56 protein-coding genes and 2 tRNA genes (1 of these 58 only partly in view) are annotated in these 55995 nt (G+C 64.8%); 17 read left to right on the forward strand and 41 right to left on the reverse strand.

From position 1 onward, the window contains the following. Positions 1–437 precede the first annotated feature (437 nt). Positions 438–1121, reverse strand: a complete 684-nt coding sequence (locus AB0P23_RS18980; RefSeq protein WP_363798801.1) for a pyridoxamine 5'-phosphate oxidase family protein — start codon at positions 1119–1121, stop codon at positions 438–440. Positions 1122–1213: 92 nt separating this feature from the next. Here AB0P23_RS18980 and AB0P23_RS18985 point away from each other — a divergent pair, with 92 nt between their 5' ends. Then, entirely contained in the window at positions 1214–2617 is a 1404-nt protein-coding gene (locus tag AB0P23_RS18985) for a PLP-dependent aminotransferase family protein (RefSeq protein ID WP_363798803.1), read from the forward strand. Here the strand turns inward: AB0P23_RS18985 and murA are convergent. Then, a complete protein-coding gene (gene murA / locus AB0P23_RS18990) occupies positions 2610–3863 on the reverse strand; it encodes a UDP-N-acetylglucosamine 1-carboxyvinyltransferase (RefSeq protein ID WP_032374008.1) in 1254 nt (417 codons plus the stop codon). The genes AB0P23_RS18985 and murA overlap by 8 nt on opposite strands. Before the next feature lie 53 nt (positions 3864–3916). Here murA and AB0P23_RS18995 point away from each other — a divergent pair, with 53 nt between their 5' ends. Continuing rightward, positions 3917–4510 carry a cob(I)yrinic acid a,c-diamide adenosyltransferase gene (locus AB0P23_RS18995; RefSeq protein ID WP_032373968.1) on the forward strand — a complete coding sequence of 198 codons (594 nt, stop codon included), beginning with the start codon at positions 3917–3919 and terminating at the stop codon, positions 4508–4510. Between the two features lie 18 nt (positions 4511–4528). On the opposite strand, the gene AB0P23_RS19000 is transcribed toward AB0P23_RS18995, so the two are convergent. The 22 genes from AB0P23_RS19000 to argS form a co-directional block, all read right to left on the reverse strand. Then, complete coding sequence (locus tag AB0P23_RS19000; protein ID WP_032373969.1) at positions 4529–4966, reverse strand: DUF2550 domain-containing protein; 438 nt, start codon at positions 4964–4966, stop codon at positions 4529–4531. 29 nt (positions 4967–4995) lie between these two features. After that, positions 4996–5355 (reverse strand): F0F1 ATP synthase subunit epsilon, encoded by a 360-nt coding sequence (locus AB0P23_RS19005; protein ID WP_027497898.1) that lies wholly within the window; start codon positions 5353–5355, stop codon positions 4996–4998. Positions 5356–5385: 30 nt separating this feature from the next. Next, positions 5386–6834, reverse strand: coding sequence for a F0F1 ATP synthase subunit beta (gene atpD / locus AB0P23_RS19010; RefSeq protein ID WP_027497899.1), 1449 nt, complete (start codon positions 6832–6834; stop codon positions 5386–5388). A gap of 3 nt (positions 6835–6837) precedes the next feature. Beyond that, on the reverse strand, positions 6838–7809 hold the full coding sequence (locus tag AB0P23_RS19015) for a F0F1 ATP synthase subunit gamma (protein ID WP_027497900.1): 972 nt from the start codon (positions 7807–7809) through the stop codon (positions 6838–6840). A 52-nt stretch (positions 7810–7861) separates the two neighbouring features. After that, positions 7862–9505: a F0F1 ATP synthase subunit alpha gene (gene atpA / locus AB0P23_RS19020; protein WP_032365581.1), complete on the reverse strand. Its 1644-nt coding sequence runs from the start codon at positions 9503–9505 to the stop codon at positions 7862–7864. An 88-nt stretch (positions 9506–9593) separates the two neighbouring features. Beyond that, positions 9594–10421 carry a F0F1 ATP synthase subunit delta gene (locus AB0P23_RS19025; protein WP_027497902.1) on the reverse strand — a complete coding sequence of 276 codons (828 nt, stop codon included), beginning with the start codon at positions 10419–10421 and terminating at the stop codon, positions 9594–9596. A gap of 8 nt (positions 10422–10429) precedes the next feature. Further along, on the reverse strand, positions 10430–10999 hold the full coding sequence (locus AB0P23_RS19030) for a F0F1 ATP synthase subunit B (protein ID WP_027497903.1): 570 nt from the start codon (positions 10997–10999) through the stop codon (positions 10430–10432). A gap of 7 nt (positions 11000–11006) precedes the next feature. Then, a complete protein-coding gene (locus AB0P23_RS19035; protein ID WP_008715092.1) occupies positions 11007–11246 on the reverse strand; it encodes an ATP synthase F0 subunit C in 240 nt (79 codons plus the stop codon). A gap of 78 nt (positions 11247–11324) precedes the next feature. Next, positions 11325–12101 (reverse strand): F0F1 ATP synthase subunit A, encoded by a 777-nt coding sequence (gene atpB, locus AB0P23_RS19040; RefSeq protein WP_141214497.1) that lies wholly within the window; start codon positions 12099–12101, stop codon positions 11325–11327. A gap of 390 nt (positions 12102–12491) precedes the next feature. Next, positions 12492–12923, reverse strand: a complete 432-nt coding sequence (locus tag AB0P23_RS19045; RefSeq protein ID WP_283550677.1) for a hypothetical protein — start codon at positions 12921–12923, stop codon at positions 12492–12494. A 94-nt stretch (positions 12924–13017) separates the two neighbouring features. Then, positions 13018–14226 carry an MraY family glycosyltransferase gene (locus AB0P23_RS19050; RefSeq protein WP_027497907.1) on the reverse strand — a complete coding sequence of 403 codons (1209 nt, stop codon included), beginning with the start codon at positions 14224–14226 and terminating at the stop codon, positions 13018–13020. Positions 14227–14244: 18 nt separating this feature from the next. Then, positions 14245–14907 (reverse strand): L-threonylcarbamoyladenylate synthase, encoded by a 663-nt coding sequence (locus AB0P23_RS19055; protein ID WP_027497908.1) that lies wholly within the window; start codon positions 14905–14907, stop codon positions 14245–14247. 66 nt (positions 14908–14973) lie between these two features. Beyond that, entirely contained in the window at positions 14974–15858 is an 885-nt protein-coding gene (gene prmC / locus AB0P23_RS19060; RefSeq protein WP_363798808.1) for a peptide chain release factor N(5)-glutamine methyltransferase, read from the reverse strand. A 34-nt stretch (positions 15859–15892) separates the two neighbouring features. After that, entirely contained in the window at positions 15893–16687 is a 795-nt protein-coding gene (locus AB0P23_RS19065) for an SHOCT domain-containing protein (protein ID WP_283542618.1), read from the reverse strand. Between the two features lie 106 nt (positions 16688–16793). Further along, positions 16794–17870 carry a peptide chain release factor 1 gene (prfA, locus tag AB0P23_RS19070; RefSeq protein ID WP_027497911.1) on the reverse strand — a complete coding sequence of 359 codons (1077 nt, stop codon included), beginning with the start codon at positions 17868–17870 and terminating at the stop codon, positions 16794–16796. Between the two features lie 96 nt (positions 17871–17966). Continuing rightward, complete coding sequence (gene rpmE, locus AB0P23_RS19075; RefSeq protein ID WP_008715081.1) at positions 17967–18200, reverse strand: 50S ribosomal protein L31; 234 nt, start codon at positions 18198–18200, stop codon at positions 17967–17969. A 200-nt stretch (positions 18201–18400) separates the two neighbouring features. Beyond that, positions 18401–20545: a transcription termination factor Rho gene (gene rho / locus AB0P23_RS19080; RefSeq protein ID WP_080735671.1), complete on the reverse strand. Its 2145-nt coding sequence runs from the start codon at positions 20543–20545 to the stop codon at positions 18401–18403. Between the two features lie 310 nt (positions 20546–20855). Continuing rightward, positions 20856–21788 carry a homoserine kinase gene (gene thrB, locus AB0P23_RS19085; protein ID WP_032365577.1) on the reverse strand — a complete coding sequence of 311 codons (933 nt, stop codon included), beginning with the start codon at positions 21786–21788 and terminating at the stop codon, positions 20856–20858. A gap of 19 nt (positions 21789–21807) precedes the next feature. Continuing rightward, positions 21808–22875, reverse strand: coding sequence for a threonine synthase (gene thrC / locus AB0P23_RS19090; RefSeq protein ID WP_363798813.1), 1068 nt, complete (start codon positions 22873–22875; stop codon positions 21808–21810). Then, the gene (locus tag AB0P23_RS19095; protein ID WP_027497915.1) at positions 22872–24173 is read right to left on the reverse strand and encodes a homoserine dehydrogenase; all 1302 of its coding nucleotides are present in this window, start codon (positions 24171–24173) and stop codon (positions 22872–22874) included. The genes thrC and AB0P23_RS19095 overlap by 4 nt, the downstream gene beginning before the upstream one ends. Then, on the reverse strand, positions 24170–25591 hold the full coding sequence (gene lysA / locus AB0P23_RS19100) for a diaminopimelate decarboxylase (protein ID WP_032365576.1): 1422 nt from the start codon (positions 25589–25591) through the stop codon (positions 24170–24172). Before lysA ends, AB0P23_RS19095 begins: the two co-directional genes overlap by 4 nt. After that, complete coding sequence (argS, locus tag AB0P23_RS19105; RefSeq protein ID WP_027497917.1) at positions 25588–27240, reverse strand: arginine--tRNA ligase; 1653 nt, start codon at positions 27238–27240, stop codon at positions 25588–25590. The genes lysA and argS overlap by 4 nt, the downstream gene beginning before the upstream one ends. 232 nt (positions 27241–27472) lie before the next feature. Here argS and AB0P23_RS19110 point away from each other — a divergent pair, with 232 nt between their 5' ends. The 5 genes from AB0P23_RS19110 (at position 27473) to AB0P23_RS19130 (ending at position 30837) form a co-directional block, all read left to right on the forward strand. Then, positions 27473–28396 (forward strand): DUF3105 domain-containing protein, encoded by a 924-nt coding sequence (locus AB0P23_RS19110; RefSeq protein WP_027497918.1) that lies wholly within the window; start codon positions 27473–27475, stop codon positions 28394–28396. Continuing rightward, on the forward strand, positions 28396–29112 hold the full coding sequence (locus tag AB0P23_RS19115; RefSeq protein WP_027497919.1) for a DUF305 domain-containing protein: 717 nt from the start codon (positions 28396–28398) through the stop codon (positions 29110–29112). The genes AB0P23_RS19110 and AB0P23_RS19115 overlap by 1 nt, the downstream gene beginning before the upstream one ends. Before the next feature lie 69 nt (positions 29113–29181). Further along, a tRNA-Arg gene (locus AB0P23_RS19120) sits at positions 29182–29254 on the forward strand. A gap of 60 nt (positions 29255–29314) precedes the next feature. Beyond that, a complete protein-coding gene (locus AB0P23_RS19125) occupies positions 29315–30235 on the forward strand; it encodes a hypothetical protein (protein ID WP_027497920.1) in 921 nt (306 codons plus the stop codon). Positions 30236–30249: 14 nt separating this feature from the next. After that, on the forward strand, positions 30250–30837 hold the full coding sequence (locus tag AB0P23_RS19130) for a class I SAM-dependent methyltransferase (RefSeq protein WP_363798817.1): 588 nt from the start codon (positions 30250–30252) through the stop codon (positions 30835–30837). Positions 30838–30891: 54 nt separating this feature from the next. Here AB0P23_RS19130 and AB0P23_RS19135 read toward each other — a convergent pair. Beyond that, positions 30892–30965 (reverse strand) — tRNA-Cys (locus tag AB0P23_RS19135). A gap of 105 nt (positions 30966–31070) precedes the next feature. On the opposite strand from AB0P23_RS19135, the gene AB0P23_RS19140 reads away from it, so the two are divergent. The 3 genes from AB0P23_RS19140 to AB0P23_RS19150 all read left to right on the forward strand — a co-directional run bounded on the left by AB0P23_RS19140 (position 31071) and on the right by AB0P23_RS19150 (position 33910). Further along, positions 31071–32414, forward strand: a complete 1344-nt coding sequence (locus AB0P23_RS19140) for a DUF2254 domain-containing protein (protein WP_206497836.1) — start codon at positions 31071–31073, stop codon at positions 32412–32414. A gap of 35 nt (positions 32415–32449) precedes the next feature. Further along, positions 32450–32983 carry a MarR family transcriptional regulator gene (locus tag AB0P23_RS19145; protein ID WP_032365573.1) on the forward strand — a complete coding sequence of 178 codons (534 nt, stop codon included), beginning with the start codon at positions 32450–32452 and terminating at the stop codon, positions 32981–32983. 102 nt (positions 32984–33085) lie between these two features. Then, on the forward strand, positions 33086–33910 hold the full coding sequence (locus AB0P23_RS19150; RefSeq protein ID WP_032383697.1) for a hypothetical protein: 825 nt from the start codon (positions 33086–33088) through the stop codon (positions 33908–33910). Positions 33911–33991: 81 nt separating this feature from the next. On the opposite strand, the gene AB0P23_RS19155 is transcribed toward AB0P23_RS19150, so the two are convergent. From AB0P23_RS19155 to AB0P23_RS19185, 7 genes are all read right to left on the reverse strand, one after another. Next, positions 33992–34768 (reverse strand): enoyl-CoA hydratase, encoded by a 777-nt coding sequence (locus AB0P23_RS19155; RefSeq protein ID WP_032373980.1) that lies wholly within the window; start codon positions 34766–34768, stop codon positions 33992–33994. Next, complete coding sequence (gene mmsB / locus AB0P23_RS19160; protein ID WP_027497925.1) at positions 34765–35673, reverse strand: 3-hydroxyisobutyrate dehydrogenase; 909 nt, start codon at positions 35671–35673, stop codon at positions 34765–34767. The genes AB0P23_RS19155 and mmsB overlap by 4 nt, the downstream gene beginning before the upstream one ends. Further along, positions 35670–36728, reverse strand: coding sequence for an enoyl-CoA hydratase/isomerase family protein (locus AB0P23_RS19165; protein ID WP_363798821.1), 1059 nt, complete (start codon positions 36726–36728; stop codon positions 35670–35672). The genes mmsB and AB0P23_RS19165 overlap by 4 nt, the downstream gene beginning before the upstream one ends. After that, entirely contained in the window at positions 36725–37864 is a 1140-nt protein-coding gene (locus tag AB0P23_RS19170; RefSeq protein WP_032365570.1) for an isobutyryl-CoA dehydrogenase, read from the reverse strand. The genes AB0P23_RS19165 and AB0P23_RS19170 overlap by 4 nt, the downstream gene beginning before the upstream one ends. Before the next feature lie 6 nt (positions 37865–37870). After that, positions 37871–39379 (reverse strand): CoA-acylating methylmalonate-semialdehyde dehydrogenase, encoded by a 1509-nt coding sequence (locus tag AB0P23_RS19175; protein WP_288123423.1) that lies wholly within the window; start codon positions 39377–39379, stop codon positions 37871–37873. A 73-nt stretch (positions 39380–39452) separates the two neighbouring features. Beyond that, entirely contained in the window at positions 39453–40205 is a 753-nt protein-coding gene (locus AB0P23_RS19180) for an SWIM zinc finger family protein (protein ID WP_032368786.1), read from the reverse strand. Further along, positions 40205–43051, reverse strand: coding sequence for a DEAD/DEAH box helicase (locus tag AB0P23_RS19185; protein WP_363798823.1), 2847 nt, complete (start codon positions 43049–43051; stop codon positions 40205–40207). The genes AB0P23_RS19180 and AB0P23_RS19185 overlap by 1 nt, the downstream gene beginning before the upstream one ends. 91 nt (positions 43052–43142) lie before the next feature. Between AB0P23_RS19185 and AB0P23_RS19190 the strand changes: the two genes are divergently transcribed. From AB0P23_RS19190 to AB0P23_RS19200, 3 genes are all read left to right on the forward strand, one after another. Beyond that, complete coding sequence (locus tag AB0P23_RS19190) at positions 43143–44042, forward strand: NADP-dependent oxidoreductase (protein ID WP_032373983.1); 900 nt, start codon at positions 43143–43145, stop codon at positions 44040–44042. A 143-nt stretch (positions 44043–44185) separates the two neighbouring features. After that, on the forward strand, positions 44186–44854 hold the full coding sequence (locus AB0P23_RS19195) for an HNH endonuclease family protein (RefSeq protein WP_045840961.1): 669 nt from the start codon (positions 44186–44188) through the stop codon (positions 44852–44854). Positions 44855–44890: 36 nt separating this feature from the next. Next, positions 44891–45718: a shikimate 5-dehydrogenase gene (locus AB0P23_RS19200; RefSeq protein WP_363798826.1), complete on the forward strand. Its 828-nt coding sequence runs from the start codon at positions 44891–44893 to the stop codon at positions 45716–45718. A gap of 1 nt (position 45719) precedes the next feature. On the opposite strand, the gene nagB is transcribed toward AB0P23_RS19200, so the two are convergent. The 3 genes from nagB to AB0P23_RS19215 are packed head-to-tail and all read right to left on the reverse strand — an operon-like array spanning position 45720 to position 48943. Continuing rightward, positions 45720–46514 (reverse strand): glucosamine-6-phosphate deaminase, encoded by a 795-nt coding sequence (gene nagB, locus AB0P23_RS19205; protein WP_363798827.1) that lies wholly within the window; start codon positions 46512–46514, stop codon positions 45720–45722. Then, a complete protein-coding gene (locus tag AB0P23_RS19210; RefSeq protein ID WP_363798830.1) occupies positions 46515–47699 on the reverse strand; it encodes an amidohydrolase family protein in 1185 nt (394 codons plus the stop codon). Next, a complete protein-coding gene (locus AB0P23_RS19215; protein WP_363798832.1) occupies positions 47696–48943 on the reverse strand; it encodes a PTS transporter subunit EIIC in 1248 nt (415 codons plus the stop codon). The genes AB0P23_RS19210 and AB0P23_RS19215 overlap by 4 nt, the downstream gene beginning before the upstream one ends. Positions 48944–49120: 177 nt before the next feature. On the opposite strand from AB0P23_RS19215, the gene AB0P23_RS19220 reads away from it, so the two are divergent. Beyond that, positions 49121–49351: a PTS glucose/sucrose transporter subunit IIB gene (locus tag AB0P23_RS19220; protein ID WP_027497937.1), complete on the forward strand. Its 231-nt coding sequence runs from the start codon at positions 49121–49123 to the stop codon at positions 49349–49351. Further along, positions 49348–49812, forward strand: a complete 465-nt coding sequence (locus tag AB0P23_RS19225; RefSeq protein ID WP_363798835.1) for a PTS glucose transporter subunit IIA — start codon at positions 49348–49350, stop codon at positions 49810–49812. The genes AB0P23_RS19220 and AB0P23_RS19225 overlap by 4 nt, the downstream gene beginning before the upstream one ends. 2 nt (positions 49813–49814) lie before the next feature. On the opposite strand, the gene AB0P23_RS19230 is transcribed toward AB0P23_RS19225, so the two are convergent. Next, positions 49815–50561, reverse strand: coding sequence for a GntR family transcriptional regulator (locus tag AB0P23_RS19230; protein ID WP_027497939.1), 747 nt, complete (start codon positions 50559–50561; stop codon positions 49815–49817). 173 nt (positions 50562–50734) lie between these two features. On the opposite strand from AB0P23_RS19230, the gene AB0P23_RS19235 reads away from it, so the two are divergent. Next, entirely contained in the window at positions 50735–51211 is a 477-nt protein-coding gene (locus AB0P23_RS19235) for a thioesterase family protein (protein ID WP_363798838.1), read from the forward strand. A 2-nt stretch (positions 51212–51213) separates the two neighbouring features. Here the strand turns inward: AB0P23_RS19235 and AB0P23_RS19240 are convergent, their stop codons facing one another. Both AB0P23_RS19240 and AB0P23_RS19245 read right to left on the reverse strand, forming a co-directional pair. Further along, entirely contained in the window at positions 51214–52239 is a 1026-nt protein-coding gene (locus AB0P23_RS19240) for a phosphotransferase family protein (RefSeq protein ID WP_363798840.1), read from the reverse strand. Between the two features lie 107 nt (positions 52240–52346). Further along, entirely contained in the window at positions 52347–52673 is a 327-nt protein-coding gene (locus tag AB0P23_RS19245) for a hypothetical protein (protein ID WP_206497829.1), read from the reverse strand. A 587-nt stretch (positions 52674–53260) separates the two neighbouring features. Here AB0P23_RS19245 and AB0P23_RS19250 point away from each other — a divergent pair. Continuing rightward, positions 53261–53974 (forward strand): hypothetical protein, encoded by a 714-nt coding sequence (locus tag AB0P23_RS19250; protein WP_206497828.1) that lies wholly within the window; start codon positions 53261–53263, stop codon positions 53972–53974. 37 nt (positions 53975–54011) lie between these two features. On the opposite strand, the gene AB0P23_RS19255 is transcribed toward AB0P23_RS19250, so the two are convergent. The 3 genes in view from AB0P23_RS19255 to AB0P23_RS19265 are tightly spaced (each overlapping or abutting the next) and all read right to left on the reverse strand, a layout consistent with a single transcriptional unit that may run on beyond the window. Next, complete coding sequence (locus tag AB0P23_RS19255; RefSeq protein WP_363798844.1) at positions 54012–55433, reverse strand: NAD(P)(+) transhydrogenase (Re/Si-specific) subunit beta; 1422 nt, start codon at positions 55431–55433, stop codon at positions 54012–54014. Then, complete coding sequence (locus tag AB0P23_RS19260) at positions 55433–55756, reverse strand: NAD(P) transhydrogenase subunit alpha (RefSeq protein WP_027497943.1); 324 nt, start codon at positions 55754–55756, stop codon at positions 55433–55435. Before AB0P23_RS19260 ends, AB0P23_RS19255 begins: the two co-directional genes overlap by 1 nt. After that, positions 55756–55995, reverse strand: partial view of a Re/Si-specific NAD(P)(+) transhydrogenase subunit alpha gene (locus AB0P23_RS19265; RefSeq protein WP_032365557.1) — the 3' end only. It continues 879 nt past the right edge of the window; 240 of the gene's 1119 nt are visible here — the last part of the coding sequence; the start codon falls outside the window, past its right edge — the gene reads right to left on this strand; the stop codon is at positions 55756–55758. Before AB0P23_RS19265 ends, AB0P23_RS19260 begins: the two co-directional genes overlap by 1 nt.

The following is a 55995-nucleotide window of genomic DNA, read 5'->3' on the forward strand; positions in this document are numbered from 1 at the left end:
AGCGGATGGCTGATACATCGAATGCTTTCACCAAATAAAATTCGGCACTGACATTCATCGACACACTGTTGAGTTCTCAAAGAACACGCACACACTCGAACCCCACGAACACACAATCCGTAGGCCTCAAGGGCAACTGTTCCAGCCTATCCCAGCTTGGTCTCGGACACAAGGCCCGACTCTTGGGGGATAAAACCTGCCGAGCCACACGTCCAACCTCGTTCACCCAGTCCGTGAAGACCGGGTCGGTGTCCGTCGCTCTGACTCGACAAAAGCTACGCCACCAACCCCACACACGCAAATCGGCAGGTGGATCGACTTACCGCCGGCATCCGCGCAGGTCGGAGGACCTGTGCGCAACAAGGCCTCGCATTCGGCCGGCACTTCCCCGCATGTGACGCCAGCCATATCTTGCGAACAGTCGACAGAAACGGGTTTCACGAGCGGGACAACGCCAGAACATGGTCGGGCACATCGAGGTTCGGTTCCACATCTTCCCCACGCTCTGCAGTGCCGACGTAGTCACCGATCGGAATCACACCCGCCCACACGTCACCTGCTGCAATGTCGGCCTCGTCGTCGATCGGTCCGCCGGTCCGCGCTTTCACCGATGCTTCGTACAACGGAAGCGCCAACACACTCGTCGCCGCCAGCTCTTTTCTCGTATGCGCCCGCAGATATGTGCTTCTACCCGGAACGACCTGATCGACTATGGCGTCCAATGCCCGTGCCCGTTCGTCCTCGTCCTCCACTCGACGTGGCCGTCCCACGATGACGGCGCTTCGATAGTTCATCGAGTGATGGAACGCGGACCGGGCCAGAACCAACCCGTCGACGACCGTGACCGTCACGCAGATGTCCTGATCAGGCGCCTCCACCAGGCTTCGAGAGGCGACCGAACCATGGAGGTACAGGGTTCCCGCCCTGTCCGGCCCGTCCGGATCCAGGCCGAACACGGTCGGGAGCACACGTGGCACGTTCCCCACCAGCACCCCCATATGACAGAGGCGAGCCGATCGGAGCACGTCGAGCAACGCCGTCCGCTCCGACTGCGCACGCTGCCGACCTCGGACCACGGTGGTCCTGGATGTTGGGGACAGAAGTGTTTCGTCGGCAGTCATGCCACCAGAGTGCCGCCCCGTTGGCTCACTGTCATGGTCCAATAGGGAGCAATGATGCTAGGCCACTTTCTGCCATGGACAGGTGACGCACGATGACCTTGCCGCCGAATGCCCTGTCGATCGCGATCGATCGAGCCGACCGCCGCACGTTGCCCGTTCAGGTGGCCGACGGTATCCGGGCGGCCATCGATCGCGGCGAGCTCGAGCCGGGCGTCCGATTGCCAAGCACCAGAGCACTTTCCGTCGAAATGGGTCTGGCTCGTGCGGTGGTGGAGAAGGCGTACGAGCAGCTCGTCGCCGAAGGATGGCTCGAGGCACGTCGCGGATCCGGCAACTACGTCCGAGATGTTCCGCATGCCGTTCGGTCGGACCACAGGCTGCACCGAGCACAGGAAGGCCCACCCACTACTCAGCGCATTTCGCTGCGCCCCGGAATACCGTGGACTCCGCCTCGCGCATCCGATGCGTGGAAGCGGGCATGGCGAGACGTCGGTGGCTCTCCCCCACCGGGCGACTATCCCGATCCGGCCGGCTCACTCGACTTGCGCAAGCGCATTGCAGACTTGCTCGGCCGCGTACGCGGGCTGCACACCACCGCGGATTCGATCGTCGTCACCACGGGCAGCATTCACGGTCTGGACCTGGCACTGGGTGCCCTCTCAGCAAACGTCGGCGTCGAACATGTTCTCGCACTGGAGAATCCGGGATACCGAGCTGCTGCTGCCCTCGCTACACACCGCGGGTGGTCCGTTCACGACATCCCCGTCGACCGCGAGGGCCTCGTCGTCGACGAGCTCGAATCGGTTCCTCACGGCACCCCGGCCGTTTACGTCACTCCCTCACACCAGTACCCCACCGGCGGACTCATGCCCATCGGTCGTCGGCGCGCCCTGGCGGACTGGGCACGAAGTACCGGAACCACCATCTTCGAGGACGACTACGATTCCGAATTCCGTTACGGCATAGCACCTTTGACGACGGTCACCGAGCTCGTTCCGGACCGTGCCGTCTACCTGGGAACGGTATCGAAGACGCTGGGTGCCGGCGTACGCCTCGGATGGATGGTGGCTCCCCCGTCGATGGTCGAGCGCATCACCGACACACGTCGCGCCATCGGCGACTTCCCGTCGGTTCCCGTCCAGCAGGCCATGACCTCGCTGTTGCGCGACGGCGAATGGGACCGGTCCGTACGCACGGCACGTCGGATCTATCGGGCACGTGACCGCGTCGTCGCCGCTGCGCTGGCGCCATTCGGCGAACTTCGGGGCGTCGGTGCCGGGCTGCACACGGTGCTCGTACTCGACGCAGACGTTGCACGCGATATTGCAGCCGACTGCGCGGACAACGGAGTCGATTTGCCGACACTCGCACATTCGACGCGATCGCCGACCACCGATGGTGGCATCGTCGTCGGCTACGGGTCGGTGGCGGACGATCGATTCGAGCGCGCGCTCCGGGTGCTGGTCGACGCTCTCGAGAAGAGGTCGGTCAGCTGACCCGCTCGATGCTCCCGCCGAGAGCGGTCAGGTTTTCCACGAATCGCGGATAGCCCCTGTCGATGTGGAACACGTCGTGCACTTCGGTCGTACCGTCCGCCACCAGCCCGGCCAGGACCAGCCCGGCCCCAGCTCGAATGTCCGAAGACCACACCGGCGCGCTGGAGAGTTGGGGAACACCGCGAACCACAGCATGGTGGCCATCGGTACGCGCATCAGCGCCCAGTCGGATCATCTCCTCGACGAACCGGAAGCGTGCCTCGAACACGTTCTCGGTGATCATCGACGTCCCGTCGGCGACGGTCGCGAGCCCGATAGCCATCGGTTGCAGATCCGTCGGAAACCCGGGGTACGGCAACGTCGCAAAGTTCACTGCTCGCGGCCGTTCGTGCTGGACGACGCGGAAGCCGTCCGGTTCGCTGGTCACCTCGGCACCCGCAGACCGCAGCTTGTCCAGTACGAGCGAGAGATGCTTCGGGTTGACCCCCCGCACGCGAACGTCCCCGCGCGTCATCGCGGCCGCGATTCCCCATGTAGCAGCCACGATTCGGTCGCCGATGACGCGATGAGTCGTCGGCTTCAACGCGCTGACACCCCGGATGGTGAGGGTCGAGGTACCTGCACCTTGGACGTCGGCACCCATCTCGTTGAGCATGTTGCACACATCGACGATGTCCGGTTCGCGGGCCGCGTTGTCGATCACGGTCTCACCGGTGGCAAGCACTGCCGCCATCAGGATGTTTTCCGTCGCTCCCACAGAAGGGAAAGCCAACCTGATGTTCGCGCCGCGCAACTCGTCGGCTTCCGCCACGACGCATCCGTGTTGAATTTCGCTGCGCGCCCCCAGCAACTGCAGGCCGGACTGGTGCATGTCCAGGGGACGAGACCCGATGGCGTCCCCGCCCGGCAATGCCACCACCGCGCGCTTGCACCGCGCGACGAGAGGGCCGAGGACACAGACCGATGCCCTGAACTGGCGTACCGCCGCGAAATCGGCGTGGTATTTCGGCATGGCCGGGGTCGTGATGTGGACGACCGAGCCGTCGAGCTCCACCTCACACCCGAGCCCGCGCAACACCTCCGCCATCAGCGGGACGTCCAGGATGTCGGGACAGTTGGTGATCGTGCTGGTTCCCTCGGCGAGCAGGGCCGCGGCCATCAGCTTGAGGACGCTGTTCTTCGCACCACCGACCGCCACCTCACCCACGAGGCGATTACCACCGTTGACCAAAAAGCGTTCACTCACTTCGACAGCGTAGCCAGCGGTACCGACCGGCACCCGCGCGGTACCGTAGCCGCATGGCCGTTCACCTCACTCGCATCTACACCCGGACCGGCGACGACGGGACCACGGGATTGAGCGATTTCTCGAGGGTCTCGAAGAACGACGAGCGGCTGATCGCCTACGCAGATTGCGACGAGACCAATGCCAGCCTCGGAGTCGCACTGGCACTGGGAAATCCGAGCGAATCCGTGCGGACCGTCATCCGGACCGTTCAGAGCGATCTGTTCGACGCCGGTGCCGATCTGTCGACTCCTGTCGTCGAGAATCCGGAGTATCCACCGCTGAGGATCGATCAGAGTTACATCGACCGTCTCGAAGGCTGGTGCGACGAATTCAACGACGAGCTACCGGCGTTGACGTCGTTCATCCTGCCCGGCGGCACACCTCTGGGAGCGTTGCTGCACGTCGCGCGCACCGTCGCTCGGCGCGCGGAGCGGTCGGCCTGGGCAGCAGTTCATGCCGGCCCGGAAACGACGAGCGATCTGCCGGCCAAGTATCTCAACAGGCTCTCGGACCTGCTGTTCATCCTGAGCAGGTATGCAAACCCGGAGGGCGACGTGCAATGGGTACCGGGAGCGAGCCGCTCGACGGGTACCGATTCCGACTGATTTCCGGCGAGCGACTCGTCAGGCCGCCGGTCGACGGCGCCGCGAGCGCCCCGATGGGCGTGACTCCACCCAGGACAGGAAAGCGGTCAACGCACTTCTGTCCAATGCCATTTCGTAATTCTTGCCGTTGTCCGACAACTCCAGCACAGCGATGTCCGGAGTCATGATGTCGAACTCGGTGTCGCGTGGGGCCCGTCGGTCCCCCACCTGAACGTCCTGTCTGCCCAGCCGATGGTCGGGCCCGGGTCGCAAACTGGACAGTTTGAAGAACACCAGCGTGTTGTCGCCGTACCGAATGATGCCGTGCCGCCAACCGGCACCGCCCTCGGACGGGAGCACACGCATGATCGCCGCCGTACCGCCTCGTCGCAGCACCGCGAGACGATACGCAAAAGCCGCGACGAGCCCTGCGAGCAGCACAACCAGAATGATCAGAGCAATCAATCCGGAGTGCATCGCAGGTCTCGTCGCGGCTTCTCGTGAACCTAGGACCGCTCGACAGCGCGGATACGTCCCTTGGCCACCGCAATGGCCTCGAGGTCGTCGCCGTTCTCTGCCACTACAGCCCGTGCCGATTCGACATCGATGTCATCGGCGAAATCGGCGGACTCCGCCAGCACTGTGACGGTCTTACCCGTCACCGATAGGAAGCCACCGTGCACCGCAGCGATGATCTTCTCGCCGTCGGTCGTCGTGATCGACACCGTGCCCGCCTCGACCAGCTGGCCGAGGACAGGCTCGTGGCCGGCCATGATGCCGATCTCACCTTCGGTGGTCTGAGCACTGACGATGGTCGCAGTACCGGACCACAGCTTCTGCTCCACAGCGACCAGGGAGACCTCCATGCCGCTCTTCTCGGAAGAAGTCACGTCGGTCTACTTTCCGGCCATCTTCTTCGCGGCTGCCTCGACGTCGTCGAGACCACCGCAGCTGTTGAAGGCCTGCTCGGGAAGGTGGTCGTACTCACCCTTGGTGACCTTGTCGAACGCCTCGATGGTGTCCGAGAGGGACACGACCGAACCGGCCTCGCCGGTGAACTTCTCGGCAACGATGAAGTTCTGGCCGAGGAACTTCTGGAGACGGCGTGCACGGCCGACCAGAACCTTGTCCTCTTCCTGAAGCTCGTCCATACCGAGGATGGCGATGATGTCCTGCAGCTCCTTGTACTTCTGCAGGATGCGCTTGACCTCGTTGGCGACGCGGAAGTGCTCGGCACCGACGATGCCGGGCTCGAGGATGCGCGAGGTCGAGCTCAGCGGGTCCACAGCGGGGTAGATACCCATCTGCGAAATCGGACGCGACAGTTCGGTCGTCGCATCGAGGTGCGCGAACGTCGTGGCCGGAGCCGGGTCGGTGTAGTCGTCGGCGGGGACGTAGATCGCCTGCAGCGAGGTGATCGAGCGGCCACGGGTCGAGGTGATGCGCTCCTGGAGCTCACCCATCTCGTCCGCCAGCGTGGGCTGGTAACCGACGGCCGACGGCATACGACCGAGAAGGGTCGACACCTCCGAACCTGCCTGCGTGAAGCGGAAGATGTTGTCGATGAACAGCAGCACGTCCTGGCCCTGCACATCGCGGAAGTACTCCGCCATGGTCAGTGCCGACAACGCCACGCGCATACGCGTGCCGGGCGGCTCGTCCATCTGTCCGAAGACGAGGGCGGTGTCCTGGAGGACGCCCATCTCTTCCATCTCGAGGTGAAGGTCGGTGCCCTCACGAGTACGCTCGCCGACTCCTGCGAACACCGAGGTGCCCGAGAACTCGCGTGCGATACGGGTGATCATTTCCTGGATCAGCACGGTCTTGCCGACGCCGGCACCACCGAACAGACCGATCTTTCCGCCCTTGACGTACGGCGTCAGCAGGTCGATGACCTTGATGCCGGTCTCGAGGATCTCGGTCTTGCCCTCGAGCTGATCGAAGGCTGGGGGCTTGCGGTGGATGCCCCACTGCTCGCCGTCGCGGCCGAGTCCGGGGGTGTCCAGGCAGTCACCGAGGGCGTTGAACACGTGGCCCTTGACGACGTCACCGACGGGAACCGAGATCGGCTTGCCGGAGTCGACGACAGCCGTGCCACGGACGAGGCCGTCGGTGGGCTGCATCGAGATGGTGCGAACCAAGTTGTCACCGAGGTGCTGTGCAACCTCGAGCGTCAGGGTCTTGGCCACGGTCGGCAGAGTGATCTCTGCGTTCAGGGCGTTGAACAGTGCGGGAATCGAGCCGCGCGGGAACTCGACGTCCACAACGGGGCCGATGACCCGAACGACACGGCCGGACTGTGTGTCCGCTCCGCTCGCGTTCTCTTGGGCTACTGCTGCGGTCATTGCTTAGTCACTTCCTGCGCTGTCGGCCAACGCGTTGGCGCCACCGACGATTTCGCTGATTTCCTGGGTGATCTGGGCCTGCCGAGCCTGGTTGGCCTGTCGGCTCAGGGTCTCGACCAATTCGTTCGCGTTGTCCGTCGCTGCCTTCATGGCGGTACGACGCGCCGCGGACTCCGACGCTGCTGCATCGAGCAACGACGCGTAGATCCTGGTGCTGATGTACTTGGGCAGCAGCGCCGAGAGCAAAGTGCCTGCCTCCGGCTCGAACTCGTACTGTGCCTGCACATCCGCGGTCGGTGAGTCGGTCAACGCGTCCGCACCCATCTCGAATTCCTCGTCGGTGTACGAGATTTCGAGTGGTGCCATCCGGCGAACTTCGGGCTTCTGCGTGAGCATCGACACGAAGCGGGTGTAGACGATGTGCAACTCGTCCACGCCCTCGACGGTGCCTTCACCGTTGGGAGCCTCCACCTCGGTGCCCGAACCCGCCATGAACAGCTCGACCAGATGCCTACTGGCCTTCGCTGCATCGGCGTATCCGGGTTCCTGCGAGAAGCCCGTCCAGGCACCCTTCACGTCCCGCTCACGGAACGTGTAGTAGCCCAGGCCTTTTGCGCCGAGCACGTAGATGACCGGGTCCTTGCCCTCGGAGCGCAGGAGCTGGAAGAGCTCCTCCGTTTCCTTGAGGACGTTGGAGTTGTAGCCACCGCACATACCGCGGTCACTGGTCACGACCAGGACTGCAGCACGCTTGGGCTCGGGTCGCTCGTTGAGCAACGGGTGATCGAGCGAGCTCGATGCACTCGCCAGTGCGGAGAGCACCTTCGTGATCTCTTCCGCGTACGGCTTCGATGCGGCAACGCGGGCCTGCGCCTTGGTGATTCGCGAAGTTGCGATCAACTCTTGCGCTTTGGTGATCTTCTTCGTCGAGTTGACCGACTTGATACGGGAGCGAAGCTCGAGAATGCTTGCCATCTAGCTGTTCACGCTCCCTTCTGTGCTCGTCATGTCACCTGTCATCGCCGGCCTACTTGCTGACTGTCTTGCGGGTGACGTTGACCTGCTCCTGGCTGACCTCGTCGGCGTTCAGAGTGTCTGCCTCGGCCTCGTTGACGACGCGGTTGCCGTCCGAGTCCACGAAGCCGGCCTTGAACTTCTCGGTCGCTTCGGTCAGTGCCTTCTGGTTGTCGTCGTCGAGAGCCTTGCCACCGGCAATGCTGTCGTAGACGCCGCTTGCGTTGCGGTGCAGATCTTCGAGCAGCTCGGTCTCGAAGCGGCGAACATCGCCGACCGGAACGGAGTCGTACGTGCCCTGGCCTGCGAGCCAGATCGAGACGATCTGGTCTTCGACGGCCACCGGTGCGTACTGATCCTGCTTGAGCAGCTCCACCAAGCGAGCGCCGCGCTCGAGCTGCGCCTTGGACGCTGCATCGAGGTCGGACGCGAACGCCGAGAAGGCTTCGAGCTCACGGAACTGAGCAAGCTCGAGACGAAGGGATCCGGAGACCTTCTTCATGCCCTTGGTCTGCGCAGCGCCGCCGACTCGGGAAACCGAGATACCGACGTTGATGGCGGGACGGACGCCCTTGTTGAAGAGGTCCGATTCCAGGAAGACCTGGCCGTCGGTGATGGAGATGACGTTGGTCGGGATGTACGCGGAGACGTCGTTGGCCTTGGTCTCGATGATCGGCAGTGCCGTCAACGATCCGCCACCGAGCTCGTCGGACAGCTTCGCCGAACGCTCCAGCAGGCGGGAGTGCAAGTAGAAGACGTCACCGGGGTATGCCTCGCGGCCCGGCGGGCGACGCAACAGCAGCGAAATCGCGCGGTAGGCCTCGGCCTGCTTGGTCAGGTCGTCGAACACGATGAGGACGTGCTTGCCCTGGTACATCCAGTGCTGGCCGATGGCCGAGCCGGTGTACGGAGCGAGCCACTTGAAGCCGGCCGAGTCGGACGCGGGTGCGGCGACGATGGTGGTGTATTCGAGTGCGCCCTGCTCTTCGAGTGCAGCCTTGACGCCTGCGATCGTGGAGCCCTTCTGGCCGATGGCGACGTAGATGCAGCGAACCTGCTTCTTGTCGTCGCCGCTCTCCCAGTTCGCCTTCTGGTTCAGGATCGCGTCGATGCAGACCGCAGTCTTGCCGGTCTTGCGGTCGCCGATGATGAGCTGACGCTGGCCGCGGCCGATCGGGGTCATGGCGTCGATCGCCTTGATGCCGGTCTGCAGCGGCTCCTCGACGGGCTGGCGCTCGAGCACCGAGGCAGCCTGCAATTCGAGGGCGCGGGTCTCGGAGGACTCGATGTCGCCGAGGCCGTCGATGGGCTTGCCCAGCGGGTCCACGACGCGACCGAGGTAGCCGTCGCCCACGGGGACCGACAGCACGTCTCCGGTGCGCTTGACTTCCTGGCCTTCTTCGATGTGCTCGTAGTCACCGAGGATGACGGCACCGATTTCGGTGGCATCCAGGTTCAACGCGACACCGAGGACTCCGCCCGGGAACTCCAGGAGTTCGTTGGACATCGCCGACGGCAATCCGGACACGTGAGCGATTCCGTCGCTCGTGTCCGTAACCGTGCCGACCTCCTCGCGGGAAGACTCCGGTGAGTAGCTCGCGGTGAAGTTATCGATCGCGCTACGGATCTCGTCGGAGGAGATCGTCAGCTCCGCCATAGTGTTTCCTGCTCTTCCTTCGAATGATCGCGGTATGAAAAGCCTCGAATGCCGAGGCAATTCTTCTCGTTACTGTGTCCGTGTCGGACTATTTGAGCGTCTTTCGCAATGCAGCGAGGCGGCCTGCCCCGCTACCGTCGATGACCTCGTCGCCGATACGAACGACAAGTCCGCTGAGCAGTTCGGTATCGACCTCTACGTGCACCGTGACCTGCTTGCCGTACGTGCGGGTCAAGGTTGCGGTCAGCTTTTCGAGCTGACTGTCGCTCAGTGGGGCTGCGCTGCGTACGTGTGCAACTGCGCGGTCGCGCTGTTCGGCGGCAAGATCTGCCAGTCCGTTCAGAACGTCGGCGGGTGCCGCCTTCCGTGGACGCGTGACGGCCTGCACCGCGAGCGCCTCGGTGACCGCGGTGACCTTGCCGTAGAGCAGACGACCCAGCAGTTCGCGCTTGGCCTGTGCCGGCTTGGAGCGATCCGACAATGCCTGCTCGAGCTGCGGGTTGGCAGCCACGATGCGGCCGAGCCGGAACAGCTCGTCCTCGACCGTGTCCAGCTGGTCCTGATCGGCAGCAGCGCGGAGCAGAGCTTCGCGTCCCAGCTCTACCAGCGAGTTCAGCAGGTCACGGGCGGTGGACCAGCTTTCGCCGGCCGCAGCCTTGACGATGGTCGCCGTTGCGCTCGACACCTGGCCGGAGAAGACCTCTCCGGCCAGAGCGCTTCGTCGATCGCCCTCGACCGAGGAGTCGGCGAGAGCGGTACGCAACGTGCGCTGCGCGTCGAGAGTCTCGACGACGGCGAACAACTCGGCACCGGTCTGAGCGGCGACGGCCGTTGCCTCGCCGCCCGACGCGGACCCCAGAGCTTCGTGGGCGACCGACCGTGTGCGGGCGAGCGCCTCACGAGAAGTTGCGTACATGGTTCGACTCACTTTCCTGATGCGGAGTCCGCGGTGACGGAATCCAGCTCGTTGAGGAAGCGATCGATCGAACTGGAACGCTTCGCGTCGTCGGAGAGCTGCTCTCCGATGACTTTCTCGGCGAGTTCGACGGCCGTACGTCCGAGGTCGCCACGAAGTTCGGTGACGATCTGCTGACGCTGAGCAACGAGCTGACTGTGGCCTGCGGCCACGATCCGATCGCTCTCTTCCTGCGCCTTTTCCTTCATCTCGGCGAGAATCGCCTGTCCCTGGGTGCGCGCTTCCTCGCGGATCTGCGCAGCCTCGGAACGGGCGTCGGCGAGCTGAGCGTGGTACTGCTCGAGAGCAGCCTTCGCCTCCGCCTGTGCCTGCTCGGCCTTCTTGATTCCGCCTTCGATGAGCTCGGAACGCTCGGAGAGGACCGTCTGGAAACGCGGTACGACGTACTTCCAGAACAGGAAGCCGATGATCACGACACAGACGATCGACCAAACGATGTCGTATGTTGCGGGCAGCAGCGGGTTCTGGGACTCCTCCCCCTCCGCCCCGGCTGCGAGCAGCGTTATCGCGTTTGTCATCGCGCTCTCAGAGAATGAAGCCGGCGACGAGGCCGATCAGGGCCAGGGACTCGGTGAACGCAATGCCGAGGAACATGGTCGTACGGAGCTGACCGGCCAACTCGGGCTGACGAGCGGTTGCTTCCATGTTCTTGGCGACGACGAGGCCGAGGCCGATGCCACCACCGATCGCTGCGAGGCCGTAGCCGATGGCGCCGTATCCGCTGGCGGTGATTTCCTGCGCCTGGGCCAGAACTTCAAGGCTCATTCGGTTTTCCGTTCCCTTTCTTCGGTCCACATCCGGGTGTCGGAGGTGGCGGTGTAGCTAGTTCGGTCTGTTGGTCGGTCAGTGCGAGTCGGCGTGCAGCGACAGATCGATGTAGATCGCCGTCAGCAGCGCGAAGATGTATGCCTGCAGGAAGATCACGAGCATCTCGAACATCGTGAACAGGAAGCCCATGATGAGCGAGGGTGCGGCGAAGATCTTCAGGCCGGCGGAGGCCTCGAAGAGGAAGAACTGCGTGGCGCTGAAGAACAGCACGAGCATGATGTGGCCGGCGAGCATGTTGGCCAGCAGTCGCACCGTCAACGTGAACGGGCGAAGCACGAAGTTCGAGATGAACTCGAGCGGGATCAGCAGCACGTGCATGGCCTTCGGAATGCCCGGGATCACGATCGTGCCCTTGACGAACTTGGCTGCACCGAACTTCTTCACACCGGCGTAGACGAACGCGATGTACGCGACTGCGGCCAACACGATCGGCAGACCGATGCGGGCGTTGGCCGAGATGTTCAGGAACGGTATGACCGCGCTGAGATTCACCGCGAAGACCGTGAAGAAGATCGTCATGATGACGGGCAGGAAGCGGCGTCCCTGTTCCTTGCCGAGGACATCCTCGGCCACGTGGATCCGGACGAAGTCGAGAGCGATCTCGGCGACGTTCTGGATTCCGCGAGGAACGATCTTGGGGCTGCGCAGAGCGATCAGCATGAAGACGATCAGCAGAGCCGACATCAGGATGCGGATGAGCATCAGCCGGTCGAGCTCGAACGGGGTTCCCTCGAACAGCACCGCGGGAGGAAAGAAATCGGATAGTGACGGCGGATGGAACTCCGCAGCCAGAGTGGTGACGCTCAGCGGTCTCTCCCGTGTTCGGGCCGCAACCGAGTAACGGCTGCGGTTCGATCGGACAATGACGATCTATCAAGTCGACGAAAATCGGCTCGCAATCGTCAGAGGCTGAGGCCCGGTCTTCATCGGCCAAGCGTCTGTCGGGTGTCGGCGACTCACGTCGACTCGGCAACTCTCAGGGCGAAACCCTACGTTGCCGAAGTCTGCGACTCCGGGCCTACTGTAAGGAAGCTCACGCTGATGGTTACCTGCGGGGGTCCAGTCCGGGGAAAAAGTCTCTTTCGTCCCGGTCTTGCCCATCGCTTGATGCAAACTTTATCAACAGAACTACGACGTTGTGTAGGCGGCCCTCAGCTTAACCGATTACGACAGCTTGTCGTACTACGACTTGTCGGGGTTCCCTTCGGCAGGAACGCTGTCGACGTAGCCCACCTTCGTCTTGACGACACCGAACACCTCCGCGCCCAGGACCACCACCAGAGCCCCCAGAATGGTCAGCCCGAGCGAATACCGGTTGTAGAAGTCCGCATCCTTGAGTGCCACGAGCACGATCAGCGCGATGACCATCTTGACCAACCACCCACCGAGCAACAGCGCTCCGACCGCCGACGCGGGAAACCGCGTGGTCAGAGCCACCGACAGCGCGGTCGTGATGACGAACCCGCCCCCGATGGCCACTCCGATGATCGATCCCCACAATCCTGGAGTTCCCGCAGCAGCAACCGAGATCCCCACGCTCACCACCGTCAGCACCACCAGGCCGATGAGGCCGTAGCGGACCGCGGCACGAAGCGGTGCGAATTGGTCGGGCATGGGCTGCGGGGTGAAGGTCACAGTTGTCGAGAGTACCCAGTGGCACCCGGTTGCCGGCACCAGCCGGGACACGACCGAAGAACCACCGAGCCGATCAGCGGCGTCGGACACCCCGGCGTTCGGATCCGGGCGATCGATCCACCCGCAGAGTGGGCACAGCCGTGACGACGAGCGCGAACACCAGACCGGCAGCGACGAGGAGCACCACGATGCGCCGGTCGAGAAGCGAGGATCCGACCGCACCGAACGCGAGCACACCGACCCAGAGGTAGATCACCAGGACCACCCGTCGATGCGAGTGACCGATCTGCAGGAGTCGGTGATGGAGATGCATCTTGTCGGGGCTGAACGGACTCCGCCCTGCCCGAGTGCGGCGAACGACGGCGAGCAACAGATCGAGTATCGGAATGAGCATCACGGCCCCGACCAGCAGGAGCGGCGACAACAGGCCCAGCAGATCACGTGGACCGTAGGCCGTCAACGGAATGCGCCCCGAGGCACTCGTCGAGATCGTGGCCAGCGTCAGCCCGATCAACATGGACCCCGAATCGCCCATGAAAATGCGCGCCGGTTGGAAATTGTGCGGCAGAAATCCCAGGCAGGCACCGGCCAGCGCCGCCGCGATCAAGGCAGGAGGGTAGACGCCGACGTCGCCCCCCTGTTCCTGCAGCAGGCCCACCGAAAAGATGCAGATCGCGACCGACGAAATGAGGCCCAGTCCGGCTGCCAGGCCGTCGAGGCCGTCGACGAAGTTCATCGCGTTGACGATGACGACGGTGATCAGAACGGTCACCAGTCCGGCCTGAAGTTGGTCGAGCACCAGGGTGCTGCCCGGTTGGCCGGGCTCGCCGCCCCAGGGCTGGTAGAGCACGACCCAGCTCACACCCATGATGACCAGGACGCCGGCCGCCGTCACCTGGCCGACGAACTTCGTCAGTGCGTCCAGACCCCAACGGTCGTCGATGACGCCGACCAACACGATCACGAAGCCTGCGACCAGCGCAGCCGGAATGTCGCGGTTGTAGGCGACATCGAATCCGCGGGCCAACGCGGGCAGCTGCGAGGCGAACAGCAGCGCGGCGAGCATGCCGGCGTAGATGCCCACTCCCCCGAGTCGCGGGGTGGCCTGCACGTGGACGTCACGATCACGAGGAATGGCGACTGCGCCGAACTTGATCGCGGCCACTCGAACGCCACCGGTGGCGAAGAACGTGACGACAGCGGCCGTCAGGAAAACAAGCAGCAGCTCGCGGATCGGAACGCCTGCGCCCAGATTCGACTGGGCAAGCACCTCGACGCTCATGCGGAACGGACGGGCATGTCAGGACGCTCCTGGGACCAGGCTTTCGGCGGTGACACCGAGAACCTCGGCAATCTGCTCCGTGGGAATGGCACCGACCCGCAGGATTCGTGCGTGCTCACCGGTCAGGTCCACGATGGTGGAAGCCACCGCGTGGTCGGCCGGTCCCCCGTCGAGATAGACCGCCGCAGATCCACCGAGTTGTTCTCGCGCCTGCGTCACCGTGGTGGCGGGCGGGCTTCCCGAAATATTCGCACTGGACACCGCCAACGGACCTACTTCACGAAGGAGCTCGAGCGCGACCGGGTGCAGCGGCATCCGCAGCATGACGGTTCCCTGAGCGTCACCCAGATCCCACGCCAGCGACGGTGCCTGCTGGACCACGATGCTCAATGCGCCGGGCCAGAAGGCTCGAATCAGATCTCGGGTCCGCGGCCGGACGCTCTGCACCAGGCCGTCGATCGTGTTCCACGAACCAACGAGGACCGGGACCGGCATATCGCGTCCCCGCCCCTTGGCGCGCAGCAGGTCGGTGACCGCGCTGCCGTCGAACGCGTCGGCGGCGATCCCGTAGAGCGTGTCGGTGGGCATCACGACGAGTCGACCGGATTTGAGGGCACCGCGCGCTGCGGTCAATCCGGCAGCCCGCGCATCGGCTTCACGGCAGTCGTAGACGGTACTCACTCCGCCTATCCTTCCACCTTCGGTAACGAAGTGATGTCAGGTGCCGCCGGCTTGCCGCCTTGCCGCTCAGGCAGAGGGCGGCGTCGCCCGTGCCGCCACGACGAAGCGGGGTCGGCCGGCCAGGTCCGGATGCTCGGTGACCTGGGTGAACCCTCGTCGCCGAGACAACAGGGCAGCGACGCCCTCCCCGTTCGAGTCGTCGTGTTCGATGGCGACTCCGCCGCCGACACGCAGCCACCGCGCGACGTTGCCGATCATCGGCTCGATGACCGACAACCCGTCCTCGCCGCCGAAGAGCGCGATGTGCGGATCGTGGTCGAGTACCTCCGGATCGAGCTCGGCCCCGTCCGGAATGTACGGCGGGTTCGCGACGATCATGTCCACCGAGCCGTCGAGGTCGGTCAACAGCTCCCGAGAAGTGACGTCTCCGTGATGCAACGTGATCGGCGAATCACCCTGCTCGGCACGCAGATCCGCGTTGCGCCGGGCCCACGCCAACGCCGATGGATCGAGCTCGACGGCGTGCACGACGGCATCCGGGCGTGCGTTCGCGATGGCCAGCGCCAGCGCGCCCGACCCCGTGCACAGGTCCAGCACCACGGGCGGGTGATGGCCGACGTTCTCGAGAAAAGCGAGCGCCCACGCCAACAGCAACTCGGTTTCGGGACGTGGAACGAACACCCCGGGACCCACCTCGACATCGATGTTTCCCAACGACGTCGTTCCCGTGATGTATTGCAGGGGAATACGTTTCGCGCGCTGCTCGACTGTTCGGAAATACGCCTCGACGAGCTCGGGCTCCACCAACGGCACCAACCCCAGCCGACCGCGATCGACTCCGACGAGGTGCGCGGCGAGTAGCTCCGCATCCACCCGAGGGCTCGGCACACCGGCGGCCTCGAGCATCGACGTCGCTTCGAGGATGGCTAGGCGTAACGGCTTGCGGCTCACTTCTACAGACTGCCACGGCGGTCCGACACCGGACTCACAGCCGCCCCAGCAACTCCGACTTCTTGGCGAAGAACTCGTCGTCGGTCAGAAATCCCTTCGCATGCAGACCGGCGAGCGCCTCGATCGCAGCGGTGATGTCCGAGATGTCGACACTGGTGTGAGCAGGTGCACCCGACTGCGCAGACACGAAATTCTGTGCGGCCGGCTGAGGCTGCTGCGACGAAGTCATGTTCTGCGGTGGCGCGTCGGCGGACCGCTGGTCGACGCGCGGCAGACTCGCCGCGGTGAACGTGCCGTACTGGCTGGTGAACTCCACCGAACCCGGACCCCCACCCTGCTGCTGTTGCACTCCGCCGATGGAGTGATCGAGGGTGTCGTACACCGCCAATTCCCCTCCCACGAGGACGGCGAGGCGACGAGATCCTGGAAACACCGCGTACTGCGATCCGTTCTGGCCACCGCTCGAACTCGGCGAACCCAGATCCGACGGCCACCACGATCCCCTGCCGGACAAAGTGCCACCGAACGATCCCGTACCGGCATCTCTCGGCGGATAGACCTGATGCTGCGCCAACACCGCGGACAGATCGCGGCACAAACCGTCGACCCGACTCTTGAGGCCGTGATCGAACATGTTGCCCACCATCGTCATACCGCCGCGCATCCACTGCCCACTGCCGCCGAGCTCGGGAATGTTGAACTGCGCCATGGTGCCGCGGCCGTTGTTCACGGCGTCGAGCATGGTGCGGACCGCGTCGGTGGACACCCCGTAGCGGGAAGCGAGCTCGGTGACGGCGTTCTCGCCTGCGGGGGTCAAGGCCTGGTTCATCTCGGGTGTGCCTTTCATGGCGCGCGGGCGGGTCGAATCCGATCGCCAGGGTATCTCGAGATTCGTTCGATCAGCAGCGCGAGAACCGAAAACGGTTGGCGCGCAGTTACTCTGCTTGCATACGTGCGTCGCGGTCGGCCTTGGCGAGCGCGTCGAGCAGTGCATCCATGTCGCCGTCGAGCAGCGCGTCGAGGTTGTGCGCTTTGAACCCGATGCGGTGATCGGTGATGCGGTTCTCGGGGTAGTTGTACGTCCTGATCCGCTCCGAGCGGTCGACGGTACGCACCTGACTGGCTCGGCCGGCCGAGGCCTCTTCGTTGGCTGCTTCCTCCGCGGCCGCCTGCAGACGCGCCGCGAGCACCTGCATCGCACGCGCCTTGTTCTGCAACTGCGATCTCTCGTTCTGACAGGTGACGACGATGCCGGTGGGCAAATGGGTGATGCGGACAGCGGAGTCGGTGGTGTTGACACCCTGACCGCCCTTGCCGGACGAGCGGTAGACGTCGATGCGCAGATCGGTTTCGTCGATCTGCACTTCCTCGACCTCGTCGGGCTCCGGATACACGAGAATGCCGGCCGCGGAGGTATGCACGCGTCCCTGCGATTCGGTGACCGGCACCCGCTGCACGCGATGGACGCCACCCTCGAACTTCAGCCGCGCCCAGACGCCGTCGAGCGGATCCTTGGTCTTGATCGACAACGTCGCGTCCTTGTAGCCACCCAGGTCCGAGACGTTCGCGTCGAGAACCTCGACTCGCCAGCCGCGGCGTTCGGCGTAGCGGACGTACATCCGCGCCAGGTCGGCCGCGAAGAGCGCCGACTCCTCGCCGCCCTCACCTGACTTGACCTCCATCACGATGTCGTCGCCGTCGTGCGGGTCGCGTGGTGCCAAAAGATCGGTCAGCGTCTGTTCCAGGTGCAGAACTGTTGCCTCGAGCTCGGGAATCTCTGCGGCGAACGACGAATCGTCGGCGGCGAGTTCACGTGCGGCTTCGAGGTCGTCCTGAGCGGCGGTCAACTTGGTGTGCGCCGACATGATCGGTGCCAGCTCGGCGAACCTCTTGCCTGCCCTACGCGCCGCGGACGGGTCGTTGTGCAGGGCGGGGTCGGCCAGTTGCTGCTCGAGGCCGGAGTGTTCGGCGAGGATGTCGTCGATGGCCGAAGGCTTGTCTGTTCTCGCCATGGTGACGACTCACTCTCCGAACGGGTGAAACCGGGTGTGGACACAAAAAAGCCGACGCCCGCCCTGTAGTTCACAGGACGGGCGTCGGCGAAACAGCTAGCTGTCTGCGTCGGCCTTCTTGCCGGCGCGCTTGCCGTAGCGAGCCTCGAAGCGAGCGACGCGACCGCCGGTGTCGAGAATCTTCTGCTTGCCGGTGTAGAAGGGGTGGCACTGCGAGCAGACCTCGACGCTGATGCGCTCTTTGTCGGTGGTGCTTCGGGTCTCGAAAGTATTGCCGCAACCACAGACGACTGTCGTCAGTGTGTAGTCGGGGTGAATTCCTGCCTTCATGGTGTCCTTACCGTTCTTTGTAATGGTCGCCGGGTCGCCTTCGCTGATCGAAGACGTGAACCGGAACCGGACTCGGCCGTTGATTATGCCAGAGCGTGTATCTGCCCTGCTAATCGTCGGTACTTCTGTGCCGACAGATGCTTACAACGCGGGCACCTGCCCTCTTGTTCCCCGGACCCTCGGACCCGGGGAACACGGGATCAATCGTTGATGCCGCCGGGAGCTGTCTTCGACACTTCCATCAGGAATTCGAGGTTGTTCTTGCTCTTCTTCAGGCGATCGACCAGCAGGTCGATGGCCTGATGCGAGTCGAGACCGGACAACACGCGACGCAGCTTGTGCACCACGGCCGCCTCGTCCGGAGCGAGAAGAAGCTCGTCGTGACGGGTGCTGGACGGGTTGATGTCCACCGCGGGGAACACCCGACGCTCGGCGATCTTGCGATCGAGCTTGAGCTCGGCGTTACCGGTTCCCTTGAACTCCTCGAAGATCACGGTGTCGCCGGTGGATCCGGTCTCGACCATGGCCGTGGCGATGATCGTCAGCGATCCACCGTGCTCGATGTTTCGTGCCGCGCCGAGGAATCGCTTGGGCGGGTACAGCGCGGTCGAGTCGACACCACCGGAGAGGATGCGGCCCGAAGCAGGCGAGCTGTTGTTGTACGCGCGGCCCAGTCGAGTGATCGAATCGAGCAGGACAACGACGTCCTGGCCGGCCTCGACCAGACGCTTGGCACGCTCGATCGCCAGCTCGGCGACCGCCGTGTGGTCACCCGGCGGTCGGTCGAAGGTCGAGGCGATGACCTCGCCCTTGACCGAGCGCTGCATGTCGGTCACTTCCTCGGGACGCTCGTCGACGAGGATGACCATCAGGTAGCACTCGGGGTTGTTGATGGCGATCGCGTTGGCGATGGCCTGCAGAACGCTCGTCTTACCGGCCTTCGGGGGGCTGACGATCAACGCGCGCTGACCCTTACCGATGGGCATCACCAGGTCGATGATGCGCGTGGTCAGGATGTTCTGCTGGGTCTCGAGGCGCAGCCGCTGGTTGGGGTACAGCGGGGTGAGCTTGCCGAACTCCGGACGCTTGCGCGCGGCCTCGACCTCTCCCCCGTTGACGGTATCCAGACGCACCAGCGGGTTGAACTTCTGACGCTGACCCGACTGCTCACCTTCACGCGCCACCCGAACGGCACCGGTGACGGCGTCGCCGCGGCGAAGGCCGTTCTTGCGCACCAGGTTCATCGACACGTAGACGTCGTTCGGTCCGGCCAGGTAACCCGAGGTCCGAACGAACGCGTAGTTGTCGAGAACGTCGAGAATGCCGGCTACCGGCTGGAGAACATCGTCCTCGCGGATCTCGGTGTCGCGCTCGCGACCGCCGCCGCCCTCGTTGCCCTCGCCGCGGTCGCGTCCACGACGACGCTCACGGAACCGTCGACCCCTGCGACCGCGGCCTTCGCCGTCGTCGTCCTGGTTGTTGTCACGGTTGTCGCGCGGGCCGTTGTTGCGGTCCTCGTTGCGATTGTCGTTTCGGTTGTCGTTGCGGTTGTCGTTGCGGCCGTCGCCTTGATTGCGATTGCGTCCGCCACGGTCGTTCTGATTGCGGTTGCCGTTCTCACGGTTGGAGTCGCGGTTCGAGTTGTCCCGGTCGCCCTGGTTGCGGCCCGCATTGTCGCGATTGCCGCCGTCCCGGTCCCCCTGGTTGCGATCGCCCTGGTTGCGATCGCCCTGGTTGCGGTTGCCGTTGTCGGTGTCACGCGGTTCGCGCTCGGCACCGTCCTGGCGGTTGCGCTCGCCGCGGCTACGACGTGGGCGCTCCGCTGCGGCGTTCTCGCCGGAATCGTCCTGCTTGTCGGTGGTCTCCGCTGCAGCGGTCGACTCCGCGGTAGCGGGGGCCGATGCGGCCGTGTCGCCGCTGCCGTCCAGTGGCAACTGGTCGGGCGCACCTGCGCGGCGACCCGCGGCGCGGCGGCCCCGGGTGCGACGTCCGGCCTCGGGTGCTGCGTCCGACGTGTCGGCAGCCGTCGCAGGTTCGGGAGCAGTGTCGATTGCGGGTCGTTCGTCGGCAACCGTTGCCGACGCAGCAGCGCGTCGAGCCTTGGGAGCGTCGGCCTTCGGTGCATCGCTCTTCGGCGCATCGGACTTCGGCGCAGCGGACTTGGCCGGCGCGGTGCCCGATTGACGCTCGGTGATGGCCGCGATCAGATCGCCCTTGCGCATGCCGGAGATGCTCTTGATGCCGAGTTCGCCAGCGAGGCTGCGTAGCTCGGTGAGAACCATTCCGGACAGGCCGGCGCGACGGCGTGACGTTTCGGGCGCAGAGATGAGTTCCGTATCGGTCACGGAGGTCCTTTCCTTCCCTCGCTCGCTCGATGCGCAGCCGAGGGTTCGTTCCGCAGCTCGGCTTTCTGCCGAACTCGGATATTGCCGTTCATGTTCGACGCACTCCGCCGACGACACCATCGGTCCGGGACCGCAGCGAACTACGGGAAGGACCGAGCCAGGAGCGTCACATCACTCGGACGTTCTGAACTCCCCCGAATACAGTGACCTGATTGCCCTGACGAAACCGGCGTCTGAAGCGCACGATGTACGGACAGGGTTCACCATAGCGTCGTTGTCCTCGCTCGGCAAGAACCCTATTCGGTATCGGTCATGCGACCGTGACTCCGTCGGCCACCTCGAGGTCGAGAACTCGCCATCCCTCGGCCAGCGCAGCGTCGCGCAGATCGGCCGGGAATTCTTCGGTGCACAGGGCCATGACGGTAGGGCCTGCTCCCGACACCACCGCGGCGATCGAGCGGGCGCGCAACGTCGCGATCCACCGGGTGGTGTCGGGCAGCGCCTGTGCCCGCTGGCCCTGATGCAGTAGATCCTCGGTGGCAGCCATCAGCAGATCCGGACGCTCGGTCAATGCGACGACGGCGAGCGCACTGCGACTGACGTTGAAGGCGGCGTCGCGGTGCGGCACCAACTCCGGCAGCAATCCCCGTGTGTGCGAGGTCGAGGAGCGCTCGGAGGGCACGAGCACGACGACCTTGATGCTGGGATGTACGTCCAGGCGCACGGCGGCGTACTTGCGTGCCGTCACACTGGCATTGGGCGGTTCGCTCCACGACACGACGGCACCGCCGAGGCAACTCGCCGACGCGTTGTCGGGGTGCCCCTCGAACTCGGACGACAACTGCACCAACTGACTGTCCGACAACGACAGCGCGGGGTCCACCTTCGACGCGAGTGCATTGGCCGCGGCGAGCCCGCCGACCACGGCCGAGGCCGAGGATCCGAGACCTCTCGAATGCGGAATGACGTTGCGGCAGTGGACATTCAATCCATCCGCCCACACTCCGGCCGCTTCCAGACCCCGCTCGATGGCCCGCACGACGAGGTGCGTCGGTCCCCACGGAACGTCCGCCGACCCCTCACCGTCGACGTGGATCGACAGGCCCGACGCCGTGGTCGTGACCTCGATCTCGTCGTACAGGCCCAAAGCCATTCCGAGACTGTCGAATCCGGGGCCGATGTTGGCACTGGAGGCCGGCACACGCGCGGTCACCGTGAGCCCGATGGGAAGCGTCTTCGTCATTGCCGGAGATTCCGTCAACTCAGGCCAGCTCGAGCGCAGCCGCAACAGCGACGGGATCGACCGAAATCGGTTCCACGACAGGCATTCCCGACAGTGCAGTGTCGGGATCCTTGAGACCGTTGCCGGTCACCGTGCAGACAACGGTCAGGCCCGGCTCCAGCCACCCTTCCTTTCGAGCCGCCAACAGTCCGGCGACGCTGGCCGCGGAGGCCGGTTCGACGAACACGCCCTCGGTCTTCGCAATCAACCGGTACGCCTCGAGGATCTCCTCGTCGGTCGCGGCCCGGAATGCTCCGTTCGATTCTTCCTTGGCATTGACGGCACCGTTCCAGGATGCGGGTGAGCCGATCCGGATTGCGGTCGCGATCGTTTCCGGGTCCTTCACGGGCGCACCGTGAACCAGAGGAGCGGCACCCGCGGCCTGCACGCCGAGCATCCGCGGCTTGCGGGTGGTGAGGCCGTCGCGGAAGTACTCGGAGTACCCGCGCCAGTACGCGGTGATGTTGCCCGCGTTGCCGACCGGTAGAGCATGGATGTCGGGTGCACCGCCGAGGGCGTCGCAGATCTCGAACGCCGCGGTCTTCTGCCCCTCGATACGCACGGGGTTGACGGAGTTGACCAGACCGATCGTCGGGAACTCGGCCGTGGTCTTGCGCGCCAGTTCGAGGCAGTCGTCGAAGTTGCCCTGGACCTGAATGATCTTCGCGCCGTGCATGACTGCCTGAGCCAGCTTGCCCATCGCGATCTTGCCCTGCGGAACCAGTACGGCACAGGACATGCCGGCCTTGGCCGCGTAGGCCGCAGCGGACGCCGAGGTGTTGCCGGTGGACGCGCACAGCACTGCTTCTTGCCCACGGGCGAGCGCGTCGGTGACGGCCATGGTCATGCCGCGGTCCTTGAACGAGCCGGTGGGGTTGAGTCCCTCGACCTTCAGGTGCACTGTGCAGCCGGTCAATTCGGACAGGTGCCCGGCGGGCAGCAGCGGGGTGCCGCCCTCGCGCAGGGTGACGGTCTTCCAGTCGGGACCGATCGCCAGACGCGAGCGGTACGCCTCGATCAGACCGGGCCAGGGGGTGTGGACGCTCATACTGTGGTGCCTTCCAATCTGAGAACGCTGGCGACGTGGACGACCACGTCCAACTGCTCGAGGGATGCAACGGTGTCGGACAGTGCGGAATCGGCCGCGAGGTGCGTGACCACGACGAGCCTGGCCCCGTCACCCGCGCCGTGCTGGCGCACGGTGGAGATGCTGACGTCGCGCTTGGAGAATTCGGCGGCCACGGTAGCGAGAACGCCGGGCTTGTCGGCCACCTGCATGCTGACGTAGTACCGGGTGAGGATGTCACCCATCGGGGCCACCTTGAGCTTGGCGTACTTGGACTCGAGTGGGCCGCGGCCTCCGTAGAACTTGTTGCGCGCGGCCATCACCAGGTCGCCGAGCACAGCGGACGCCGTCGGCGCGCCGCCCGCACCCTGGCCGTAGAACATCAACCGGCCTGCGGCCTCGGCCTCGACGACGACGGCGTTGAACGCGCCGTTCACCGACGCCAACGGGTGATCGAGCGGAACGAGTGCCGGGTAGACCCGGGCCGAGATGCGCTCCTTGCCCTTGGGCGTGGTGATGCGCTCGCAGATGGCCAGCAATTTGATGGTGCAGTCGAGAGACTTCGCGGTCTCGAGGTCGTCTGCAGTGATCTTGCTGATGCCCTCGCGGTAGACGTCGCCGGCCGTGACCCGAGTGTGGAACGCGATCGAGGCGAGGATGGCCGCCTTGGACGCGGCGTCGTAGCCCTCGACATCGGCGGTCGGATCGGCCTCGGCGTATCCCAGTCGCCCTGCCTCGGCGAGGGTTTCGGCGTAGTCCGCACCGGTCTCGTCCATGGCCGACAGGATGAAGTTGGTGGTGCCGTTGACGATGCCCGCGACCTTGTTCACGCGGTCGCCTGCCAAGGACTGCATCAACGGCCGCACCACCGGAATGGCTCCGGCGACAGCTGCCTCGAAATACAGGTCGGCGCGCGATTTCTCGGCCGCGTCGGCCAACTCTCCGGTGTATTCGGCGAGCAGGGCCTTGTTCGCAGTGATGACGGACTTGCCGTTCTCGAGCGCCGACAACACCAGCTTGCGTGGGATGTCGATACCGCCGAGCACCTCGACGACGATGTCGACGTCGTCGCGACCGACCAATTCGGCCGGGTCGTCGGTGAGCAGTTCGGCCGGTACTCCGCGATCGCCGTCGATCCGACGTACCGCGATTCCCCGAATCTCCAGTGGCGCACCGATTCTGGCCTCGAAGTCCGCTGCATTCTCGGTGATGATCCGGACGACCTCGCTACCGACGTTTCCGAGTCCGAGTACGGCGACGCCTATCGGCTTCGATGTCATGGCTGAACCTCCAAGCTGAGCAGATCTTCGATGGTTTCCCGCCGCAGGATCAGGCGCGCACGCCCGTCCTTGACCGCGACCACAGCGGGCCGCGTCAGCAGGTTGTAGCGGCTGGACATGGAGTAGCAGTAAGCACCGGTGGCTGCGACGGCGAGCAGATCACCGGGCCCGACGTCGGCCGGCATCCACGTGTTCTTGATGACGATATCGCCACTCTCACAGTGCTTTCCGACCACGCGAGCCATCACGGCGTCGGCGTCGCTGGTACGCGAGACCAAGCGGCAGTCGTACTCGGCCTGATACAGCGACGTACGAATGTTGTCGCTCATACCGCCGTCGACACTGATGTACCGCCTGCGGGTGGCGTTGTCGACGGTGACGTCCTTGACGGTGCCCACCTCGTAGACCGTCACGGTGCCCGGCCCGGCGATGGCTCGACCCGGCTCGACGGCAATGGTCGGAACCGGCAAACCGGCCGCGGCCGACTCCGTCTCGACGATGCTCGCCAGCTTGGCCGCCAATTGGTCGACGGGCGGCGGATCGTCACTCGGTACGTACGAAATACCCATGCCGCCACCGAGATCGAGCGTCGAGATCTGCGAGGTCTTGTCCACGCCGAACTCGGCAACGATGTCGCGCAGCAGCCCGATGACCTTGTGCGCAGCCAGCTCGAAACCGTCGACCTCGAAGATCTGCGAGCCGATGTGACTGTGCAGCCCCACGAGACGAAGGTTGTCTGCGGCGAACACCCGACGGACGGCTTCGATCGCCGAGCCGTCGGCGAGCGAGAAGCCGAACTTCTGATCCTCGTGGGCGGTCGCGATGAACTCGTGCGTGTGTGCCTCGACGCCGACGGTGATACGAATCAGCACGTCCTGCACCACACCGGCCGAACCGGCCACGGCGTCGAGACGGTCGATCTCGATATTGGAGTCGAGAACGACGTGCTCGACTCCGGCACTCACTCCGGCCTCGAGCTCGGCCACGGATTTGTTGTTGCCGTGCATCGCAATTCGATCCGCCGGGAATCCGGCAGCCAGGGCGATGGCCAGCTCACCGCCCGAGCAGATGTCGAGCGAGAGACCCTCGTCGGCCACCCAACGAGCGATCTCGCCACACAGAAATGCCTTGGAGGCGTAGTGAACTCGTTCGGGTGCCCCGAACGCAGCGGCCATCTCGCGGCAGCGTGCGCGGAAGTCGTCCTCGTCCACGACGAACAGTGGGGTGCCGTACTGCGCCGCGAGGTCGGTGACCGACACCCCCGCGAGCCGAACCGTGCCGTCGTCGCCGCGTGCCGCGTTGCGTGGCCACACCTGTTCGGGAAGCGTCGTCATGTCCGACGCGGCGCTCGGACGCTCGGACATCGACTGCTTGGCTGGGGCATCGGCGTGCTTGGGCCCTGCCGGATGTGCGCTCACATGCGCTCCGGTGCGCTGACACCGAGCAGTTCGAGGCCGTTGGCCAGAACCTGTCGGGTTGCGTTGCCCAATGCCAGTCGTGCGGTGTTCACAGGTCCGGGCTCCTCGTCTCCTTGGGGAAGTACTCGACACGCGCCGTAGAACCGGTGGTAGGCCCCCGCCAGTTCTTCGAGGTAGCGGGCGATCCGATGTGGTTCGCGTAGTTCGGCGGCACTGGCCACCACCCGCGGGTACTCGCCGATCGTCCTGATCAACTCGCCCTCCTGCTCGTGCGTCAGCAGGCTCAGATCGGGATCGTCGCCCGAGATCCCCAGTTCGGCGGCATTGCGCGCGAGCGATGCCAACCGGGCGTGGGCGTACTGGACGTAGTACACCGGGTTCTCGTTGCTGGCGCTGGCCCACAGGGCGAGGTCGATGTCGATGCTCGAGTCGACGGACGACCGGATCATGACGTAGCGCGACGCGTCGACGCCGATGGCTTCGACCAGATCGTCGAGCGTGATGACGGTGCCTGCCCGCTTGCTCATCTTCACCGCGACGCCGTCGCGAACGAGGTTGACCATCTGCCCGATCAGCACCTCGACGGTCTCGGGGTCGTCGCCGAATGCAGCGGCGGCGGCCTTGAGTCGACCGATGTAACCGTGGTGGTCTGCTCCGAGCATGTAGATGCACAGGTCGAATCCGCGCTGACGCTTGTTCTGGAAGTACGCGATGTCGCCTGCAATGTAGGCAGCATTACCGTCGCTCTTGATGACGACGCGATCCTTGTCGTCGCCGTACTCGGTGGACCGAAGCCACCATGCACCGTCTTCCTCGTACAGGCTCCCCGAGCTCTTGAGGTAGTCGACCGATTTTTCGACGGCACCGGACTCGAAGAGTGAGTTCTCGTGGAAGTAGACGTCGAAATCGACACCGAATTCGTGCAGGTTGGCCTTGATGCGGTCGAACATCAGCTGGGTACCGATCGACCGGAAGGTCTCGTCCTGCGCCTCGGGTGCCAGCGCCAGCGCTTCTGGCTCCTTCGCCAGCACCTGCTGTGCGATCTCGGCGATGTACTCGCCCGCATACCCGTTCTCCGGTGCCGGCTCTCCCTTGGCCGCGGCGATGAGCGACCGGCTGAAGCGATCGATCTGAGCGCCGTGATCGTTGAAGTAGTACTCGCGAGTGACCTCGGCTCCGTGCGCGGTCAGGATGCGTCCGAGGGCATCGCCGACCGCAGCCCATCGGGTTCCACCGAGGTGCACCGGTCCGGTGGGGTTGGCCGAGACGAACTCGAGGTTGACCTTCTTGCCTGCCATCGAGGATCCGTTGCCGAACTCGGCACCGGCGGCCAGCACGCGGGCAACGATCTCGCCCTGCGCTGCGGCAGCCAGCCTGATGTTCAGAAAGCCGGGGCCTGCGACGTCGGCACTGGCGATCGCGGCGTCGGCCGCGAGCGCCTCGGCGAGCCAGCCGGCGAAATCACGGGGATTGGCTCCGGCCTTCTTCGCCACCTGCAGCGCCACATTGGTGGCATAGTCACCGTGCTCGGGATTGCGGGGACGCTCGACCGTGAGCTTCGCAGGGAGAACGGATGCGTCCAGGCCGCGGTCGGCAAGCACCTTGGCGGCGGTCGCGTGAAGCAATTCGGCAAGATCGGCGGGAGTCACAGGTAGCCATCCTATTGGCTGGTGTGCGGCATACTCGCATCCACTGCCCGTCCGAGCGCGGGGCCACCTGGCCGATGCGGTCCACACGGGCTCTGAGCACGCTCTCAGACAGAGAACGTACAGTAGGGGCGCTCTGCGCGGACGACCGTCGAGTACGGCCGTCACCAGCAGATACGTACCACCAGCGCTACCGACCACCCACTTTTCCTCGACTGAGAGAGCAACCACAGCGATGCCAACGGGTCCCGACAAAGGCAGTCAGAACAAGTCGGCTGCGAAGGCAGACAAAGCCATCAGTGCAGCCAACAAGAAGTCAGCTCGCAAGAAGCAGGGCGGTGTCCCCGCCGCCAAGGGCAGACAGATTCCCTGGCTGACGGTTGCCGGTGTCGTTGTGGTCGTCGGACTCGTCGTGGGCCTCGGGGTCAACCTCTACCCCAAGTACCAGGACCGCGCCGAGGCGCAGAAATTCGCGCCCAGCGAGAGCAATCAGGATCCGTCGACGGGAATCGACGGCGTCACCATCAAGGAATACCCGGCAGCCCTGCACGTCGGGCGCGCGCAACGCGTCGCCTACGACCAGACGCCGCCGTTCGGTGGACCGCACGATGCGGTGTGGGCCACCTGCACCGGCATCGTCTACCCCGAGGCCATCCGCACCGAGAACGCTGTGCACTCCCTCGAACACGGAGCGGTCTGGGTGACGTACAACCCCGACGACCTCAACGAGGACCAGATTCAGTCCCTCGCCGACCGCGTCGACGGGGAAACGCAGATGATGATGTCGCCGTACCCGGGCCTCGACACTCCCGTCTCGCTGCAGTCCTGGGGTCACCAGCTCAAGCTCGACAGCGTCGACGACGAGCGCATCGGTCAGTTCATCTCGGCTCTGCGCCTCAACCGATTCGCCTACCCGGAGGTCGGTGCAAGCTGCGCATCCGTGCCCGGAGTCGGTGACAACGCGTTCGATCCCGACAACCCGCCGCTGTTCGACGCTTCGGCCCCGGGTGCGGACGCCGTTCCGATGGACGGCGCAGGCATCACTCCCGACGCCAGCGAGACCAGCGGCGCAGGCGGAATGCCGAGCGGCCTGCCCGGCGGAGCACAGTTGCCCGGCGGAGCACAGCTGCCCAGCGATCTCCAGGTGCCCGCGAGCTGATGACCGAATCGACAGTCGACTCGGTCGACGGCGTCCCCGAGACCAAGCGGAGCCAGCGCACTGCGCTGGTCGCCTTGGCCGTGATCGCCGTACTGGCGATCGGATTCGCGCTGGGCTTCCTGGCGCAGAATCCGTTCCGCAGCGGTGACAACTCCCCCGCAGCAGATTCGGTCGACGTCGGATTTGCCCAGGACATGACGGTGCACCACAACCAGGCCATCGAAATGGCCGCGGTCGCGTTGACCAACGCGCCCGATCAGGCCGTCAAGAGCCTGGCGTTCGACATGCTCACCTCGCAACAGAATCAGGTGGGCCAGATGCAGGGCTGGCTCGCATTGTGGGACCGCGCGCCGATCTCGACCGACGGCTACATGACCTGGATGACGGCCGACGACTCTCACGGCCATTCGATGGGCGGCATGTCGATGGAACCGGGATCCTCCGATCCCACCAGAGCCATGCCCGGCATGGCCAGCTCCACCGAGCTCGCCGCACTACGCCAAGCGACCGGAACCGACGTCGACGTCATGTTCTTGCAGCTGATGCTGCGTCACCACGAGGGCGGCCTGGCGATGATGGAGTACGCCCAGACACACGCGCAGTCTCCTGCGGTGATCAACCTGGCAAAGTCCATGGTGGCAACGCAGACGAGTGAGTCGACTCTGATGAAGCAGATGCTCGCGGCGAAGGGTGCGCAGCCGCTGCCCGAGGGGTGATTTCGGCTCGCGTTGCACATGCGCTAGTCTTTCGTACAGCCCAACAGGCACGCCGGCTGAAGCCGGTGCGCCCCCGTAGCTCAGGGGATAGAGCGTTCGCCTCCGGAGCGAAAGGCCGCAGGTTCGAATCCTGCCGGGGGCACACATCTTTCACGCATGTCACTTCTCCGAGGTGACTGCTCGAACGAGACGGACTGTTCACATGTCCGAGGATCTCCCCGATATCGACACCGTCATCGACGAGCTGTATTCACTGGCACCCGCCGACTTCGTGTCGCACCGATCGGCGTATGTGACCCGGTTCAAGAAGGCCGGAGACAAGTCCGGTGCCACTCGTATCGGCGGACTCCGTAAACCCACTGTCGTGGCCTGGTTGGTGAACACACTCGCTCGTCAGGACGAATCCGCGGTCGCCGAGTTGTTCGACCTCGGTGCCGAACTCGAACGGGCTCAGCAACGCGGCGACGGTCATCGACTGCGTGAGTTGTCCACCGCTCGAAGCGCTTCGATACGCGCGCTCACCGATCGAGCCGTGGTATTGGGTCGCGAACGTGGCGTGACCGTCGGCGACAACGCGGCGCGCGAGGTTTCCAACACCCTCAATGCCGCAATGGCCGATCCGGAGATCCGCGACCGGGTTCGTGCGGGCCGAACGGTGGTGGCCGAGACATACAGCGGCTTCGGCCCCGCGCTGCTCTCGCTCGTTCCGGATCCTCCTGAGACCGAGACCGAGACCGAGGACGACGGCGAACCGGACATTGCCGATGACGCGCCCGAGTCCGCAGCGGAATCCGATGCCGAGAACGAAGCCGAGTTGCTGCGCCAGGCGGAACACGATCGCCTGGTTGCCGAACTCGACTCTGCCGAAACCGCATTCGATGCCGCACGTGATGCGGCCGACGCTGCCGACCAGGGCACGGAGCGCGCTGCGTCCGAACGACGCAGCGCGACAGCAGAAGTCGAGAGACTCGAAGCCGAGCTGGAGGCCGCGAGAGCCACAGCGAAGGCAGCGCGGGCCGCGGAGAGAAAAAGCGTCGAACAGGCAGAGTCGACGGCGGAGGCGCTCGAGGCGGCCCGGGCACGCGTGGCCGAAGCCCGGTCGGCCCTCGACGAACCGAGCTGACCTACCCTGGCGGTATGACCACGCGCTGGCAAGCCGAGAACTCCGCCGACGACTCCGCCCGGTACATCGAGCGATTCGATCGTCTGGCCGAACGCGGCGTGGATCTGCACGGTGAAGCCCGCATGGTCGACGCGGTGGTCTCCCCCGCGTCGGACATTCTCGACGCCGGCTGCGGTACGGGCAGACTCGGTGCCGAACTGGCGCGACGTGGCCACCACGTCACCGCCGTGGATCTCGATCCGATTCTGGTCGAGAAGGCGCGTAGTCACCCCGAACTCGACGTGCATCTCGCGGATCTGACCACGCTCGAGTTGAATCGCACGTTCGACGCGGTCGTCGCGGCCGGCAACGTGTTGGTTTTTCTGGAGCCCGGCACCGAACGTGCTGCGCTCGAACGCATCTGGGCACATCTGAACGACGGCGGAGTGTTCGTCACCGGCTTCGCCACCGACCGGGCATACACGGCCGACGAACTCCACGAGGATCTCACTGCCGTCGGATTTTTCGTCGAACATCGATTCTCCACCTGGAACCTGCGACCCTGGCGCGCCGACGCGGACTGGGCCGTGACCGTGGCACGAAAGCCCGCTCTACTTGCCTGAAACGAGTCCAGACAGGACGAATCGAGGCCGGCCGTTTCCGGCCGGCCTCGATGGTGGAGCGAGCGACGGGATTCGAACCCGTGTAAACGGCTTTGCAGGCCGGTGCCTAGCCACTCGGCCACACCCGCATCATCGATGACGATGCCGTGTCGGCCACGCGAACACCACGGTTACGCTCAGTGTGATTCGAAGTGCGGGTGTCGATTCGTTCCTGGGCGGGAAGACTGTCGCTCATGAAGGAACACATAGCGCGGTTGCGGGAGTCGTTCTGGTTCATTCCCGCCGTCCTCGGAGTTCTCGCACTCCTACTGGCGCAGGCGCTCGTCAGCCTCGATCGCTACCTACTCGACACCCGCGTGGACCTGACGGGTTCGTTGCTCTATCACGTCGGGGCGAGTGGCAGCCGGGACATCCTCGGGGCGATCGGTGGCTCGATGCTGGGGGTGGCTGCCACGTCGTTCTCCATCACCATCTCCGTCCTCGCCACGGCCAGCTCCTCGTACGGCCCCCGTCTGGTGCGAAACTTCATGGCGGACCGCGGGAATCAGATGGTTCTGGGGATCTTCGGGGCGACGTTCCTGTACTCGCTGATGGTGCTGCGGTCGATTCGTTCGATCGAATCCGATGGTTCGGTGTTCGTCCCGGACATCGCCGTCAACGTGGCAGTCGCGCTCGCCGTCGTCGACGTGGGCGTGCTCGTCTACTTCATCCACCACATCGCGCAGTCGATTCAGGTGGCCACCCTGTCCGCGAGAGTCCGCGACGAGTTGTCGGAATCCGTCGACTCCCTCTACCCGACCGATCGTCCCGACGACGCCGCTTCGATCGACGGCATCTCGAAACCACCTGTCTACGTGACGGTCCTGGCCGAGACATCCGGGGTGATCATCGACATCGACGAGGACGCACTGCTGGGCATCGCGAGCGACAACGGCACGCTGATCGAGATTCATCGGGTCCCGGGCGAGCACATCGTCTCCGGCGAGCCGCTCGTCGACATTCTCGCCGATCGCTCGGCCGACATCTCCGACGCATCGATCGACCGAGTCCGCTCTTCTGTCGACATCGGTACCAGTAGGACGCCGCGCCACGACATCGCGTTCGCCGTCGAGCAGATGACGGAAATGGCGGTCCGGGCGCTGTCCACCGGGGTCAACGATCCCTACACGGCGCGTAACGCCATCGACGATCTCTCCGTCGGACTCGTTGCACTGGTCCAACGGCCGGCACCGTCACGCGGACGGCGTGGAACCGACGGAGAGGTGCGACTGATCGTGCGGCGGGTGCCCGTCTCGATCTTGATCGACCATGCGCTCGATGCGGTGCGCATCTACGGGACCGGCAGTCCTATGGTGGTCCAGGCCGGAATTCGTCTCGCCGAGAGGGTCGGCCGCGCGGCGCGCTCCACCGACGATGTCGACGCCGTGCTGGCGCAATTGAGCCTGTTGGACGCCGCCCTGACCGTCGACGAGACCGACAGCGCGCGCACAGCCGATGCCCGCGAGCAGATTTCGCGGACTCGAGCAGCGATCACCGATCGGGTACCACTCGCGGTACTTCGCACCGTCATTCGGTAGACGCTCGAACCGGGCACCGTGGGAGGATGGTGTGTATGCCAGCACCGTCGCCGCTTCCCCTCGACCCCATTGCAGAGGCCCACCGTCAGTGGACCAAGCACGGGTGGTCCGATGCCGCCGACGGTATGGCCGCGGTCACCTCGCTGATGCGCGCGCAGCAGATCATGCTGGCCCGGGTCGAGGAAGCGCTCAAGCCGACGGGACTGACGTTTTCGCGCTACGAGTTGCTGACGTTGTTGACGTTCACCAAGAACGGCGCGCTACCGATGGCGAAGGCCAGTGCCCGACTGCAAGTGCACCCCACCAGTGTGACCAACGCGGTGGACCGCCTCGAATCGGTCGGCTACGTGCGCCGGATTCCCCATCCCAGCGATCGACGGACAACCCTGGTCGAAATCACCGAGCAGGGGCGCACGTTGGCGGTCGAAGCCACCGAGCGCCTGAACACGCTGGTGTTCGCCAAGCCCGGGCTCGCGCGCGACAAGCTGATGGCGTTGGTGCGCATCCTTGCGGAACTGCGTTCGGATGCAGGCGATTTCGACAGTGATGACATCACCACATCGTTCTGAGTTCGATGGTGACTCGTCACAAGACAATGGCACAGCCGTACCGTTCGTGGTCCAATTGCTCCGGGAACAGGTCGGAGTCGGTCTGCTGAAGGGCGGGGCGGGGTGCTGGTGTTGGGGGTCGGAGCGGGTGCGCACGGTGCACGCGCAATTCTGACGTATCTGGACAGCCCCCACCGCACACCCATCGTGTCGCGGACCGTGCGCCGCGCTCCCGGGCAGTCGCTGGCCACCACGATCGCCACCGGCGTCGACGCCATCCATGCCATCGCCGCGACGATGTCGCTCCCGGTCCAGTTCTCTGCGATTGCCTACCGGGTGGCCACCGATCCCGGCACGGTCGCCACCCGAGGTACCGCACGCACGGCCTCACTCGTTCCGGAAACCGCTGCGCAAGTGAGGTTTCTACGATTCATCGGGCTGGTCCCCAATCACGGCGTCACCGTGCTGTGCGACATCGGTAGTACCGGGACCACGGTCACCGTCATCGATCTCGCGTCCACTCGCACCCTCATGACGCGGCGCACTGCCACGTTCTGCGGCGACGATCTCGATCACTCGGTGCGCCGGCTGCTCTCGTCCAACGGCGTTCGCGTCGGAATCGACGCCAGCCGGTCCATCAAGGAGCAACTGAGTGTCGATTCCGTCGTCAGCACCACGGACCCAGCCGGCACTGCACGGCATGTGCTGACACGGCGCGACTTCGACGATCTGATCGCGGGACCCGTCCGTTACGCAGGCATGCTGGTGGAGCAGACCATCGAATTGTCCGGTGCCAGACCGCAGTCCATCGTCGTGGTCGGCGGCGGCGCGAACATCACCTCGATAGCGCGGTCTCTCGAACTACGGACCGGCCTGACGACCCTGGTGCCGACCATGCCCGAGCTGGTCTCGGCCCGCGGGGCCGCCCTCCTGTCCCCCGACAGGTAGGACGGCCCCGGGAGTCGAGCCTGCGGAACGACCCGAAAGCACGCGTGGAGCCCGCGGAACGACCCGAAAGTGCGGCCAGCACTACCGGTGCTGGAAGTTGGGCGTGCGCTTCTCGATGAAAGCCGACATGCCTTCCTTCTGATCCTCCGTGGCGAACGTCGAATGAAACACGCGGCGCTCGAACAGAACTCCCTCACGAAGGCTCGACTCGAACGATCGGTTCACTGCTTCCTTCGCCATCATGGCAACCGGTAGCGACATCTCGGCGATCGTGGTCGCGGTTGCGATGGCGTCGTCGAGGAGATCCGCGACCGGCACGATGCGCGAGACCAATCCTGCTCGCTCGGCTTCCTCGACCTTCATGTTCCGGCCGGTCAGGCACATCTCCATGGCCTTGGCCTTGCCTACCGCACGCGTCAGGCGCTGCGAGCCACCGATTCCCGGAATGACGCCGAGCTTGATCTCGGGTTGTCCGAATACCGCGGTGTCCGAGGCGATCAGAACGTCGCACAGCATCGCGAGTTCACACCCGCCACCGAGTGCATAACCGGAGACCGCCGCGATGAGGGGCGTCCGCGCCGCGGCCAGTCGATCCCACGCCGCGAAGAAGTCGTCGAGGTACACGTCCATGTACGACTTGGGCTGCATTTCCTTGATGTCGGCCCCGGCTGCGAAAGCCCGTTCGGATCCGGTGATCAGAATGGCACCGATCTCGGAATCTGCATCGAGTTCCTCGACCACCGACACGACCTCACGCATCAACTGAGAGTTCAGCGCGTTCAATGCTTTCGGACGGTTCAGCGTGATGGTGCCGACGCGTCCCCGGCGTTCGAGCAGGATGGTTTCGTAGTCGGTCACTGAGCAGCTCCGTTCGAGCGTTCGCGGATGTCGTTGATGATGCCGGAGAAGTCCACGTCGGTTCCGCCACCGGACGTTTCCTTGAACCGAGCGTAGAGCTCGGCTGCGCGAAGTCCGAGTACTCCCTCGACCCCGTTGTCGCGCAGTGCATTCGCAGCCAGACCCAGATCCTTGTCCATGAGGGCCGCCGCGAATCCGGGCTTGTACTCGTTGTTCGCCGGGCTCGTCGGAACCGGACCGGGCACCGGGCAATTGGTCGTCAACGCCCAGCATTGGCCGGACGCGGTCGATGCCACGTCGAAGAGCGCCTGATTGCTCAGACCGAGCTTCTCGCCCAACACGAAGGCCTCGCTGATGGCAATCATCGATACACCGAGAATCATGTTGTTGCAGATCTTGGCGGCCTGGCCGTTGCCTGCCGGTCCGCAGTGCACGACCTTGCGGCCCATGACATCGAGAACGGCAGCGGCGGAGGCGAAATCGTCCTCCGAACCACCGACCATGAACGTGAGCGTGCCTGCGGCCGCTCCCCCGACACCGCCCGAGACCGGAGCGTCGAGGCTACGGTGTCCGGCCTCGTGCACCAACCGGTGCGCGGCATGCGCGTCGGCGACGTCGATGGTCGACGAATCGATGAATAACGTCCCCGGTGCCGCGGCCGGAAGCAGGTCCCCGTACAGCCCGAGCACCAGTTTCCCGTTCGGCAACATCGTGATCACGATGTCGGCTCCGGCGACGGCCGCAACCGCGGACTCCACCACAGTGACGCCGTCCTTCGTGGCCTGCTCCAGCGCCGCGGGAACAAGATCGAAGCCCTGCACCGTGTACCCGGCCGCAGCCAGGTTGGCGGCCATCGGTCCACCCATGTGCCCGAGGCCGATGAATCCGATCGTCTTCTCGCTCATGACTGCTCACCTTCTGTAAGTGCTTTCGACAGACCGAGTTCGGCGTCGCCCAGGGGCGCGAAGTATCGGTCGACGTCCTCGGCAGCGACATCCGCCGACGTGGCCGGCTGCCACTGGGGATTGCGATCCTTGTCGACGACCTGCGCCCGAATTCCCTCGACCAGATCGTGACTGCTCAGCGACGCGACCGACACGCGGTACTCCTCGTCGAGCACGGCCTCGAGGGAGGGCAGCGTCGCCGCCCGTCGCAGCGACCGCAGCGTCACCGCAAGAGACACCGGCGATTTGGACGCGATGTCCTTTGCAGCCTGCTGCGCCTCCGGCACCGGCGATGCAGCCAGAGCGTCGACGATGCCCTGAATGTCGTCACCGGCGTAGCACTCGTCTATCCATTCCTGCTGAGCCGCGCCGGTGGATTCCGGAGCCGACTCGCTGAACGTGTCGACGGCCTCCCCGACGCTGACCGTCTCGAGGGCGGTGTAGAACTCCTCGAGCCTGTCCGACGGAATGTAGTGATCGGCGAATCCGACCGCGATGGCGTCGGCCGCATTCATCCGCGCCGTGGTGAGCGCGAAGTGGGTACCGGTTTCGCCGGGCGCACGCGAAAGAAGGTAGGTGCCACCGACATCAGGAATGAATCCGATGCCGACCTCGGGCATCGCGATCTTCGAACGTTCGGTCACGATACGGGTGTTCGCGTGGGCCGAGAGCCCGACGCCACCGCCCATGACGATGCCGTCCATGATCGCGACGAAGGGCTTCGGGAAGCGGGCGATCGCGGCGTTGAGCACGTACTCGTCGCGCCAGAAGTCCTTGCTCCCGCTACCGCCGTCCTTGGCGTCGTGGTAGATCGAGACTATGTCGCCGCCCGCGCACAATCCTCGCTCGCCGGCTCCGGTCAACAGGACGACGTCGACGCTGTCGTCGGTTGCCCACTGCGCCAACGCCGGAGCTATCTGCTGCACCATCGCATGCGAGAGTGCGTTGATCGCTTTGGGGCGGTTCAGAGTGATGCGACCGATCCCGCCCGAAACCTCCAGTAGGACATCGCTCATGCTGCACCCACGATGGAGCGAGCTACGACCACGCGCATGATCTCGTTGGTACCTTCCAGAATCTGGTGGACCCGAAGGTCGCGAACGATTTTCTCGACACCGTACTCGGCGAGATAACCGTATCCGCCGAGCAACTGCAGCGCCCCGTTGGCGACCTCGAAGCCGGTATCGGTACCGAAACGTTTGGCCATCGCGCACATCTCGACCTTGTCGGCGGCATTGTTCTGCAACCCGTCCGCTGCTCGCCACAGCAGAGTTCGGGCAGCTTCGAGCTCGGTCTTGAAATCCGCCAGTCGAAACTGCAGGGCCTGCGAGTCGAGCAACCTGGTGCCGAATGCGTTGCGGTCGGCGAGGTAAGACACGGCCTTGTCGAGAGCGGACTGTGCGCCGCCGATCGAGCACGCGGCGATGTTGATACGTCCGCCGTTGAGCCCGTTCATCGCGATCCGAAATCCGTCGCCCTCGCCGCCGAGCAGGTTGGCAGCCGGAACGCGGGCACCTTCGAAGATCACCTGGCGGGTGGGTTGAGCGTTCCACCCCATCTTCTTCTCGTTCGCTCCGAACGACAGTCCCGCCGTGTCCTTCGGAACGATGAACGCCGAGATGCCGCGCGGACCCGGCGCTCCGGTGCGGGCCATGACGACGTACACCTCGGAAGTGCCTGCGCCGGAGATGAACTGCTTGACGCCGTCCAGCACGTACTCGTCACCGTCGCGGACGGCCTTGGTACCGAGCTTTGCCGCATCGGATCCAGCGCCGGGTTCGGTGAGGCAGTAGCTACCGAGCTGGTCCATCGAGCACAGCCCTGGAAGCCAGCGCTGCCGTTGCTCGTCGTCGCCGTAGGTGTCGATCATCCAGGCGACCATGTTGTGGATCGAGATGTAGGCCGCGATGGACGGGTCACCGGTTGCGAGTTGCTCGAAAATACGCACCGCGTCGACGCGGGTCAGGCCCGATCCGCCCACGTCTTCACGAATGTAGATGCCGCCCATCCCGAGAGCAGCAGCCTTGCGCAGCACGTCCACCGGAAAGTGCTTCTGCTGATCCCATTCGACGGCGTTCGGTGCGAGGAACTCGTCCGCGAAATCACGAGCAGTGTCGTTGATGGCACGCTCGTCCTCGTTCAACGTGAACATCGTCGATCAGTCCATGTTCGGAATGACGAAGTGATTCTGCGCAGCTGCTTCCTTGGTGCCCGACGGCCAACGCTGGGTGACGGTCTTGGTCTTGGTGTAGAAGCGGATGGAATCCGGTCCGTGCTGGTTGAGATCGCCGAATCCCGAACGCTTCCAACCACCGAACGTGTGGTACGCGATCGGCACCGGAATCGGCACGTTGACTCCCACCATGCCCACCTGGACGCGGGAGCAGAAGTCGCGAGCGGTGTCGCCGTCGCGGGTGAAGATCGACACGCCGTTGCCGTACTCGTGTTCGGACGGCAGACGCAGTGCGTCCTCGTAGTCCTTCGCGCGCACGACGATCAGGACCGGTCCGAAGATCTCTTCCTTGTAGATGCGCATGTCGGTGGTCACCTTGTCGAACAGCGTTGCGCCGGCGAAGAATCCGCCCTCGTGGCCCTCGAGACTGAATCCGCGTCCGTCGACGACCAACTCGGCACCCTCGTCCACACCGATCTGGGTGTAATCGTTGACGCGCTTCAACGCATCGCTACCGACGAGCGGGCCGAAGTCCGCGGTCTCGTCGTCGCTGCGGCCGATCTTCAGTTTCGCCACTCGCTCGGTCAGTTTGGCGACCAACGCGTCGGCGGTCTCCTCACCGACGGGAACCGCGACGGAAATCGCCATGCATCGCTCGCCGGCCGAACCGTATGCGGCTCCGAGCAGAGCGTCGGCGACCTCGTCGAGATCGGCATCGGGCATCACCAATGCGTGGTTCTTCGCCCCACCGAAGCACTGTGCGCGCTTGCCGTGCTGCGCCGCCGTCTCGTAGATGTACTGCGCGATGGGCGTCGATCCGACGAAGCCGATCGCCTTGACGCGATCGTCGGTGAGCAGCACGTCGACGGCGTCCTTGCCGCCGTTGACCACGTTGAACACACCCGGCGGTAGACCTGCCTCGAGGAAGAGCTCGGCAAGCTTGAGCGGGACCGACGGGTCACGCTCGGAGGGCTTGAGAATGAAGGCGTTACCGCAGGCGATGGCCGGGCCGGCCTTCCACAGCGGAATCATCGCCGGGAAGTTGAACGGGGTGATGCCGGCGACGACACCGAGCGGCTGCCGCATCGAATAGACGTCGATACCGCCACCCGCACCCTCGGTGTACTCACCCTTGAGCAGGTGCGGAACACCGACGGCGAACTCGACGACCTCGACGCCACGCTGGATGTCGCCCTTGGCGTCGGCGATGGTCTTGCCGTGCTCCGACGAGAGCAGCCGCGCGAGTTCTTCGGTGTCGCGGGTGACGAGCGCGAGGAACTTCATCAGCACCCGAGCGCGCCGCTGCGGGTTCCACTTCGCCCACTCACGCTGCGCCTGCTCGGCGTCGGCGATGGAGGCCTCGACCTCGGATACGTCGGCCAGGGGCACCCGGGCCTGCACCTCACCGGTATTGGGATCGAACACGTCCCCGAACTGTCCGGAGGTGCCGGCGACATGCTTGCCGCCGATGAAGTGCGTGAGTTCGCGAGCCATGGGTGTCCGTCCTCGAGCGTGGAATTAAGTACGCTCATCCTATAGTCGGATGTCCATGTAAGTCCAGGAGCGGTCACATTCGGTCGTAGAACGCGCGCAGATCAGCGCAGGCCCGGCTGACTTCCGCCTCCGTCGAACCGTCGGCGCGAAAGATTCTGCGCAGGATCAGCGGATCGAGATCGTCCGTCGCCGGAGCGAACGACACTTTCGGAAGTTCGGGGAACGCCGCACGATCGCCGAACCAGTCGTCCGGGTCGAACTCCTCGTCGCTGTCGCCGACCCCCTCGATCAACTGATCCAGATCGACACCGCGCAGTGTCAGGATCGTCCCCGCGGACGCGTCGATGTGCTCGGCGGCGATGTACATCAGCGCTGCCGCGTGTTTGCACGGCCACCCGTCGTCAGGGCACGAACAGTCGAAATCCAGCTGCCCCTTGTCGTGGGGAAGCAGCACCGACGCCAGCGCCTGAGGAATCGCGTTGGACGCGAGTTCCGCCAGCATGCCGGGGTTGGATCGCACTCGGCCGACGAGCGCAGCCACCTCGCCTTCGGTGAGCGGCTCTACGCTGACCGACGCCGAGAACGGCTCGAGCTGACTGCCCTGCACCTCACCGTAGATCTGCCCACGTTCGACTCCGAGAGTGAGCACCTGCCCCTGGCGGGCATAGGTCCGGCCCCGTGCGATCCGGCCCGGGTCGGCCAGATCTTCCATCGCGGCGACGAAGTGCCTGCCCCACCACGTCTGCCCGAAGGCACCCCGCTTGTTACGAGACTCGATGCCGCCCTTGGCTTGTCGACGCTTGCCGTACTGCGAGAAGTCGGCCATCACTCCCCCACCGCGTCTTCGCTGAGACGAAACAGTTCCTGCAGTTCCGCAGTGTCCATCTCGGTCACCCAGCTCTCACCGGTGCCCACCGCCAGATCCGCCAGATCCTGCTTCGACACCAGCATCGAATCGATGCGTTCCTCCACGGTGCCCACACACAGCAACTTGCGCACCATCACATTCTTGCGCTGGCCGATACGGAAAGCGCGGTCGGTCGCCTGGTTCTCCACCGCCGGATTCCACCAACGATCGAGGTGCACAACATGATTGGCGGCAGTGAGGTTGAGCCCGGTACCACCGGCCTTGAGCGAGAGCATCATGATCGGCGGACCGTCGTCGCTCTGGAACTTCTCGACCATCTCATCGCGCTTGCCCTTGCTCACGCCGCCGTGCAGGAACGGCACCTGAACTCCGAAACGCTCGGCGAAATACGGTGCCACGAGCTCACCGAACTCTCGAAACTGCGTGAACAACAACGCCTTCTCGTTGTCAACGAGAACGGAATCGAGCATGTCCTCGACCAATCCGATCTTTCCGGAACGGTGCTGACCTCGCTTGAGTACCGCCGAACCGTCGGACAGGAAATGCGCGGGGTGATTGCACACCTGTTTGAGGCGAGTGAGGGCCGAGAGCACCGCACCCTTGCGTTTCATGCCCTTCGCGTCGGCGATCTGCGCCATCATCTCGTCGACGACCGCCTTGTACAACGCCGCCTGCTCGGCAGTGAGGTTGGCGCGCACGGTCATTTCGTTCTTCTCCGGCAGATCAGAGATGACCGTGGGATCGGTCTTGACGCGACGCAGAATGAACGGAGACGTGATGGCACGCAGCCGCGAGACCGCGTTCTCGTCGTTCTCCCGCTCGATCGGCACCGAGAACCGCTTCCTGAAGTCCGACGGCCGCCCCAGCATGCCCGGGTTCGCGAAATCCAGAATGGACCTCAGCTCGTCCAGCCGGTTCTCCACCGGCGTCCCGGTGAGCGCCAGTTTGTGATCGGCCGGAATGGCCAGCGCCGCCTTCGCCTGCACGGTGCCTGCATTCTTGATGTGCTGCGCCTCGTCGAGAACCACGCGACGCCACGTCTGTGCGGCCAACTGCGCGCGGTCCTTGGCCATCAATGCGTACGTGGTGACGATCAGGTCGTGCTCCGCGATCGCTCGATCGAGCGCCTCGTCGCGTAACCGCGTCGGACCGTGGTGCACCAGAACACGCAGTGCAGGAGTGAATTTCGCGGCCTCACGTTGCCAGTTACCGACCACCGACATCGGGGCCACCAACAGCGTCGGAGTCGCACTGTTCTCGTGAGCGAGCAGCGTGAGCACCTGCAGTGTCTTGCCCAGGCCCATGTCGTCGGCGAGCACGGCACCGAGACCGAGCCGGCTCATGAACGCGAGCCAGTCGAGACCGCGTTGCTGATAGGGCCGCAGAGTCGCCCGGACACCGTCGGGCACCGGGATGGTTTCCGGAACCGCCCCGGGTTCGAGCAACGTTGCCGCCCAGCCGGTGGCGCGGATGTCCTGGACCGGAGCCGGAGGCGGATCGGCCAACGTCATCTCACGCATCAACGTGCTGAGCGCAGTCCCGTCACCGTGATGCTCGGCGACGTACTTCGCGGCCCGCGCCAGCTGTCCCCCGTCGGCGAGCACCCATTGCCCGCGCAGCCGGACGAGGTCGCCCTTCGAGACGGCAAGCCGGTTCATCTCCGCTTCGGTGAGCACCATGTCGCCCAGCTGCAGTTGCCAGTCGTACGACACCAGCTCGTCCATACCGACGGCACGATCGGCCGCAGCTTTGGTCACCGCGGGTGACTCGACCCGCAATCGCATCGACGGATCCAACCTGGTCCAGGCCCTCGGCAGCAGGACCGTCGTGCCGGTGGCCTGCAATGCAGTGGCACCGTGTTCGACGAGATCGATGACCACCGACGTCGGCAACAACAGGTCGAGGGTGCCCTCCTGGGTGGGCAGATCACGCAGCCTCGGGTAGGCAGCGACGGCCTCGCCGAGTTTGCGCACTGCCGTCGACAGCAAGGTCGCGTCGACCTTGCGGCTCATCGGGACCGGACGCGGCGCCTCCCCGTCCGCGCGCAGGCACACCTGAAGTGTCCAGAACGACTCGACGGCATCGTCCGGGGCACCGTCGGCATCACCGGTCTCGTCGTCCCGGTCGTCGTCCGGTTCGAGCAGGCGCAGCACCAACGCCGGTTCGTCGACGGTGAGGCTGGCGCGCCAATTGTCGAACAGCGTCGAGATCTTCTGCGTCCCATCGAGATACGGATCGTCACGCACGAGGGCCGACAGCAACGGGTGCTCGGAGTCGGGCTTGCCGAGCACCGATCTGACGATCGGGTCGGTGAGCTCCTCGACCATGTCGTCCAGAAGCTTCTTCGGCCGTTCGTTCGCTCGCTGCACCGACGGCATCGCAACAGCGAGCTCGCTGAGCCATGCGCGTTGACGCTCGCCGCCGACCAGCCGCCAACGCGGCCACCACTGGCCGTCCATCAACTTCAGTGCCGGCACCACTCGTCCGGCCCGGACCCACCGTTCGATGCCCTGGGCGACGTGGCCCAGGAACCGAAGGTCGCCGGAGATCAGCGGGTGGGCCGACGGGGTGCGGAGCAACAGGTCGGCCGCATCGTGCGGAGCCAGCGCGATCGCCGGAAGTTCGACCGGATCCCGAGGGGTGGCGCGTCGAGTGGAGTCGGGAAACGTCACGCGGGCGCGATGCCGGAACGTGCGGGTGAGCACGTGCGAGTGTGTCGCCGGTAGGTCGGGTTCGTCTCCGGTGCTGATCTCGTCGTCCCAGAGCAGCAATCCGGCACCGGGAGACCAGAGACCGTGCAGCATCGGTCCATCCAACCAGCACGCACCGACATACCCGGCGCCGATGTGTCTTCGATGAGGCACCGATGTGTCATCGATGAGGCACAGTGGTCCCATGATCGCGTACGGCTTCGACGAATACGGCGGCCCCGACACCGAGACATTTCTGGACCTCCCCATGACGGAACCGGGATCGGGGCAGCTTCTCGTGGCGGTACATGCCGCGGGGGTGAATCCCGCAGACTGGAAGGTGCGGGCGGGTAATCGCAAGGACACCGTGCAGATCACCTTGCCTGCGGTGCTGGGGCGGGAGGTGTCGGGCACTGTTGTGGGCGTCGGCTCGGGAGTGGACGGGTTCTCGGTCGGTGACGAGGTCTTCGGGGCGACGGCGTCGGGTCACGGCGGCTATGCGCAGTACACGCTGCTCAACGCGGCCGGTACGGCTCACAAGCCCGAGTCCGTGTCCTGGTCGGTCGCGGCGACACTGCCGGTGGCGGCCGGGACCGCCTTCGACGCACTGCGAGGGTTGGCGCTGACTGCAGGCAACACGGTTCTCGTTCTCGGCGCAGGCGGCGGTGTGGGTTCTTCGGTTCTGCAGCTGGCGCGTGCCGACGGTATCGACGTTCTCGGGGTGGCGAGCTCGGGCAAGCGGGAGTGGATCGAGAGCCTCGGTGCGGAGTTCGTCGAGTCCGGACCCGAGTACGTCGGTTCGATATCGCGGCCGGTGCACGGCATCGTCGATCTGGTCGGCGGGGACACTCTTCGCGCGGCCGCTGTGAAGACCGGCGCCCCGATCGTCAGCGTGGCCGACCCGGTGCTCGCCGCCCAGTGGGGTGGGTCTGGAGCAGTGCGCGAGCGCACCACTGCGGCGTTCACCCGATTGGCCGATCTGGTCGTGACGGGCGTCCTTCGTCCACGCATCGATCACACGTTTCCACTCGACCGCGCAGGCGAGGCTCTTGCGCTCGTGGAGAACGGGCACGCACTCGGCAAGGTCGTCATCGAGGTCCGCTGACACCCGACCGTTTCGGGCGGTGTCGGTACCGTCCGGCACACTGCTGTCGCGAGGTACGAGAGTCGGCAAGATCGAAGTTTCACGATGGGGCGTGTGTGAAGAAGCTGTGGGTAGCGGCGGCGTTGGTGATCGCCGCGATCGTCATGGCGACGTTCGAATCCTGTGACCGGTCCGACATACCGGGATTGGCTCCCCCACCCCCGGCTCCGGGCAGCCCCACCCGCGCCCAGATCGAAACGCTGTTGGATCGGGTGGCCGTCGTCGCCGCACGACCCGATCCTCGCGGGTACGAGCGCGGATGCAAGAGCGGTGAAGGGTGCGTGTTCGGACCGGCGTGGACGGACGACTACGACGGACCGGGCGGGCACGACGGGTGTGGAACTCGCGACAACGTGCTGGCACTGTCGATGACCGAAGTCGAGTTCAAGGCCGGCACCCGAGACTGCGTGGTGCTCTCGGGCTCCCTGGACGACCCCTACTCCGGTGAACGGTTGCAGTTCACCAAGTCCGACGCCGGCAAGATTCAGATCGATCACGTCTATCCGTTGTCTGCCGCCTGGGACATGGGTGCCGACGGATGGGCAGCGGACAAGCGCATTCGTTTCGCGAACGACATCGCGTTCAATCTGCTGGCGGTCAACGGGCCGGACAACCAGAGCAAGAGCGACAAGACGCCGTCGCAGTGGATGCCGCCGAACGCGGCATACCACTGTTTCTACGCGGGTAAATACCTGTCGGTGGCGGCCCAGTACGAGCTGCCGATCACCGAGGCCGACCGCCGCGCCCTCGCTTCGGTGGCCCCCAGCTGCTGATCCAGCGATGCGAACGCGGGCGGTAAAGTCTGGCCAATGGCAACGACGTCGTCGCGCAGCTTTCTCGACCGTGACACCCAGCTCTGCATGTCTCTGTCGGGAAGGCCGAGCAATATCGGAACCCGCTTCCACAACTACCTGTACGACGAACTGGGATTGAATTTCGTCTACAAGGCGTTCACCACCACCGATCTCGCGGCCGCGGTCGGTGGAGTCCGTGCACTCGGTATCAGGGGATGCGCGGTCTCCATGCCGTTCAAGGAAGACGTGATCGAGCTGGTCGACGTCATGCACGAATCTGCGAGCGCGATCGCATCGGTCAACACCATCGTCAACGAGGCGGGCGTGCTGCACGCCTACAACACCGATTACCAGGCTGTGGCCGATCTGCTCGCGTCGAGCGAGTTCTCGACCGATTGTTCGGTGGCCGTGACCGGCAGCGGCGGTATGGCCAAGGCAGTCGTTGCCGCACTGCGGGATTCGGGTTTCACCCGCGGCACCGTAGTTGCTCGCAACACGTCGACCGGTCCGGCTCTCGCCGAGGCGTACGGATACGACTGGTCGGCCGAGTCCGTCGGAGCCGACTTGCTGGTGAACGTCACCCCGGTGGGAATGGCGGGCGGCCCCGCTGCCGATTCGACACCCTTCACCGAGTCGCAGATCCATGCGGCACAGGCAGTGTTCGACGTGGTCGCGATGCCGTCGGAGACACCGCTGATCACCGCGGCGCGTGCGGCGAACAAACCGGTGATCACCGGCGCTCAGGTCATTGCCCTGCAGGCAGCAGAACAGTTCGTTCTCTACACCGGAGTTCGCCCGTCCGACGATCAGATCCAGCGGGCGTCGGAATTCTCCCGTCGCTGACTCACAGGCGTTGCCACGCGGGCTTGTTCGCGTAGGCGTGGCGGTAGTAGTCCGTGAGAGCGAGGGACGCAGCAGCTGCCTCGTCCACCAGTACCGTCACGTGCGGATGCCACTGAATCGCGGACGCAGGACAGCGTGCCGACAACGGCCCCTCGACGGCCGCGGCCACCGCGTCTGCCTTGGATTCTCCGGTAGCGATGAGCACGAGATGACGCGCCTCGTCGATGGTGCCGAGGCCTTGCGTCAGCACGTGGTGCGGCACCTCCTCCGGCGAGGGGAAGAAGCGCGCATTGTCGACCCGAGTCTGTTCGGTGAGCGTCTTCACCCGGGTTCTCGACCGTAGTGACGACCCGGGCTCGTTGAAGCCGATGTGTCCGTCGGTGCCGATGCCGAGAATCTGCACATCGATACCACCGGCCTCCGCGATCGCGGCGTCGTATCGTCGCGCTTCGGCAGCGATGTCGACGGCTTCACCGTCCGGCGAGAACACCGCGGAATCGTCCAGGTCGACGAGGTCCACGAAGTTCTCGCGAATGAACGAAAAATACGACTGCTCAGCAGTTCTGGGTAGACCTATGTATTCGTCGAGCAGAAACGCTCGACACCCAACGAAGGACAGCCCTTTCTCGCGATGTCGGCGGGCCAGCTCGCGATACGTGCCGACGGGACTCGACCCGGTCGCCAACCCGAGGACGGGGCCCGATCCCGGGACCGAGTCGGTTCGCACGACGCGCTCGACGATGTCGGCCGCGGTTCGGTCCACGTCGGCGGCTGTGGGGAGTACGACGATCTCCATCTAACTTTCCTCCTCGATCGCGCGTCCGCCGCGAATGACCTGCACCGGCTCGAAGGATGCGTCGACCACCAGCACGTCCGCTCTCGATCCGGCGACGAGAGAACCGGTTTCGGCCCCGATCCCGATCAATGCTGCCGGGGTGGTTGCCCCGGCACGCACTGCGTCGAGCAATGGCACGCCGGCGTCGAGCACTGCGCGGCGTACCAGGTCGAGCACACTCGACGTGCCGCCCGCGATCGGGGCCGACTCGGGATCGTTCTCCCGCGACAGGCGGGCGACCGAATCGTGCACGGTGACATCCAGCGGCCCGAGCCGGTAGCGGCCGTCGGCCATTCCCGCCGCGGCCATCGCGTCGGACACCAACGCGATGTTCCCACCGCCGACGAGATCGAACACCGCTCGCACGGTCTCGTCGGCGAGATGTACTCCGTCGCCGATCAATTCGAGCACCATCGACCCTCGCGCCGCGGCAGCCAAGCACTCGCTGACCGGCCCCGGCGACCGATGATGCCAGGTGGGCATCCCGTTGAACAGGTGCGTGGCACCGATGGCACCCTCTCCGAGGGCGTCGATTGCGCTGCGAGTGGTGCGTGCGTCGGCGTCGGTGTGCCCGATGCTGGGGACGATGCCGTTCTCTCGCAACATGTGTCCGACGGCCGTGAAGCCGTCGACTTCGGGAGCAAGTGTCATCGACCGTACCGATCCACGCCCGGCGTCGATGATGTCTGCCAGCAGACCGGTGTCGCCGCCACGGAGTGACGCGGGGTCCTGCGCTCCGCAGCGGGCACCAGACAGGAACGGCCCTTCGAGGTGGACCCCGGCGATGTCCCCCGACTCGTACAGATCGGCGAGCATCGACGTCTGCTCGACCAGTCGCACAGGGGATGCCGACACCAGCGATGCGAGCATCGTGGTGGTGCCGCGGCCGCGGTGGTGCCGTACCGCGGTCATCAGATCGGCACGGGCAGAATCCGGGAACGACGCCCCGCCGCCGCCGTGGCAGTGCACGTCGACCAGCCCCGGCAGGATGGTCGAGTTCGATTGCGGTGGGGCCTCGTCGGGCCACGCCGACACCGGACCCACCCAGGAGATTCGATCGCCGGACAACGCCACGACGGCATCCTCGATGACCGCGTCGGGTGTGACGACCCGCCCCCGGAGCGCCGTCGTGATGGATTCGCTCATGCCCGGTCGGGTTCGAGCACCGCGTCGTCCTCGCGGCCGGGGGTGCGCAGGTTCCACTTCTTGATGACGAAGCTGAACAGGAAGTAGTAGATCACCGCATACACCAGGCCGATAGGAATGAGAAGCCATGCCTTCGTGGCGATTCCGTAGTTCAACAGATAGTCGATACCGCCGGCCGAGAAGAAGAAGCCGTCATGGATTCCCAGGGCATTGGTCAGTGCCATGGAGGTTCCGGTCAGCACAGCGTGGATGATGTAGAGCGGCCAGGCGACGAACATGAACGAGTACTCGAGCGGTTCGGTGATGCCGGTGACGAACGCAGTCAGACCGGTGGACAACATGATTCCGCCGACGATCTTCTTCTGCGACGGCTTGGCGTTGCGATAGATCGCGAATGCAGCGGCAGGCAGAGCGAACATCATGATGGGGAAGAAGCCGGTCATGAAGACTCCCGCGGACGGATCTCCCGCGAAGAATCGGTTGAGATCGCCACGCACCAATTGACCACTCGCGTCCTGATAATCACCGACGAGGAACCAGACGACCGAATTGAGAATGTGGTGCAGTCCCGTCGGAATCAGCATGCGATTGGCGAAACCGTAGATTCCGCTACCCACCACACTGTGATCGGCAACGGTGTTTCCGACCCAGTTCAGTGCGCTGTAGAAGAGCGGATAGACGAACGACATGACGACGGCGACGACGAGGCCGGTGACAGCGGTCAGGATGGGAACCAGACGTCGTCCGCTGAAGAAGCCGAGGTAATCCGGCAGTTTCTGGCGGTAGAACCGCTGCCACAGAATGGCGGAGAGCAAGCCGATGACGATGCCGGCCAACACGCCGTAGTCGATCACGGCCGGATCGCCGTTCGCGTCGACTTTGCCTTCCAGTACCACCGGTGACATCGCGGTGAAGACACCGTTCATCACCATGTAGCCGACGACGGCGGCGAGGGCGGTCGAGCCGTCCGACTTCTTGGCCCAGCCGATGGCGATGCCCACGGCGAAGATCAGGGGCAACCAGGTGAACACCGCCTGCCCTGCAGCGGAGATGACGGCCGCCGCGGTGCCCAGAGCACTGAATCTGCCGAGGAGGTCGTCCTGGCCCAGCCGCAACAGAATTCCCGCTGCGGGAAGAACCGCGATGGGCAGCATGAGACTGCGCCCGAATCGCTGCAACCCGGCGAGAGATCTGGATTCCTTCTTCGGTTCGGCTTCGGCCGAGTCCGTCTTCTTCGGGGTCATGGCGACCTTCTCTTCGAGGCTGGTCCGGCAAGGGAGTTCTGCTGTTGTGACCGGATGACATCAGGGGTACTGTCCGGTCATTACCAGTTGTAGTTTGGCCAGGTGACGACCACATGTCAACCCGGAGATGTGACCTCGCCGACACCACTGCACACGAGAAGGAAGCGGGAACAGAACATGGCCAAGGCGGACGCGATCGTGAAGGGCCTCGGCGGTGCCGACAACATCGTAGAGATCGAAGCGTGCATCACCCGGCTCCGTACCGAGGTCAAGGACGGGTCGCTGGTGGACGAGGCTGCGCTCAAGGCAGCCGGTGCGCACGGAGTGTTCCACAAGGGGACAGCCGTCCAGGTCATCGTCGGCCCGGAGGCCGACACCCTCGCCGAGGACATCGGCGACATTCTGTGAGCGGGACCTCGACGATCTCCAGTCCCGTTGCCGGTCAGGTTATCTCGCTCGCCGACGTCCCCGACCCGGTCTTCTCTTCGCAGATGGTGGGCTCCGGGGTCGCCGTGCGCCCGGCGGCCGGTAGCGGGCCCGTCGAGGTGCGGTCTCCGATAGCCGGCAAGATCCTCAAACTCCACCCACATGCGTTCGTCGTGTTCACCGACGACAAGGCGGGAGTGCTGGTGCACATCGGCATCGACACCGCGAAGATGAAAGGCGAGGGTTTCGAACTCGTTGCAGCGGAGGGCGATCGGGTTCAGTCCGGCGATCTCGTGATCACCTACGACCCTGCGGCGATCGCGGAGGCCGGATACTCCGACGTGATTCCCGTGGTCCTGATGGACTCCGAGCCCGATGCCGTCACGAGCGCGGCCGTCGGAACCTCGGTGGCACAGGGTGACTCGCTGTTCGTGTTGCCCTGAGCCTAGCGGCGCTGCGTGGTGCGCCGCTCCCCCTGCACCTCCATCGAGAGTTGGTACCGGTCGCACCGGTACCAACTCTCCGTGTGCTCGATCGGCTCGTCGCCGCTGAACGACACTCGGTCGAAGTACAGCACCGGTGCGCCGCGTTTGGTCCCGAGCAGCGTGGAAGTGTCGCTGTCGGCGGCTGTCGCTTTGACGGTCTGCTCGGCTCGATCGATGGTCAGGCCGTAGTGGTTGCGCACGGCCTCGTACACCGACTGACTCAGATCGTGGTCGATCAGCCCGGGAAGGAGTTCGGCCCGGTACCACCCGTCGTCGACACTGACCGGCTCGGCGTCGGCCAGCCGTAGCCGTTTGATGTGGTAAGTCCGATCACCGTCGACCAGGCCCAGAGCACGAATCGTTGCTGCCGAGGGCTTTTCGAGTCGCGCGAACAGGACCACCGTCGTCGGCGTCAGCCCCTGGGCACGCATCTCCTCGGAGAACGACGCCAGGTGCAACCGCGACTGCACGGTACGAGAAGCAACGAACGTCCCTTTCCCACGTACCCGAACCAGATGCCCGTCGTTGACGAGCTGCCCTATCGCCTCGCGTACCGTGATGCGACTGACGCCGTAGTCCTCCATCAACCGACGCTCGCTCGGCATGAGATCCCCCGGCGAAAGCTCCTTGGTGCAGCGGTGCAACAGGATTGCGCGCAGCTGTTCGTGCTTCGGGATCTGACTGTCCCTCAGGTGTACGGGCATCACCACTGCGCCGGCCTTTCGATCACTCGCAGAACCAGCGGTACGGACTGGTCCGGTCCAACCAAAGACTACGTCACGACGGCGATACCGAGGAAGCATTCGCCCGGACTGAGCTCTCCGATGTCTCGAATCCGGTCGCGTTTGTTGCCGACGTGGCGACGGGTTAGCGTCGTGCCATGACGGAGTCGCCGGAGGACAGCGTGGAATTGTCGAATGCGTCGGATTTCCCGGCGCTGTGGCCGGTGTCGACCCGATGGGACGACAACGACCACTACGGTCACGTCAACAACGTCACGTATTACGCGTATTTCGACACCGCCGTCAACGGGTGGCTCATGGAAACGACGGGTGTGGACATCAGGACTCTCCCCGCGATCGGCGTCGTGGCAGAAACCTCGTGCCGCTACCTCTCCGAGCTCAGTTTCCCGGATCGCCTTCAGGTCGGTCTCGCGGTGGAGAAGCTGGGCACTCGCAGTATCGTCTACTCGCTGGCACTGTTTCGCGAAGCCGAGGACGACGCACTGACATTGGCCGCTCGGGGACGGTTCGTTCACGTGTACGTCGACGCGAACTCCCGCCGTCCCGTCCCCATTCCCTCCGAAATCGAAACCGCGGCACGCACTTTGGTGATCGGAACGTCAGTAGACGCCTGAATCTAGAGCCCGATTTCGTCGGCGCGCTGCAGCGCTCGGGTGACGATGTCGTCGATCAGCGTGGTGGTCGGCGCGCCGCCCACGGCGCGGTTGCGTGAATCGGCTTCCATCCGACGCATCACACCTTCGGCAATGATCGACAACTTCCACAGCGCCAGCACTTCCCAGAATCCGGCATCGGCCACATCGCGGCCCGTGTTGTGCGCGTAGGACTCGACCAGCTCCGCCCGGGTAGGGAAACCGGGCAGTGTCGATGCCATGAAAGGACCGGCAACCCCGTCGTCCGCCTGAGGCCAGTAAGCGAGCAGACCACCCAGATCCGCCAACGGGTCTCCGAGCGTGCACAACTCCCAATCGACAACGGCAATTACGTGGCCGTCGTTTCGAGCGGTGATGACGTTGCTCAGATGGAAGTCGCCGTGAACCAGCGTCACCTCGCGCTGCTCGGGGATCTTGGCCGTCAATCGTGCTGCGAGCGAATCGATCCCAGGAACCTCCCGGGTTCGGGAGGAGTCCCACTGCGTGGTCCACCGCGCGATTTGACGCGCAGCGTAGGGCTTGCGGCCGGCGAGGTCGGCAAGACCCGCGGACTCGAGATCGACACGGTGAATGTCGGACAACGCCGCGGTCAGACCGAATCCGACACGTCGACGCTGATCGGGGTCCAACTGTTCGGCAGCCGACACGGAGTCGACGACGACCCCGTCGACAAAACTCATCAGAACCAACGGGACGTCGGAAACGGCTGGATCCTGCGTGATAGCAATCATTTTCGGCACGGGGACCGGCGAATTCTGCAGACCGGAGAGGATCCGGTGTTCGCGCACGACGTCGTGAGCCGACGCCAACAACGTGCCCAGCGGCGGCCGACGAAGGACCCACGCACTGCCGCCTGCGTCGCGAACCGCATACGTGAGGTTGGACTGGCCGTTACCGATGCGCTGAAACGAGAGCGGCGATGTTGCGCCTATCCCCAGCTCCGCGATCCACGTCGACACTGCATCTTCGTCCAAGCCCACCACGCCCATACAAAACCCTCACTTCGTTGTGCGGCACCGTTGCCGACGGACATCACCGGTTCGGGTGATCGTAACGAAGCGGTGCCAACGGATGCCGGTGGCACGAGCACGGACGGTCAGCTGGCGCGACCGAACGCGGAGATCAGCGCCGGAGTAGCAACGGCAGCGGCCGGGACCGAGGCCTCGTGCCGCCTGACGGCGATTTCGTCGATCTCGCCGACGAGCAGTGCGGTCATCGACTCGGGCTCCGCGCACCAGACGGACGAGATGTTGTGCACCTCGGCGGGCGCGAACAGTCCACTGGTGGACAGCGCGTCGATCCATTCGGCCACGGCGTCGGCCGTGGGCTCCGGCATCACCGTGCGGTCCAGCGAGTCCGCTTGGAACTCGTTGCAAAAGAACGCGCGGACCATATCGAGCTGCCCCTGCGACATTGCGGTCATGTTCTTCTCCTTCGAGTTTCCGACTTCCGTTGGTGCCGAGTGCCCGTTCACGAGTTGCAATGAGCCGACAAGACCGTGTTCAGATCGTTACCAACTTTGCCGTAACGGGGGAATACGGTTTTCCGATGCGGCTGAAACTACGCCCTTTTCGACGGTCTCGCCCAGGGTGAACTGGACTATGTGACCATAGTCACATAGATCGGCCCATCCGATCAACGACTTGCAACGAATTCATAGTTCGCATTTCAAAATACTGTGACGGGAAACAAACTCCGCACAAAAGTCCAGGTAGGCGAGGTGCGACACTCGAGAGCAACCACCCGGAGCCGCAGTCGCGTAGCCTCCTCTACACCGCACTGCACCACACACTCCGACCGATCGGTTGGTTGCAGGGTCGAATTCTACTTTCGGCTCGGTTTTTCGTCAGTTAGCGAACCCGAGGAATTTGACAGATTCCCTTCACTGGGTTGCGGCTACAACAAGGAATCGACGCTTATTCGTCGTGATCCGACCGTTACCGCAGATGCTCAGCCGGCTCCCACGATGTTCACACCTCACGCTCAGCCGACTGCGGCAGTCTGGCGTCCATGCGATCACCGAGTCTCGACAGCGGACCGATCCGGTCACCCCGTGGAGCCGGCAACGAGAGCCGTTCGGCGGACAGGAGCGAGCGAGCGCACCGACGGGCGATCCGCACCCGGCTGACGGTGTCGGGCCTCTGTGCGGCGCTCTTGTCGGTACTACTGATGTGGGTGCCGAACATGGCACCGGTGTGGCCCGTCTCCACGAGCCCGGCTGCCGCCCTGGCCTCGCGAGCACTGAGCACGATCGACGTCACCGCCGTGCTGACCGTCCTCGCCGCCCTCACCGTTGTCGCCCTGGTCCGAAAACTGCCTTACGGCATCGGGGTGGTGATTGCCTGCGTCGTCGGCGCGGAAGTGACCACAGCCCTGGTGCGTCACCTCGCGGCGTCGTCGACAACGGCCACCGACCTTCCGAGCGGGCAGCTCGTCGCTGTCACAGCGCTCGTGGGGGCCGCGTCGATGGTGGCATCGGCCACGTGGCGGCCGATGATCCTCGGGCTCGGAACCGTCGCCGCCCTCGCTGTCGGAGCGGCACAACTGGTCGTCGGGTCCGTCTCCCCCGTCGGGATTGTCAGCGCACTGCTGATCACGGGCGTGTGGTGGCCGGCGTGCTCGGTGGTGATGCTCTTCTCACCGGCAGCCGCTGCCCGCGAGGCTCGAAACCCGTTCGATACCGCTGCCCTCGTAGCCCAACGCAGAATGGGACGCTTCCGTTGACACGGAAGCGTCCCATCCGGGCCGAGAAGGCGACCGACTAGAGGGCCTTGAGCTCCTCGGTCACCTCGGACACCGACTTCTTTGCGTCGCCGAACAGCATCGACGTGCCTTCCGCGAAGAACAGTGGGTTCTCGATTCCGGCGAAGCCGGACGACATCGACCGCTTGAGGACGATGACCGACTTCGACTGATCGACGTTGAGAATCGGCATCCCGTGAATCGGGCTCGACGGATCGTTGCGCGCCGCCGGGTTGGTCACGTCGTTCGCTCCGATGACCAACGTGACGTCGGTGCGTGAGAACTCGTCGTTGATGTCGTCCATTTCCTTCATCGCGTCGTACGCGACGTCGGCCTCGGCGAGCAGCACGTTCATATGTCCCGGCATGCGACCGGCTACCGGGTGAATGGCGTACTTGACCTCGACACCCTTGGACTCCAGCAACTTGGCCATGTCCTTGACGGCATGCTGTGCCTGAGCGACGGCAAGGCCGTAGCCGGGCACGACGATGACCTGGTTGGCGTAGGCCATCTGGATCGCTGCGTCTGCCGCCGAGGTCGCCTTGGCGGTTCCCCCGCCTGCACCGGTCGGGCCTGCAGCCGCGTCGCCGCCGCCGAATCCACCTGCGACGATCGCCGGAATGGACCTGTTCATGGCCTTGGCCATGAGGTTGGTCAAGATCGTGCCGGAAGCGCCGACGATCATGCCCGCCACGATCATCGCGGTGTTGTTGAGCGCCAGACCCGCAGCCGCAGCAGACAGACCGGTCAGAGCATTGAGCAGCGAAATGACGACCGGCATGTCCGCGCCGCCGATGGGCAGTACCACCGTGAGACCGAGGATGCCTGCCAGTACGAGAACCGCGACGATCCACCACTGCGACACGCCGCCGCCCGGAGTGGCGTTGATGCCGATGACCACTGCAGCGGCCACAGCGCCGATCAGCAGCAGAGCGTTGAGCGGCTGCTGCAACTTACCGATGGTGATGGGCGAGCCGGGCAGAGTTTCCTGCAGCTTCAAGAAGGCGATGAGCGAGCCCCAGAACGAGATGGAACCGATGATCGCCGCGAAGAGTGAGCCGATGACGATATGCACCGTCGGCGACTCTCCGTGATTGAAGTTCGAGAATCCGGACGTGTCGAGGAACTCGGCCCACGCGATCAGTGCGACCGTGCCACCGCCGACGCCGTTGAACAGAGCCACCAGCTGCGGCATCGCCGTCATCTTCACCCGTCGCGCAGGCGGGATTCCCAGCGCGACGCCGACGACGAGTCCGACGATGATCAGGATCCAGTTACCGGTGTCGCGAATGGATATCAGCGTGGCCACCACGGCGATGAACATGCCGATCGCGGCGATCTGGTTGCCCCGCACGGCTGTCTTCGGTCCGGTCAGACCCATCAGGCCGTAGATGAACATGCCGAAGGCGACGATGTAGAGAATGTTGACGAGATTGTCCATCAGGAGTCAGCACCCTTCGAGGTCTTGGCGGGGACCGGCTTGGACTTGAACATGCCGAGCATGCGGTCGGTGACCACGAAGCCACCGATGACGTTGACGGTTCCGAACACCAGCGCGACGAACAGGATGACCTGCAGTCCGATGGACGGGTCGTGCACCTTTCCGAGGACGACCAACGCGCCCAACACGACGATGCCGTGGATGGCGTTGGTTCCCGACATCAGCGGGGTGTGCAAGGTGTTCGGCACCTTGGAGATCACCGCGAAACCGACGAACCCGGACAACACCAGGATCGCGATGTTCGCGAGAAGCGGGGTGTACATCAGTTCTCCTTCTCACGTGTCACGCAGGCACCGGCGAGCACTTCGTCGGAGAAATCCGGAGCGAGTGCGCCGTCGACCAGCATGAGCTCGAGCAAAGCCGAGATGTTCTTCGAGTACAGCTCGCTGGCGTGCTCGGGCATCGTGGCAGGCAGGTTCAACGGCGAGCAGATGGTGACGTCGTGCTTGACGACGGTCTGGCCGGGCTCGGTGAGTTCGCAGTTTCCGCCGGTCTCACCGGC

It is taken from the genome of Rhodococcus sp. NPDC077669 (assembly GCF_040686915.1).
Taxonomy (GTDB): Bacteria; Actinomycetota; Actinomycetes; order Mycobacteriales; family Mycobacteriaceae; genus Rhodococcoides; species Rhodococcoides fascians.

Excerpts from the sequence above, each read along its gene's own strand:
- AB0P23_RS19050 (WP_027497907.1), bottom strand. The coding sequence starts at position 14,226 with ATGAGCGTCGAGGTGCTTGCCCAGTCGAATCTGGGCGCAGGCGTTCCG.
- AB0P23_RS19095 (WP_027497915.1), bottom strand. The coding sequence starts at position 24,173 with ATGACATCGAAGCCGATAGGCGTCGCCGTACTCGGACTCGGAAACGTC.
- AB0P23_RS19045 (WP_283550677.1), bottom strand. The coding sequence starts at position 12,923 with ATGCCCGACCAATTCGCACCGCTTCGTGCCGCGGTCCGCTACGGCCTC.
- AB0P23_RS19140 (WP_206497836.1), top strand. The coding sequence starts at position 31,071 with ATGAAGGAACACATAGCGCGGTTGCGGGAGTCGTTCTGGTTCATTCCC.
- AB0P23_RS19260 (WP_027497943.1), bottom strand. The coding sequence starts at position 55,756 with ATGTACACCCCGCTTCTCGCGAACATCGCGATCCTGGTGTTGTCCGGG.
- AB0P23_RS19190 (WP_032373983.1), top strand. The coding sequence starts at position 43,143 with ATGATCGCGTACGGCTTCGACGAATACGGCGGCCCCGACACCGAGACA.
- AB0P23_RS19220 (WP_027497937.1), top strand. The coding sequence starts at position 49,121 with ATGGCCAAGGCGGACGCGATCGTGAAGGGCCTCGGCGGTGCCGACAAC.
- AB0P23_RS19255 (WP_363798844.1), bottom strand. The coding sequence starts at position 55,433 with ATGGACAATCTCGTCAACATTCTCTACATCGTCGCCTTCGGCATGTTC.
- AB0P23_RS19210 (WP_363798830.1), bottom strand. The coding sequence starts at position 47,699 with ATGAGCGAATCCATCACGACGGCGCTCCGGGGGCGGGTCGTCACACCC.
- AB0P23_RS19145 (WP_032365573.1), top strand. The coding sequence starts at position 32,450 with ATGCCAGCACCGTCGCCGCTTCCCCTCGACCCCATTGCAGAGGCCCAC.
- AB0P23_RS19115 (WP_027497919.1), top strand. The coding sequence starts at position 28,396 with ATGACCGAATCGACAGTCGACTCGGTCGACGGCGTCCCCGAGACCAAG.
- AB0P23_RS19185 (WP_363798823.1), bottom strand. The coding sequence starts at position 43,051 with ATGCTGCACGGTCTCTGGTCTCCCGGTGCCGGATTGCTGCTCTGGGAC.
- AB0P23_RS18980 (WP_363798801.1), bottom strand. The coding sequence starts at position 1,121 with ATGACTGCCGACGAAACACTTCTGTCCCCAACATCCAGGACCACCGTG.
- AB0P23_RS19170 (WP_032365570.1), bottom strand. The coding sequence starts at position 37,864 with ATGTTCACGTTGAACGAGGACGAGCGTGCCATCAACGACACTGCTCGT.
- AB0P23_RS19240 (WP_363798840.1), bottom strand. The coding sequence starts at position 52,239 with ATGGGCGTGGTGGGCTTGGACGAAGATGCAGTGTCGACGTGGATCGCG.
- AB0P23_RS19180 (WP_032368786.1), bottom strand. The coding sequence starts at position 40,205 with ATGGCCGACTTCTCGCAGTACGGCAAGCGTCGACAAGCCAAGGGCGGC.
- AB0P23_RS19165 (WP_363798821.1), bottom strand. The coding sequence starts at position 36,728 with ATGAGCGATGTCCTACTGGAGGTTTCGGGCGGGATCGGTCGCATCACT.
- AB0P23_RS19000 (WP_032373969.1), bottom strand. The coding sequence starts at position 4,966 with ATGCACTCCGGATTGATTGCTCTGATCATTCTGGTTGTGCTGCTCGCA.
- AB0P23_RS19025 (WP_027497902.1), bottom strand. The coding sequence starts at position 10,421 with ATGTACGCAACTTCTCGTGAGGCGCTCGCCCGCACACGGTCGGTCGCC.
- AB0P23_RS19215 (WP_363798832.1), bottom strand. The coding sequence starts at position 48,943 with ATGACCCCGAAGAAGACGGACTCGGCCGAAGCCGAACCGAAGAAGGAA.
- thrC (WP_363798813.1), bottom strand. The coding sequence starts at position 22,875 with ATGAGCGTCCACACCCCCTGGCCCGGTCTGATCGAGGCGTACCGCTCG.
- AB0P23_RS19065 (WP_283542618.1), bottom strand. The coding sequence starts at position 16,687 with ATGAACCAGGCCTTGACCCCCGCAGGCGAGAACGCCGTCACCGAGCTC.
- AB0P23_RS19245 (WP_206497829.1), bottom strand. The coding sequence starts at position 52,673 with ATGACCGCAATGTCGCAGGGGCAGCTCGATATGGTCCGCGCGTTCTTT.
- AB0P23_RS19195 (WP_045840961.1), top strand. The coding sequence starts at position 44,186 with ATGGCGACGTTCGAATCCTGTGACCGGTCCGACATACCGGGATTGGCT.
- mmsB (WP_027497925.1), bottom strand. The coding sequence starts at position 35,673 with ATGAGCGAGAAGACGATCGGATTCATCGGCCTCGGGCACATGGGTGGA.
- AB0P23_RS19110 (WP_027497918.1), top strand. The coding sequence starts at position 27,473 with ATGCCAACGGGTCCCGACAAAGGCAGTCAGAACAAGTCGGCTGCGAAG.
- AB0P23_RS18985 (WP_363798803.1), top strand. The coding sequence starts at position 1,214 with ATGACCTTGCCGCCGAATGCCCTGTCGATCGCGATCGATCGAGCCGAC.
- AB0P23_RS19030 (WP_027497903.1), bottom strand. The coding sequence starts at position 10,999 with ATGACAAACGCGATAACGCTGCTCGCAGCCGGGGCGGAGGGGGAGGAG.
- AB0P23_RS19035 (WP_008715092.1), bottom strand. The coding sequence starts at position 11,246 with ATGAGCCTTGAAGTTCTGGCCCAGGCGCAGGAAATCACCGCCAGCGGA.
- AB0P23_RS19175 (WP_288123423.1), bottom strand. The coding sequence starts at position 39,379 with ATGGCTCGCGAACTCACGCACTTCATCGGCGGCAAGCATGTCGCCGGC.
- AB0P23_RS18995 (WP_032373968.1), top strand. The coding sequence starts at position 3,917 with ATGGCCGTTCACCTCACTCGCATCTACACCCGGACCGGCGACGACGGG.
- prfA (WP_027497911.1), bottom strand. The coding sequence starts at position 17,870 with ATGGCGAGAACAGACAAGCCTTCGGCCATCGACGACATCCTCGCCGAA.
- rpmE (WP_008715081.1), bottom strand. The coding sequence starts at position 18,200 with ATGAAGGCAGGAATTCACCCCGACTACACACTGACGACAGTCGTCTGT.
- thrB (WP_032365577.1), bottom strand. The coding sequence starts at position 21,788 with ATGACGAAGACGCTTCCCATCGGGCTCACGGTGACCGCGCGTGTGCCG.
- AB0P23_RS19200 (WP_363798826.1), top strand. The coding sequence starts at position 44,891 with ATGGCAACGACGTCGTCGCGCAGCTTTCTCGACCGTGACACCCAGCTC.
- nagB (WP_363798827.1), bottom strand. The coding sequence starts at position 46,514 with ATGGAGATCGTCGTACTCCCCACAGCCGCCGACGTGGACCGAACCGCG.
- AB0P23_RS19250 (WP_206497828.1), top strand. The coding sequence starts at position 53,261 with ATGCGATCACCGAGTCTCGACAGCGGACCGATCCGGTCACCCCGTGGA.
- AB0P23_RS19005 (WP_027497898.1), bottom strand. The coding sequence starts at position 5,355 with ATGGAGGTCTCCCTGGTCGCTGTGGAGCAGAAGCTGTGGTCCGGTACT.
- atpA (WP_032365581.1), bottom strand. The coding sequence starts at position 9,505 with ATGGCGGAGCTGACGATCTCCTCCGACGAGATCCGTAGCGCGATCGAT.
- AB0P23_RS19235 (WP_363798838.1), top strand. The coding sequence starts at position 50,735 with ATGACGGAGTCGCCGGAGGACAGCGTGGAATTGTCGAATGCGTCGGAT.
- AB0P23_RS19125 (WP_027497920.1), top strand. The coding sequence starts at position 29,315 with ATGTCCGAGGATCTCCCCGATATCGACACCGTCATCGACGAGCTGTAT.
- AB0P23_RS19130 (WP_363798817.1), top strand. The coding sequence starts at position 30,250 with ATGACCACGCGCTGGCAAGCCGAGAACTCCGCCGACGACTCCGCCCGG.
- AB0P23_RS19015 (WP_027497900.1), bottom strand. The coding sequence starts at position 7,809 with ATGGCAAGCATTCTCGAGCTTCGCTCCCGTATCAAGTCGGTCAACTCG.
- atpD (WP_027497899.1), bottom strand. The coding sequence starts at position 6,834 with ATGACCGCAGCAGTAGCCCAAGAGAACGCGAGCGGAGCGGACACACAG.